This window comes from Thermus sediminis (genome assembly GCF_003426945.1).
Classification (GTDB): domain Bacteria; phylum Deinococcota; class Deinococci; order Deinococcales; family Thermaceae; genus Thermus; species Thermus sediminis.
Genome location: NZ_QURO01000003.1, coordinates 1 through 56615, shown reverse-complemented (window position 1 = coordinate 56615; position 56615 = coordinate 1). Strand labels below are relative to the sequence as shown.

Sequence of the window (56615 nt, the reverse complement as noted above, 5' to 3'; positions counted from 1 at the left end):
CCTCACCTCCCCGGACGGGGAGAACTGGACGCGGACGGCCTCGGGGATGGCCCTATCGCTTTGGGGCGTCACCTACGGGTCCGGTCGCTTTGTGGCGGTGGGGGGGGTGTTGCGAAGTGGCGTCATCCTTACCTCCCCGGACGGGGAGAACTGGACGCGGCGGGATTCGGGGACGAACGAGACCCTCTATGGTGTCACCCACGGGTCTGATCTCTTTGTGGCGGCGGGGGTGTCGCAGCAAGGTGGCGTCATCCTCACCTCCCCGGACGGGGAGAACTGGACGCGGCGGGACTCGGGGACGAGGGCGAACCTTAGGGGCGTTACCTACGGGAATGGCCTCTTTGTGGCGGTGGGGCCTGGGGGCACCATCCTCACCTCCCCGGACGGGGTGAACTGGACGCAGCGGGACTCGGGGAGGAATGAGGACCTCAATGGCGTCACCTACGGGAATGGCCGCTTTGTGGCGGTAGGGGCTTTGGGCACCATCCTCACTTCCCCCTGAGGGGAGGGGTTCTGGGGCCTAGAGTTGCTGTGAAGGCGGCCCATTGGTCTCTGGCCTCCCAAGAGCGCTCCCACCCTCACGGACCACTCCCCGCTAGACACCCGGGGTGCGGGAGGTCTTCACGGGCTAGGCGGCCTTGACCACTTCAGACTAGGGGAGCTTCCCTGCATACCTTTCCACCTCCTGAAGGCGGTCTCCTCCCCGCCTCCCCTTACGGGGTTTATGTGGGAATCCTCGGAGATCCCCGGCAACTCTATGCACCCGGACTCCTCAGGGAGGCCCTTTTGTGCGCGGAGGTAGGCTTTCGCGCGGGAAGCCTGGGGCCCGCGCCTAAAAGCCCCCTTTTGCGCATGACGCTCTTGCCCATTCATCATGGCGAGGGAGAGCCAGATGGTGCAGCGCGCAGAGGGCATGTCCCGCATGTGTCCCACATGTGTCCCGCTCCCCCACCCTACCCCCTCGCTCTACCTTCCGTGGCCTATTTGGGGTCCCCTTCCCCTTAAGCGGAGGCCGGAGGAGCCCGGGTGGTGGCCCCCCCAAGCTCCCGCAGTTCGGGGGAAGGGGGCTCACCTTGGCCCCCAGGGTTCGGGGGGCCCTTGGTCCCGGCGAAGACCTTCCGGGAGATCCTGGGCGGGGTATCCCCTCGAGGGGGAACCAAGTTCACGCTGTCCCTCCTCGAGGACCTCGGAGCCCCTCGAGCCTCTCCTGCTCCTTCTCTACTCCCAGAGCTCTTCCTCCATCCCCAGGGCCCTCACGAGTTCCGCCAGGGCCTCGAGTTCCCTTCTTACCCACTCCACCCCCTGTCCCAAGGCCCTTTCCGGGGAAAGCAGGGGGTCCGTGGGGAAGGCTTCCCTGAGGAGGGCGAGATGGGCTTCCTCCCCCTCCACCCGAAGCCAGAAGGGCCCGAGCTCCCGGAGGCGCCCTAGGGCCCGGCCAAGGGGGTCTTGGGGGCCGATGGGGCCGGTGTAGCCCCAAGCGCGGAAGTGCCGCCGGAGTTCCCCCCCAAGCTCCACCCTCCTTCCAAGCTCCGCCGTGGCCACCCGCCAAGCGGCCAGGAGGTAGAGGAAGAAGAAGGGAAAGGTCAGGAGAAGAAGGGGGAATGCCCTCGGGCCATCACGGGGAGGCCCGAGAGGTGCCGGTCAAGGAGGACCAGGGCGATGGCGAGAAGCCCCAAGAAGCCCAGGACAAAGGGCCACCTCTCCCTTGGGTAGGTGGGGAAGCCCCGGGGCTTGGGTAGGTGGGGAAGCCCCGGGGGGCCACGTGGAGGTCGGGGAGGGATCGGGGGAGGGCCAGCACATAAAGGACCCCGGAAAAGCCGTAGCCCACCCTCCCAAACCGCCTTGCCCCCCAGACTCCCACCTCGAGGCGCCGGAAAGGGACGCCCAGGACTTCCCCTCGGAGCTCCCCTCCCCATTCGGGTTCGCCCTTGAGAAGGGGTGGGCCAAGCCCTTCCCTCTCGGCCTCGGGGAGGGACTCCAGTCCTAGCCGCCTTGCCACCTCCTCCCTCACGGTCTCGCCCGCGAGGCTCCTGTAGGCCCCTATGCTGAAGAGGGCAAAGAGGAGGGGGAGGACCCCTGAGAGGGGGTGCACCTTTAGAATGCCGGCGAGGGCAATGAGGGAAAGCCCCCCAACCAGGAGGAGGGTGCTCAGGCGTCTGGACCTCAGGGCTTGGAGCCCGGACGGGCGCATGCCTATAGGCTAAGTTCTCCTTCGGTCCTGGCGGAGGCCACCCGGAAGATCCTGTACCCAGAGCAGGAGGGTCCTCTCCAAGCGCCCTTATCTCGAGGGGAGTGGGGTCCTGGTGGGGCCCATTTCAGGGGCGACCGGGCTCACGCCGGCCCTCCTCCAGGGCCTCGAGGGCCCCCGGGTCCACCTGGGCCTTTCCCGCCCGCTCCAGCACCTTCAGGCCCGGGGCGGCCTTCAACCTCTCCCCTTCCGAGGCGAAGCACCTGAGGGCCTCGAGGGGGAGGCGCTTGCTGGCGTCCAGGATCTCAATCCCCAGGAGCCTGCCCTCGCCGTCCCGGTCCAGGGCGATCCCCTCGGCCACCTCCTCCACGGTGGCCGCTCCCTCTCCGAAGGCGATGTAAAGGGCGTCCGCTTCCCGGTCGTAGGTGATCCTCATGCCCTCTTTGGCATTGTACCCGCGCCCTTCCAGGCCTTGCAGGAGCGGCTCGGGGGCCTCTGAAGAGGGGGTGGGGCTCGAGGGCCCCACCATGGGGTGGGTGGGGGGTGCCGGGGCCCCTGTCTTACCCAGGTTCCCGATCTTCCTGGGCAAGACGGGGGCGGGCGGTCCTCGCGGGGAGGCTGAAGGCCCTCGAGGGCCTGGCCCCTTGGGGGGCGTGCATCTTACCCAGGTTCCCCGGAAGCATCTTCTAGGGAGGTCGGTGACCCTCCTTACCTGTCTTACCCAGGTTCCCAGCCTTCCTGGGTAAGACAGGAGCGAAGCCTCCACCCCACCTCCCCCTAGACTAGGAGGGCCCCCTCGGGGCCCCAAGGAGGAGCGCATGGCAAAGGGCTTCTTGCAGAAACTGGAGGACCCCCTTCCCTTCCGTAGCCTACAGGGCTCACTAAAAGCCCTTGAGGAAGGCGCTTTTGCAGATTCTGCAACTCTCTCCCAGATTCTGCAAAAGTGCGATGGAGAAAGCCTTTGTGAGTTTCAGATTCTGCAAGAGTGCGATGAGAAAGGAACTTACGAGAACGCCTTGAGAGGGGCACTTTCTCAGATTCTGCAAAAGCGCGATGACGAAGCCTCTTGGAGGGTCAATCCATGGAGCGCATGAAGCTTTGGGAGCTGGCAGACCTAAGCCTAAGGGAGCGGGAGTACCGGGCCCTCCTCTACCTCTCCAAGGGGGAGGCCAGCCTGGGGGAGGTGATGGAGGCCTTGGGCTTCAGCATGGCGGGGGCCTACCGGGCCCTCTCCCCCCTGGTGCAGCGGGGCCTGGTGGAGAAGGCGAACGGGCTGTACCGCTTGGCTATCGCCCTGGAGTTCCCCTAGGCCCCTCCCGCGCCGGCCCCTCTTCCCAGAACCCTCAGGGGAGGCGGAGAAGCCCAAGCGGAAGCGGGCGGAGAAGCCCAAGGCCCAAAGCCCCGTGGCCTCCCTCGCCGAGGCCCACCCCCACCTAAAGGGCCTCCTCTACTTCGCCGGCAAAAGCCTCCCCAAGCTGGCCCAGCCCCTGGCCGCCAAGGCCCCCGGGGTCCTGGTCCAGGCCGCCCTAGCGGCCAAGAAGCACGGCCGGGACCAGGAGGGGGCGGTCCTGGCCTCCTGGCTTCCCGAGGTGCGCTCCTGGGTGGAGGCCTAGGGAGGGGAGGCCGTGGAGGAGGCCCTGGCCGAAGCGGTCAAAAAGGCGGACAAGCCCTTCCCCTACGCCTGCAAGCTCCTCCTCCGTAGGCCCGAGGAGCCCCTCGAGTTCTGGAAGAAGATTGCTTTCAGGATAACAGGGCCGCCACCTACAATGGTGGCGTGGACGGCAGGACCCACGAGCGCCTCACCCTCTTCCACCTGGCCTGGACGGCCCCGATCCTCTCGGTCTTCTTTCCTGAGGGGGCGCCCCAGGTCTCCCTCCTCTACCTGGCGGGAGGGGTGGTGGGCACCCTGTACCTCTCTCCGGACCTAGACCTCCCCGATTCCCGGCCCTCGAGGCGGTGGGGCCCCCTGTCCCTCCTCTGGGAGCCCTACCGGGCCCTCCACCTCCACCGAGGGGCGTCCCACTCCTGGGTTTACGGTCCCCTCTCCCGCCTTCTCTACCTCTTCCTCCCCCCCTTCTTCCTCCTCATAACCCTGGGGATAGACCCCAAGCTCCTCCTCGCTCCGGTCCTCAAGTGGGAGGTGGCCCTCCCCCTCCTCTTGGGATACCTCTTCTCCTAGTGGGCCCATCTGGTCCAAGACAAGGAGGAGTTCCGCCTGGTCTAAGCCGCCTCTTCCAGGGCTTTATCTGGGGGAAGGGATCCCAAAGCGGACGTCCTTAACCTCGCCACGGTTCATTTGGGGGAGGGGCCCCAAAGAGGACCATAGCGAGGGGCATGGGCCTTTTGCGGAGGATCCTGCAGTAGGACAGGAGGGGCTCCAGCGCGAGGGGTGGGGATTTCGGTTTCCCCCCGTCTTACCCAGAAACCTCCTCACCCAGGAGGGCCCTGGCGGCCGCCAGGGCCACCTCCAGGTCCCTATCCCTCGGGGGGCCCAGGAAGAGGCTCTGGAGGGGGTAGCCCAAGGGGGCCAGGGCCGGGAAGGCGGTGGTCGCCTCGTAGGCTAGGAGGAAGGAGAGGGGAAGGGCGAGCCAAAGGGGAAGGAGGAACCCCAGGGGAAGGAAGAAGAGGAAGGAGAGCCCCAGGAGGTTAAAGCTACACCGGGAGTGGAGGCGGGGCATCCCCCTCGCCCCCTCGAGGGTCAGGGGTAGCCCCCGCTCCACCAGGTGGACCACCTGGTGCTCGGCGGCGTGCTTCCGCAGGACGTCCCCGCCCATGAGGCTGAGGAGGAGGCGGAGGGCGAGGAGGAGGGCCAGAAAAGGGAGGAGGAGGGCCAGCGTCTTACCCAGAAAGGGATGGACCACGGCCTCCCCGGCCTTCCGGCTCAGGAGGACCAGGCCCAGGACCAAGGCCAGGTTGAGGAGGATGAGGAGGAGGGCGAGAACCCCCTCGAGGAGGTTCATGGGCCTCTCCCCCTCACCCCCCTTGGCCGCCCTCTCCATGGCCCGCAGGTAGGCCCGAAGGTGGAGCCCCAGGGCGTAAGCCAGGGAGGTGAAGGCCCGGAGGAACCGGGGCGTCCGGGGAAAGGGGGCCGGAAAGACCTCCACCTCCACACCCCCTGGCCCCTCCAGGGCCAGGGCGCACCGCCTGCCATCCGCAAGGTAAACGCCTCCAGGAAGGGACTCGCCGCCAAGGAAACGCACGGGCCTATCATAGGCGCATGCGCCTCTTACCCAGAAGCGAAGCGGAGCTCCGCCTTCAGGCCCTCGAGGCGGAGCTTGCCCGGGTGGAGGAGGAGATCCGCCGGCTCTACCCCGGGGTCAGGGTCAAGTGGGTGCGGTGCGGGAAAGCGAACTGCTGGTGCGCCAGGACCAAGGGGACGGAGCGCAAGCCCCACGGGCCCTACTTCTACCGCTACCGGTGGCTTCCCTCAGACCTCCCTGAGGGGGGCCGGCAGGAGGAGAGGTACCTGGGCAAGGGGCTCCCCGACGAGGCCAAGGCTGGGGGCTGGAGGGAGCTGAGGCGCCTCGGCAAGAGGCTCGCCCTCCTGCGCCAGGAGAGGGAGCGACTCCTGAAGCTTTTCAATAGCATGGAGGAAGGTGAGCGGGATGCTGGTCCAACCCAGGTCTAAGGTGGTGCCCATCTCCATCAGGTTCTTCAAGGACGCCCTGGTGGTGGAAGTGCGGCACAAGGAGCCCGTCTACCTATCCGACGCATTCCGGGTGGGGGGGCGGACGTGCCGGGAGGTGCGCACGGGGGAGAAGATCCTCTACGAGCTCATCGCCGAGGGGGAGTACGAGGAGCGCCTGCTTAGCGCAGACGCCAGGAGCAAGCGCACCCCAAACGGAGGGGCCACCCTGTACCGGTGGCGTTTTCCGGTGAGGAGCCATGGACCCGGTCATAACCAGCCTGATGTGGTTCGGGATAGCCTTCTTAGCGAGGGTGGGGTCGGGAGCCTGATTAAGGGGCCCCTCCAGGGAGCCTTGGCAGGGCTGGGGCTGGTCCTCGTGGCCTACGCCCTCATCAACCCGAACGGGGCCCAGCTCATGGCCAAGGAGGCCGCGCGCTGGGCAGCAGGGGAAGCCCTGGCCAGCCTGAGATACCCCAGGGACTGGGGCGACCTCCTTTTCACGCCGGGGTGGGAGAGCGTGCTGCGGGGCGTGGTAGGGGACTTGGTGGGCTCCATCCAAAACGACCCTAGGCCCTCGAGGCCAGACAAGCCCCTAGGCTGAAGGGGGCAAGCACCCCGGTGGAAGAAGGCCATCTTTCACCTCCTTCCCCCTCCCTACTCCAGGGCCACCACCACCTCGTCCTCCCGCCGGAGGACCTCTACCCTTCTCACCTTGCCCCCCGCCCTCAGGTAGGCCTCCGCCAGGGCGTCGGCCACCAGCTCCTCCACCGCCCGTTGCAGGTCCCTTGCCCCGAAGCGGACGTCCACCCGCCGAAGGATGAGGGGCACCACCCCTTCGTCCACCCGAACCTCCCGCACCCCGGCCCGCCGAGCCCACCCCTCCACGTAGTCCCGCACCACCTTGGCGGCGAGCCTCTCCAGGGCCTGGCCCGAGAAGGGCTTGAAGGCGGCGATCACGTCCAGGCGGTTCACCCACTCCGGCCTCAGCCCCTTCTGCACCAGGCGCTCCCGGAGGTTTTCCCCAAGGCTCCCCCCGTAGAAGGCCTCCTCCGCCATGAGGTTGGAGGTAAAGAGGAGGATAGCCTCCGGGGCGTAGGCCACCAAGCTCTTGGAGAGCTCCTGGAACCGCCCCTCGTCCAGGAGCTGGATGAGGGGGTCGTAGACCCTGGGGTGGGCCTTCTCCATCTCGTCAAAAAGGAAGACCCCTCGAGGGTGCGCCACCAGGTCCCGGTAGAGCTTGCCGGGCTCCTCGGAGCCTATGTAGCCCGGGGGGCTCCCCACCAGGGCGGCCATGGTGTGGTCCTGGCCGTACTGGTTCATGTCGTAGCGCACCAGAGGACGCCCCATGGCCTCGGCCAGGGCCTTGGCAAACTCCGTCTTCCCCGTGCCCGTGGGCCCCAGAAGAAGGGCGCTGAAGGGCTTGCCGGGCCGCCCCAAGCCCGCGGCCCTCCGCTTGAGGCCGCGGAAGACCGCCTCCAGGGCCTCGTCCTGGCCCAGCACTTGGCCCTTGACCCGGGCTTCCACCCGCTCCAGGGGCGGGTCCTTGGGCTCCTCCACCGCCCGGCTCACCTCCACCCGCCCTTCTCCCCTGCCCCTGCCTAGGGCCCGCCTCCCCCGGAAGAGCCTGGCCTCGAGGGCCTCCACCGCATCCGGCCAGTACCCCAGGGCGGGGAAGAGGAGGGCGAGGAGGTAGAGGTATCCCGGCCCCACGTAACCCGTCTTGGCGTATGCGAGGATGGCGAGGCCCAGGGCCGTCACGAGGACGACGAGGCTCAGCCCCCTGGCCACCCCCGCCGCGCCCGCAGGCCAGGAAGGATAGGTGTAGGGGTAGAGGAGGGCCCCCCCGAAGTAGAGGAGCACGAGCACCTTCAAGGGGTCCAAGCCCTCCTTGGCGAGGAGGTAGGCCACCCCAAGGGAGAGGAGGAGGTTGACCGCTGTGATGGTTGCCAACATACTTCTAGCCTAATGGGCAGGGCCCGCCAGGGCCCCGCCCTCCTCTCCCCTAGAAGGGGGACTCCGCTTTCCTTGCGCCCACCAGAACCTGCTTGGCGATGATGGAGGAGGTGTAGCGCGTCTCCTCGCCCTTCTCCCACTTCTCCTGGTCGCTAAAGCTGACGTTGTTTCCCATAGCAATCCCCCTGGGTTGACTTTCCTATATCGCCCGGGCGTTCCCATAGGCAACTCCTGCCGATCGGGATCTCGTCTTAGGTGCCAATCAACCTGAGCGCCCTTTTCCTAAAGGGCGGAGGGGCGGAACAACACCTGGTGGAACAACCTTCCCTGCCCTCGTCCCCAGGGCGAGGCCGACGGAGGAGCGGAGGCCTGCGACCAGCGCCGGGGGTAGGCTCGCAAGATAGCCCCTACCTTGGCTATGGGTCCGGGCGCTCCACCTCGTAGGTGAGGCTCACATAGGGGCGGTGGAGACGATGGCGGAAAGGATGCGGGCCCTTTTGGTCTAAAGAAGGCTCTTCAGCTTGTCCGTTGTCTCTTTGCTCCTCACCCTCCGATGGAGCTGGACGTGGCGGGGGAAGACCCGGATGGAGCCCGTGAGGCGAGCTCCGTTGTCGGAGATGAGCTTCTTCCGCTATAGCCTCCTCTAGGGATCCACCTGCGCTTGTTCAGAAGAGGAAGTCTGCCATAAAGCCGCTCATAGGCTGCCAACAAGCAGTATACCCCCCTCTGGGACACCCCGAGGAGCCTTGCCAGTGCACTCGTGTCAATGCCCGTCAAACCAGAAAGATACCACATTGACGCGCACCTGTCATATAAAAACGACTTTTCCCGTCCAAGACCCACTTTGAATGTAGCATTGACGCATCTTGACGCGCAAATTCTAGATTGACAAGTAGCGTCACAGGAGGAATACCCTCTAGGACAAGAAGAAACCTTTTTACTATGACGCGTCAGTGTGTAAATAGAAACCCGGAATGTTCATCTTTTCCCCCTTTGCCGTCTTCGCGTCAATGCCAGCCCCATTCTCCCCCTCCTTCTCCCCCCTTACCTCCCTGGGGTATTTGCCGCTTTGCCCCGCAAGATAGCCCCCTTGGGGCTAACCAAGACCCCCCTTCATGCACCAGGACCCCGCACTCACCCGCGAGGCTCGCCTCCACATGAGAACCTCCTAAGGCTGACCGGGAAGCTTCCCTCGAGGGCTCCCACCCCAGGTGGACCGCCCGTTCCGCCTCCCTAACCTGGGTAAGATGTTCCACCGGCTGTTCCACCCCTCGTTCCACCCCTTCGCCGGGTGTTCCACCGCTTTGGGCCCACACCCCAAATGAACCGCTGTTCCGTTCCCCCTTCCGGGTGTTCCGCCGGGCGTCCCACTCCTGTTCCGCTCCTCGTTTCGGTGTTCCGCTTCCCCTTCTGAGTGTTCCGCCCCCTGTTCCACCTGTTCCATCCCCGGTTCCGCCCCTTGCTCCACCCCTTGTTCCGGGTGTTCCGGGTCCCGTCCCACCCGTTCCGCTCTCCTGTTCCGCTCCTTCTGCCGAGGCTTCCACTCTTGTTCCGCTCCCCGTTCCGCCTGTTCCGCTGTCCCACCCGGCGTTCCACCTCCCGTTCCGTCCCCCGTTCCGCTCCCGTTCTCTTCCCCCATCCAAGTGTTCCGCCCCTTGTTCGGGGTCCCGTTTCGCCCTGCCTTCCGCCGAGGTGCTTGCTCCCCTCCCCCATTCTGCCCGCCACAGCCTCCCCCACCCTCCCACCCCGGAGCCCAGGAGTCTGCCGCAAGGTAGCCCCTCTGGGGCTGACCGAGGCCCTGGGGGCCGACCGCTTACTATTCCGCCCTTATGCCCTCCGTTCCGCTTCCCGTTTCGGGCGCTCCCCCCGGTGCTCCGCTCCGTCGTGGGAAGGGGTGAACGAGGTCATCCAAACGGCCCCCCCACCCCGGCCCGGCCACGGGGAGGGTTTGGGCGAGGTTTCCGAGGCGAGCACAAGCGGGGGCCTAGACCAGAAGGGCGGGGCAAGCCCCTGGTTTTCCTAGATACAAGCCCCTACCAAGGTCCCTGCTTTGTATCTAGGGCACCGCCCTTCTTCAACATCACCACACTTCTTCACTTTTGCCCTCTCCCCACCCCTTGCCTCCGATCCCCAACGGATGGGACAAGGCTGGGCAGGGGCATGGGGAAGGGGAAAACTCCATGGGGAGGGGGGAGGGGAAAGTCTTAGCTACGGGGCGGTGGACGGCGGAGGGGGGTGGGGGGTAAAATGAAAGCCGATGGGTGAAGTTGGGAAGCCCGCAGGCCTGGGCCTGGACCCCTGGGACGACCCCGAGGGGCGGAGGGCCCTGGTGAGGGAGGCCCTGGAGCGGGGGGACCGGGGGGTCTTGTTGGCGGGCCTGGAGGCCTTCGTGAAGAGGCGGGGGCGGAAGGGGGATTATGCGGACCGGGCCCTGGTGGAGGCCTTCCTCTTCTACCTCCAGCGGGAGGGGAGGCGGTGGCCCAGGCTGGAGCCGGGGGACCTGAAGGCCTTCCTCCGGGAGCTCCTCACCAAGGGCAACCCCCTTGCCCCCTCCCCCAGGCCCTACCAGGAGCGGAGCCTCATCCGGGTGGTGGCCGCCCTCCGCCTCTTCGCCCGCTTCCTGGACTGGGCCGGGGTGGGCTGGCCCCAGGCCCTGGAGTGGCCCGACCGCCCCGGGGAGCCCACCCGCACCGACCTCGCCCTCCCTGAGGAGGACTACGAGCGGCTCCTAGAGGCCATCCCCACCTTCCCCGTGGCCCACCACCGCCCCTTCCTCCAGGCCTTCATCCCCTTTATAGGGGAGACGGGGCTGGACTACCGGGAGGCCATGGACCTCTGGCGGCGGGACTACCGGGGGGAGAGCCTCCTCGTCCGGGGCCGGCGGGCCCGGGAGGTCCCCCTCTCCCCCGAGGCCCGGGAGGCCTTGGAGGAATGGCTCCCCTTGCGGGACTACCTGGCCAGCCTCCACCCCATCCCCTACCCCCACCTCTTCCTCCGCACCTCCGAGGGGCCGGAGCGGGGCAAGCCCTGGAGCCTGGGGGCCCTGGTCCCCCTGGTGCGCTCCCTCTTCAAGCACGCGGGGCTGGACCACGTGGAGAACAAGGCCCTCGCCCTCCGCTACCGGGCGGTGCGGAGGCTCCTCCAAAGGGGCTACCCCAAGGAGAAGGTGGCCTACTTCGTGGGCATCAAGCGGGTGGCCCAGGGGTGGGAGTAGGGGGAGGGGTCCTGAGGGATGGCCCGGGGTCGTGGGCCCACCGCCGGGGGGACTTGGTCTAGCTGCGCTGGGGTCCGGCCTTGCCGTGGCTCTGGACGAACAGAAGGAGAAGGGCCTTGAGGGATTTCCAGAGGAGGAGGCTTGGCAGTTGGGCCAGAATGGCCGAGAGCAGGGACCGGACCATCCGCGTGCCACCCGCCATCGGACGAGAACCAGGAGGCCTCCTTCAAGTGGTCCTCCGAGCATAACTGTTCTCAAGGTGCATAAGTGCAAGTTTTGAGCTGGTAGACTTCCCCTGTGCGCTTCTTCGTGCCCAGGGATAAGCTGGTCGCCTATCTCCTCAACCCCCAACATCCCGAGGGGGGTAGCAAGGCCCGCTTCTTTATGGCCTTGGGTTTTTCCCCGCAGGCTCCGGAGGCGTTGGAGGCTGCCTTGCTCCAGCACGCCGAGGAGGCTCAGGAGGTGAGCCGACAGCCCGGCTACCTGGGCCAGGGGCTCGTCCTGGTCCTTAGGGGTTCCCTCCGTGGGCCCAGGCAGGAGGTCTTACTCCAGAGCGTCTGGTACCTTAAGGGAGAGGTGGCCCGTTTGGTGACGGCGTACCCGTGGAGGGGGCGATGATCCGAGAGCACGACCTGGTGGTCCTCAAGCGGGACAAAAGGGAATGGGGCCTCGAGGCGGGGGATGTGGGGACCGTGGTCCTGGTCTACCCCAAGGGCGGCTACATGGTGGAGTTCGTGGACCATGAGGGGAACACCCTGGCCCTCCTGGACCTCGCCGAGGAGGAGGTGGAGCCCTTGAGGGGCCCCGCCCTCCTACGGGCCAAGACCGCCTGAGGGCCCTCCCTTTAGCCCTAGGAAACTCCTGGTCCCCGGCTGGAGCGCCGGGTTCGCCCTTTTGCGCCTGCGCGCTCGAGCCCCAGCGAACGCCCCAGCGCGCTCGGCGGATTCCTGCGGCGGCGCTCCCCGGCCTGGGCCGAATCCGCGCTCGCGGAGCCTGTGGCTCTGGAAGTCTGTAATACCTTTGTGTGCTACCTCATAGCTCCACCCCCCTTGTGAGGAACTCCTTGGGGTGTACCGGGAGCGGATGAAGATGGAGGAAGCCTTTCAGGACCTGAAGCGCCGGTTGGGGATGGTCCACCTGATGCGCAAGACGCAGGAGAGCGCCGATAAGACGCTGCGGCTTTTGGCGTTGGCCTATGCGTTGGGGAGGGTGATTGGGGAGGTCATGCGGGGGAGGTGGCAACGGGAAAAAGGGGGGGTCGGGTGGCGTAAGGGGCGGGACTATTCTGGCCTTTTCCTCCGCTTTGGGGCCCCTACCCCAAATGAACCTCTTGAAGGCGCCTGGCCGCTTTCCCCTGGCCCAATGGCGGGCGGCCTTGGGCGAAGCCTTGCAAACCTGGCGGTGCCGCTTGCTGCCGCCTCAGCTTGTCGGAACATGAGGGGGAAGCTCAGCAGCCACCAGCATTGACAAGCCTGTTAGGATCATTATAGCATGGTGAGGCCGGGTACGACCTGATCACTGCCCGAGCAAAGTCCCAGCGCCGTACCCGCCGGGCACCCCCCCACCCCGGAGCGCTGGCATGAAGCAGAGAACGGAGGGCGCACGATAGCACACAAGCCTCGGAAGAGGACGTGTTCCAGAAGGACGAATACGTCACCGACCGAGTTCGTAACAGCCACTGGTCCATGGAGACCGCTGCATGAGGAATGAGGCCGACACAAGAGCAACCCTTATTGATCCTAAGCTAAAAGATGCGGGCTGGAACGATGCGCAGGTCAGGCGGGAGTACTACTATCAGCGAGACCATCAGTACACGCAGGGCCGGGTAATCCTGGTTGGCGACCGCGTTCGGAGGGGCGACTCCCGCAAGGTGGATTACCTGCTTCGACTCTCCGATGCCTTTCCGATCGCCGTCGTGGAGGCCAAGGCTGAGTCGGAGCCCGCGGAGGCGGGACTCGAGCAGACCAAGCGTTACGCCAGGGATCTGGGCCTCGCCTTCGCCTATGCCACCAACGGACATCGAATCATCGAATTCGATTTCTTCACCAATTCAAGCCGGGAGATCGAGCGGTTCCCAAGCCCTAAGGAATTGTGGGACCGATGGCTGCAGAACGCGGGGCTAATGGATACACCCCGCGTCGCTGAGACCCCCGCCGTATACGGCACAGCGGAGAGGGAAAATCCACTGCTACATCCCTACTGTCCCGAGAGCAAATGTGGAAAGAAGCTCTTTTATTTCCAAGAGGTCGCCATCCGCGAAGTCGTCAAACGTCTCATGTTGGGGCGCAAGCGAGTCCTCCTCACCATGGCTACGGGCACAGGCAAGACCTTTGTGGCCTTCCAAGTCGTGTGGAAGCTCGTCAAGTCCGGCTGGCTGCAGCGTCGTCACCCAGAGCGCCCGGGTCGCATCCTCTTCCTAGCGGACCGTGTAGTGCTCCGCGACCAGGCCTACAACACCTTCGCCCCTTTCGCCGACGGCACTAGCGAGCCCCGCTTCAAGATCGAGGGCCACCCGCCGAACCTGACCCGGGATCTCTACTTTGGCATCTACCAAACCCTCTGGAGCCCTGACGAGAAAGGGCAACGCCTCTTTGAGAAGTTTCCGCAGAACTTCTTCGACCTCGTCATCGTCGACGAGTGCCACCGGTCGGGTTTTGGTACCTGGCGCGAGATCCTCGATCACTTCGGATCCGCGATCCACCTCGGCATGACCGCTACGCCCAGACAGGATGAGAATGTGGATACCTATGCCTACTTCTGTGCTGAAGAACCTGAGGTTCCCATTGACGCAGGTAATCCAAAGCGGGGCACTTGGAGGCCACCAGCGTACCAATACAGCTTGGGGCAGGGGATCGAGGACGGCTTCCTGGCCACCTATAAAGTGCATCGGGTGCGAACGACTGTGGATGTAAGTGGCTTGCATCTTCAGGAAGCCATAGAACAGGGAGCGGAAGTCTTTATCCCTGAAGAGGTGGAACCGCGCGAGGTCTACACAACACCCCAGTTCGAAAGAGAGATCACCCTTCCTGACCGGACCCGCGCCATGGTCAAGCACCTTGCTGGACTTCTGCGGCGATTTGGGAAGATGGAAAAGACCATGGTCTTCTGCGTAGACATGGAGCATGCGCGGTTGGTGGCCCGCCTCCTCCAGGATGAGTTCGGTCCGGAGACAGGCCTTTCCAACTACGCTGTGCCCATTGTCTCAGAGGAAGGTGAGGAAGGTCGCAGGGCCTTGGAGGCATTTGCGGATTCTAGCAAGCCAGCGCCGGTCGTCGCCACCACCGCCGAGCTGCTCTCCACCGGCGTAGATGTGCCCGCATGCCGGAACATCGTATTCATGAAGACCCTCTCTTCGCCGATCCTCTTCAAGCAGATCATTGGACGGGGCAGCCGGATAGACCCGGCTACGGATAAGTACTGGTTCCGTATCATTGACTACACGGGCGCCACCCGCCTCTTTGATGAATGGGATCGTCCTCCTCTGGCGCCACCAGAGCCGCCTCAGGGCCCACAGACTGCCGTCTTAGAAGGAGTAGTGTTTCATGCCGACACAAACGAGCCCATCGTCGGTGCACGAGTAAGCGTTCGAACCGGACCCAACAGCCAGCGAGGCCCAATCCTGACTGACGAGAAAGGCCATTTCCGTTTTGACCAACTTCCCGCTGGCAAACTCCAGCTCATAGTGAGCGCCACGGGCTTTGTGAGCCGCACTATCGGCGTGGAAACGGTGGCAGACCAGACGATTCTGGAAGCCATAGGCCTCAAGCCTGCGAGGGAAAAGGGCGGAAAGATTCGGGTGGAAGGGCTCGAGGTGAGCATTGCCGATGAGGCGATATTTCTGATCGAGTCTACGGGTGAGCAGCTCACGCTCGAGCAATACTACGACTACACCAAACGCTGCATCCTACAGGCTGCCGACAGCCGTACAGCCCTGCGGGAGATCTGGGTAGATAGCAGTCGCCGCCGGGCTTTCCTACAGGAGCTGCGCGATTCTGGCATCCATCCCGAGGTGCTTGCAGAAGTGCTTGGACAACCGGAGGCGGACGCTTTTGACCTGCTCAGCCACCTCGCTTTCGGCAGTCCCGTTCATACCCGCAGTGAGCGGGCTGCCGCGTTCCGAAACCGTGACCAAGCCTTCATTGCCGCTTACAAGGAAGATGCTCGCAAGGTCATCCTGGAGCTTCTCGACAAATACCGAATCGGCGGCATTGAGCAGCTGGAGCCGGAGATCTTCAGTGTCTCACCTTTCCGAGAGTGGGGCGGTGCCGCAAAAATTAGCGGGTGGTTCGGCGGTGAAGAGTCACTCGGTCAGTCTCTGAGGGAAATGCGAAGACGACTCTACGCTGAGTGAGGTAATACCATGAACGGACCGCAAACCCGAGAATCCCTTGCCAACGAAATCTGGCGAGCCTGCGATATCCTCCGCCGCGACAACAACTGCGGTGGCATCATGGAGTACATCGAGCACTTGGCTTGGCTCCTATTCCTCCGCTTCCTGGATGCCCAAGAGGACGAATGGGAAATGCAGGCGAAACTCGCCAGACGCGAGTATACCCCCATCCTGGATCGTGAGTTCCGGTGGAAAGCTTGGGCTACTCAGGATTGGCCCGCTGACCGCTTGCTGAAGTTCGTCCATGACCGCCTCATCCCCTACTTGCGAAGCCTTAGCGGTGACCCGCTGCGCGAGACTATCCGCAGCGTCTTTGCGGACCGAAATGTCATCGTGTGTGCCTCCGGCTACAACCTAAAGGAAGTGCTGCAGATTCTGAATGGAATCGACTTCCATAGCCAGGATGATATTTTCACCGTTTCTCAGGTGTACGAAGAGCTTCTTCGCCGGCTGGGTAGTGAGAATCGCATGGCGGGCGAGTTCTACACGCCACGGCCGGTGGTGCGCTTCGTAGTGGAGCTGGTCAACCCCAAGATCGGTGAAACCGTCTACGATCCCGCCTGCGGCTCCTGTGGCTTCCTCGTCGAAGCGTACCTACACATGAAGCGCAAAGAACGCACCATCGAAGACCACCGGACGCTTCAGGAGCGCACCTTCTTCGGACAAGAGAAAAAGCCTATCCCGTCCCTTTTAGGCCTAATGAACATGGTTCTCCACGGTATCACCGCCCCGCAGATCCGTCGCCGAAACACCCTGGAGGAAAACATTCGCCAGGTCTCAGAGGGCTTCGACGTGGTACTCACCAATCCCCCCTTCGGCGGCAAAGAAGGTCACCACATCCAGGCCAACTTTCCGGTGCCGTCCTCAGCCACCGAGCTCCTCTTCCTCCAGCACATCATGAAAAAGCTCAAGCTCAAGGAAGGCGCCCGCTGCGGAATGGTCGTGCCCGAAGGAACCCTCTTCCGCGGGGGAGCATTTGCCGAAGTCAAGCGGGACCTCTTAGAGCAATTCAATCTCCATACCATCGTTAGCCTTCCCCCTGGTACCTTCGCACCCTACTCCGATGTCAAGACCGCACTTCTCTTCTTTGAGCGGCCCGGCCCCACAAAGGAGATCTGGTATTACGAACTGCCTCTGCCCGAGGGTTTGAAAAAGTTCAGCAAGGGAAGCCCCATTCAAGACGAACACTTTGAGGAGGCGCGCCGGCTTTGGAAAGCATGGGACGCTTACCGCAAACGTCAGGGTCGTCAGGGTCCGTGCGAGGCCTGCCTCTCCGAGCGCTCCTGGATCGTTCCCGTGGAGGAGATCAAGCAGCGGGGCTACGACCTCACCGCCCGCAATCCGAACCGCAGGGAAGCCAACACCTTCCCGCTGCCGATGGAGATTGTTGCTCAGCTGATGGAGAAGGAGCGGGGGATACTGAGCATCGTAGAGGAACTATACGAGTTACTGGGGAACAACACCACAGGGAGGGATAGCGATGCGCTTTAATCCCGAAAGACACCATCGCCGGTCCATTCGGCTTAAGGGTTACGATTATAGCCAGCCCGGCGCCTACTTTGTGATCATTTGCACGCAGGACCGAGCATGCCAATTTGGTGATGTGGTGGATGGGGAAATGCGATTAAATGATGCTGGGCGCCTGGTGGTAGCCGAATGGGAAAGAATACCGGAACGGTTTCCTCACATAGCATTGGACGCATTCATTGGTTATGCCCAACTACATCCACGGCATCCTTGTCATAACCCAACACGTAGGGGCAGGCCTCGTGCCTGCCCCTGCTGGGGCAACCACAAGGGTTGCCCCTACGGTGGGACATGTGGTCGGCGCGTTCAAATCCCGCGTCACGGTGGAATACATTCGAAGGGTCAAAACATCCGGATGGCCACCCTACCGAGGGCGATTGTGGCAACGCAATTATTACGAACACATTATCCGGGATGAAGAATCTTTGAGCCGCATCCGCGAATACATCTCCACGAACCCCCTGCGCTGGCACCTGGATAGAGAAAACCCGTTCCGGGTAGGAGAGGATGACCTGTGGAACAATCTCTTCATCAAGGAGGTTGCCGATGACGGAGGGACCATACAAGCTTCCCGAAGGCTGGCGCTGGGTGAGATTGGGGGAGGTGGCGAAGATATTCAGCGGTTCGCCAGCGCCGCAAGGGAGGGAATATTTTGAACAAGGCAAATTTCCCTTCGTTCGTGTCCAAGACTTAGGACGGCACGGGATAACGACAGATCTTAAGGAAACTGCGGATAGAGTTAACGAAAGAGCGGTAGAAGAATTGCCACTTGTTAAAGCCCCAAAGGGGGCCATTCTCTTTCCAAAAAGCGGTGCCGCCATCTTAACCAATTCTCGTGCAGTTTTGGGAGTAGATGCCTACATCGTTTCTCATTTGGCTGCCGTATCCCCCGATCCCGGTGTCGATTCACTTTGGATCTTTTACTGGCTACGCACAATTGATATGTCCGAATATGTTGACAATCCTGCATATCCATCCCTTCGCCTAAGCAAAATCAAGCAAATCGCTCTCCCCCTCCCACCCCTTGAAGAGCAGCGCCGCATCGTGGCGCGGATTGAGGAGCTGATGGGCCGGGTGCGGGAGGCACGCCGCCTGCGACAAGAAGCCCAAAGGGATGCCGAGCGCCTCTGGCAGTCCGTCCTCGCCCACACTTTCCCCCGCCCCGGCTCAGCACTTCCCGAAGGCTGGCGCTGGGTGAGATTGGGGGAGGTGGCGAAGATATTCAGCGGTTCGCCAGCGCCGCAAGGGAGGGAATATTTTGAACAAGGCAAATTTCCCTTCGTTCGTGTCCAAGACTTAGGACGGCACGGGATAACGACAGATCTTAAGGAAACTGCGGATAGAGTTAACGAAAGAGCGGTAGAAGAATTGCCACTTGTTAAAGCCCCAAAGGGGGCCATTCTCTTTCCAAAAAGCGGTGCCGCCATCTTAACCAATTCTCGTGCAGTTTTGGGAGTAGATGCCTACATCGTTTCTCATTTGGCTGCCGTATCCCCCGATCCCGGTGTCGATTCACTTTGGATCTTTTACTGGCTACGCACAATTGATATGTCCGAATATGTTGACAATCCTGCATATCCATCCCTTCGCCTAAGCAAAATCAAGCAAATCGCTCTCCCCCTCCCACCCCTTGAAGAGCAGCGCCGCATCGTGGCGCGGATTGAGGCAGTGTGGGGAAAACTCCACGCCCTAAAAGAAGCCCAGGCTGAGACTGATCAGGAGCTTGGCTGTCTGGAGCAGGCGATTTTGGACAAGGCCTTTCGAGGGGAATTGTAATACCTTCACCCAAGTTGCCACCTACCCAGGGAACTGAAAAAATAGTGGCCGCTATGCTGTCACAAACCATAGCGGCCTTTTGCATTATAGACGATGCCCTTGAGGCCCTGGGTTACAAGGACGACCCCCAAGCCAAAACCCCCGCGTCCGCCATCCTCACCCTGGCCGTTCTTGCTGCCATGGAACTGGGCGGTAAGCACAACAAGGCCCTGGCCCTTGCCAAAGACCTCCGCCTCTTCTCCCACGTCCCCTCCCCAAGCCGCTTCAACCGCAGGCTCCACGCCCTCTATCCCCTCCTCTTGCCCCTCCTTCACCTCCTGGCCCAGGTCTGGAAGAACCTCCACCAGGCCCAGGCCTATGCCTTGGATACCTTCCCCCTCCCCGCCTGCGAGAACATCCGCGCCCCCCGCTCCCGGCTCTTCCCAGAAAGGGTCTACCGCGGCTTCGTCCCCAGCAAGCGGGTCTACTTCCACGGTCTTAAGCTCCACCTCTTGGTGGACGACAGGAAGTTCATCCACGAGGTGAACCTGACTCCTGGCAGCCTTCACGACCTGACTTCCTCCCTGCTCCTTCCCCTGGACCTCTCCGAGGGGGCGGAGCTCTACTTGGACCGGGGGTACGAGAGTCACCTATACGAGGACTTGCTTCGTGAGGCGCAGGGGGTCGTTCCCATGGTCATCCGCAGGGGGAAGGGCCGGCGGTATGTGCCTTGGCTGCAGTACCTGGCCATCGTGGGGCGGAGGGTGGTGGAAACGGTGGGGGGTATGCTCCACGCCATGTTTCCCCGGCGCATCCACGCGGTAACCCGGGAGGGCTTTGTCATCAAGGTCCGCTTTGGGGCCCCTACCCCAAATGAACCTCTCCTTTGTTCTGGCTCACAATCTGAAGCTCCTTACTCAGGAAATGGCTTAGGTGGCAACTTGGGTTACCTTCGTGTGCTACTTGACCCCGACCCCTGGGATGTGAAAAAAGAGGGGGTGCCAAGGTCGTGTCAAGAGTTTTGTGTAAGGGTCTGTGTACGGGGGGCATACCGCTCCTGAAGCATCTTCTCCAGCGTCTCCCTCGCCTCAAGGTAGCTCCGCTGACCCGAGAACCCCTTGAGCCGCAAGATGTTCGCTTCGCGAAGCAGCCGCTCCGCCCACCTCCCCTCTTGCCTTTCCGACTCCAAGTAAAGAAGCTTGTACACCGCCGCCTCGTTGGGAAACTTGTGGGCAAGATAGGCCTTCGGCCTGACCCCGCACCTTCGTTCCCCGCCGCACCTCCCGGATAAACCGCTCCATCAGATTGGTGCTCCGCAAGTACGGCCATCCCCAGGCCGCCCTCACCTCTTCAAGGGCCCGCAGGGCCTCTCCCCGACCCTCCGCCCCGTACGCCCGCCTCAGGTCCTCGGCCAACAGGGCCCGGTCCCGCGCCCGCACCTGGGACAGGCTCCATCGCAACCCGTGCACCACGCACCGCTGCCACTCCGCCTGTGGGTAGACCCTCTGGATGGCCTCGGGAAGCCCGGGTAGCCCGTCGGTGACGAAGAGCAGGACTCGCCGCGAGCCCCGCTGCCAGAGCTCCCCCAAGACCCCCTCCCACCCTAAGGCGCTCTCCGCCGGCAACAGCCAGAACCCCAGGACCCGCCTCTCCCCACCAGGGGCGATCCCCAAAGCCACGTACACGGTTTCCCGTACGATCCCCTCTCCGTCCCTAAGGACCTTGAGGGAAAGCCCGTCCAGGTAGACGAAGGCCATCTCCTCGGGCAAAAGCCGCCTGCGGAAAGCTTCCACCGCTCCCAAGACCTCGTCGGTCAAGGCGCTCAAGGTCCCGTGGGAGTAGCGGTGGCCCAAGAGCAGGCGCATCCCCTCGGCTGCTTTACGCTGGCCCACCCTGGCGGCGTACAGGGCCACGGCCACTGGAACGTAGCCTTCGGCTGACCTCCCACATCCACGGGGCGGCGGGCGTAGGGCTTCAGAAAAGCCGGGTAATACGGACCTTCCCGGTCCCTAGGGACCTTCAGGTCCACCTGGCCGAAGGCGGTCTCCAGCTTGCGGGGGTCGTAGCCGTTCCTGCGCCCCCCGTGGGCCTGGAGGAACGCCGTCCGGTCCAACTCCAGGACTGTTTGTAGGACTTCGGCTACCGTTTCCCGCACCGCTTCCCTCAGCAAGCTCCGCAAGGTATCCCGGTCCATGGGGCACCTCCTCCTTCCAAGGTGTGCCCCCCTATTAAACACGGACCCTTACACAGAATTCCTTACACGACCGGGATCCCGGGGCCTTCCCCGCAAACCTATGCACCGGGCTCCCAGTTTTCCGCCTTCTGGACGGCTTTTCTTGCGCGAAGGGAACCTTCGCGAAGACCGAACCCCGGTGGTCACCAGAGTCCCTAGGCCCTCCCCAGGAGGTGACGCTAGGGGAGGCCTCCCCGTGTTATGCTCGTGTTGTATGCGCCTAACCGTCCACCTCCCAGACGACCTGGCCCGCCTCCTCAAGCAGGCCGCCCTGAACGAGGGGAAGTCCATGAGCGCCCTCACCGCCGAGGCCCTGGCCCTCTACCTCCAGGAGAGGCGCAGGCGGGCCCTGGGCCTGAAGGTGCTGGAGCGGGCGGGAAAGGCCCGGGTGGACCCGGGGGCCCTCGAGGCCCTGGAGGAGGGCCGGCGTGAGCTTGACCGCCCTTGACACGGGCTTCTTCGTGCGCCTTCTCCAAGGGGAAGGGAGGGCCGTGGACCGGTGGCGGGCCCTGGTGGAGGGGGAAGGGGAGGGGGTGGTGTCGGGCCTCTCCCTGGTGGAGCTCCTCCGCCTCTCCCTGAGGGGCGCCATTGGGCGGGTGGTTCATTTGGGGGAAGGGGGCCCCAAAGAGGACGCCGGGCTTCTCCTTGACGCCATCCCTGCCGTGTGCCGGGTGGTATGGCCAGACTGGGCCATCGGGGAGAGGGCGGCCCGCCTCTCCCACGGCCTGGCCCTGCCCCTGGTGGACGCCCTCGTGCTGGCCACCGCCCTGGAGGCGGGGTCGGAGGAGCTTTGGACCACGGACGTCCACCTGACGGCCTACGAGGGGCGGATGCGGGTGGTCCGGCTCTAGCCCTACACCACCTCCCACCTCCGCTTGGGGTCCAGGAACAGGGTGTTCCCTCGCCACACCACCGCCTCCCGGTCCGCCAGGAGGTCCAGCCGAGGGCCCCGATGCAGGCCTTCTCTGGAGATCACGGCGGGCCAAGGGGACCAACGAGGGTCTTGGCGAGAGGGAGGCGGCGCTCTCCTTGGAAGAGGGGTAAGGAAGGCCATAGCGGTGATACCACCCCATGCTGGCTTGCGCCAGCATGGGGGCCCCGGCAGAAGGTTCCCAGCAGGCTTTTCTGAGCTGGCAGAGCGAAGGATACAGCAAGAAAGGGTACGACACTTCCTCGTATAGGGGCATCTTGGTGATATAGGACACCTTACGTTCCAGGCCCAATACCTTACCCACCTAGGGGCCAAGGGTCGGATCGTCCTGCCCGCGGAGGTCCGCAAGGTCCTCGGCCTGAAAGAGGGGGACCGGCTCCTCCTCCGGGTGCGGGAAGACGGTGCCATTGAGCTCCTTAGCGCCCGCGAAGTGGCCCGCCGGGCCAAGGGCATGTTCGCCCACGTGGCCCCGGGCCAGAGCCTGGCGGACGAGCTCCTTACCGAACGCCGTGAGGAGGCTGGACAGGAGGGGGAATGAAGGCGGTCGGCCCTCCTTAACGAGCCGGGAGCCGAACGGGTGGCCGAAGCTTTGCGAGGAAGGAGCCTACCTAAGCACGGTTAACCTGGCCGAGGTCCTCTCCAAGCTGGCTGACTGGAGGGAAGATCCTGCCGAAGCCCAGGCCCGAATGGGGCGGGCGGGGCTCTTGAATGCCGCGGTGGAGGTTCTTCCCTTTACCGAAGAGGACGCTCTGGAGGTGGCCAGACTCAGGGCCTTAACCCGGGCCCACGGCCTTGCCCTTGGTGACCGGGCCTGCCTGGCCCTTGCCCGGCGCTTAGGGCTTCCTGCCCTCGCTGCAGATCGGACCTGGGCCGAGCTTGGCTTGGACATCCCGGTGGTGGTCATCCGCCCCTGAGGGCGGGAGAAGGCGGGCCGGGCCGCCTCGTGGCCTAGGTCAGCTCCCCTTGCTGGGTCCACGACCTCCGGTTTTCGGCTAGGAATGGGGTGCACCCAGAGATAACCTTGCTTTTTGTGCATGACCATGCCAAAATCACAAGGGTGATACCCCGGCGCATCCAACCCGTCCTGGAAGCCCGCTTGGATCAGGTCCCCGTGGTGGTGCTCACCGGTCCCCGGCAGGCGGGAAAGACCACCCTGGCCCTGGAGGTGGCCCAGAGGAGGGAGGCCCTCTACCTAGACCTGGAGTCGGAACGGGACCGGGCCAAGCTGGCCGCGGCCGAGCTCTACCTGGAGGCCTACCTAGACCGCCTCGTGGTCCTGGACGAGGTCCACCGCATGCCCGAGCTTTTCCCCCTGCTCCGAAGCCTGGTGGACCGGGCGCGAAGGGGAGGGCGTAGGGCCGGCCTCTACCTTCTCCTCGGTTCCCTTGCCCCGGAGGTGAGCCGCCAGGCGGGGGAGAGTCTGGCGGGGCGGGCGACCTACCTGGAGCTCGCACCCTTGGACCTCCTGGAGGTGGGCAAGGAGGCGGAGAAACGGCTTTGGCTCCGGGGAGGCTTCCCCGAGAGCTTTCTCGCCCCGGGAGACGGGGCGAGCTACCGCTGGCGCCTGGACTTCCTCCGGTCCTACGTGGAGCGGGAGATCCCCCTTCTGGGGGGGCGTCTTCCCGGTGAGGTCCTCCGCCGGTTCCTCACCATGCTGGCCCACCTTCAAGGGGAGCTCCTAAACACCTCCGGGCTGGCGAGGAACCTTGGGTTGGACGGCAGGACCGTGAACCGTTACCTGGACTTCCTGGTGGACCTCTACCTCCTGAGGCGTCTTCCCCCCCTGGAGGCCAACGTGGGCAAACGCCTGGTGAAGAGCCCCAAGCTCTACCTGAGGGACAGCGGCCTGGTCCACGCCCTCCTGGGGATTCAGGACCTCGAGGGCCTCCTTTCCCACCCCGTGGTGGGGAGGAGCTACGAGGGGTTCGTGCTGGAAAACCTCCTCCGGGTCCTCCCCGAGGGGGCCCAGGCCTTCTTCTACCGTACCCGGGCGGGGGCGGAGGTGGACCTGGTCCTCCTCTTCCCCAGCGGAGGGGTCTGGGCCGTGGAGGTCAAGCGAAGCCTGGACCCCAGGCCCTCCCGGGGCTTCCACGAGGCCCTGAAGGACCTCAGGCCCCAGATGGCCTTCGTGGTTTACCCGGGAGCGGAGGCCTTCCCCCTCGGAGAAGGGGTTCTGGCCGCACCCCTTTGTGAGGTGATGGGGCGACTCTGGGCGGGCTGAGCCCCGAAGACCCCCAGGGCGGAGCCCAGGAGGCCTGTGGCGAGGCCCAGGTTGAAGGCGGCCTGCGCTTCCACGAGGCCTATCCTAGCGGAGAAAGGAGCCCGCAGGCTCCTTTCTTTTACCCCCCTCTTTTCCTCCAGGGGCCGGGGGAAGCCCCTGGGGGTTTGTGTCCCTATTCTACCTCAAGGGAGGACGGAGACCCCCTAAGCTAGGGGCATGTGGCAAGCGATCCTGGAGGAGATGGACGAACCCCTCGAGGTGGTCATGGAGGTCTTGGGGATCCCCCTTCGGGACAAGGACCTGGGGGAGCGGGCGGCGAGGGCCCTCGAGGCCCGGCTGGCCGAGCCAAACCTCCCCCTAGAGGACCTAATAGGGGACCTCCCGGGGGAGGTCAGGGGGAGGGTGGAGGCCCTGGCGGAGCTCCTCCTCTACCTGGGAGCAGAAGGGGCCTTCAGGAGGTGGATGGATGCCTACTACCGCGCCAAGCGCTGGGCCATGGGGGTTGAAGAAGAGCCTTAAGGAGCGGGAAACCCCGGCCTGGGCGGGGTTCAAGGGAAGGGAGGAAGGAGTGCTATAAAAGGAGCCTTCGTTTCCTACCTGGGAAAGGAGAGGTCTTCGCCCCCTTCGGAGGGCTGACTGAGAGGGTTCATAAGAAATCCCCCTGATCCATTCCCTCAGCTCTCCCAGCTACCAGTGGGACAGGGTATAGCTCCGAATCAGGTCCGGCTGGGTCTGCAGATAGGCACAGCGGGCCTCTACCCTCTCCCAAGAAGCCCAGGCGCCTCATCCAGCTCCAGGCCCGCCTCGGGTCCACGAGACGGCCCAGCCTCTGGGAGCCACCCCGCGGCGTTGCGGAGGGTCCATATCCCGTTACGGGGATGGGGTTCCAGAAGAGCCTCGCGGGAAGTTATCCGAAGGAGGTGATGGGCCACCTACTCCGCGGTCTCCATCTGAACCCGAAGGAAGGGGCCTTACAAAGTCCGAGCGTGAGCAGTCAGGTGCGTGCGGGCGTAGACCCGCCCTCTCCTGGGGGGCGGGTTCCCCTTAAGACCGCCACCACCCGGAGCCAGATCCGCCCCCCCGCATCCCGGCCCGTGAGCAAGTAGACCCGCTCCGCCTCCAGGTGGCGGGCAAGGACCGCCTTCAGGTCCTCCGCCAAACCCCCCAGGGTCTCTGTAGGCCAGGAGTCCCCCAAGCCCTCCAGGTAAACCTCCACCTCCCCCAGCACCCCTCAGCCTCCCCGGAGGTTCTCCAGCCGCCAGATGCCCTTGGCCCTCCCCCCTTCCAGATCCACCACCACCGCGCCCACCTCCAAAGGCCCCTGGGCCCAGGCGAGCCTCCCCCCTCTAGGCGGCAATCTCCGCCTCAGGGCAGCCACCAGAAAACCGGGCTCGTACCCCTGCATCCCCCCAGAGGGCCCCACCATGCCCACGTCGGACACGTAGGCCGTGCCCCGGGGAAGGATGCGGAGGTCCTGGGTGGGCACGTGGGTGTGGGTGCCTAGGACCGCGGCCACCCGGCCATCCAGGGCGAAGGCCAGGCCCAGCTTCTCAAAAACGCTCTCCGAGTGGAAGTCCACCAGGATGGGTATCCCCGCCTCCAGGCAGGGAACGAGGCCCTCCAGGGCCCAGAGGGGATCGTCCGCCGGGGGCCAGGCGCTCCGCCCCGCCAGGTTCACCACCACCAGGGCCTGGCCCTCCCTCTCCAGGACCAGGTAGCCCCGCCCGGGGGCGTGAGGCCCCAGGTTTAGGGGGCGCAGGACCCGGGGGTGGTCCAGGAGCTCCTCCGCCCAAGGGGGGTCAAAGGAGTGGTTCCCCCCGGTGATGGCGTCCACCCCGCAGGCGAGGAGGCGGTCCACGGTCTCCGGGTGCATCCCCGCCTTGCCCAAGGCGGGGTCGGTGAGGTCGGCGTTCTCCCCGTTGACCACCACAAAGTCCGCCCCCAGCTCCCGCCGGAGCCGGGGCAGGTTTCCCTCCAGGTAACGGATGGCCGCCTCCCCCACCAGGTCGCCAAAGAAGACGATCCTCATGCGCGCACCCCTCCCTCCATGAAGGTTTCCAGGACCGTACGGCGAAAAAGGAGGAAGAGGAGAAAGGCAGGAAGCGTGGCCAAGACGGAGGCCGCCATCAGGGGCCCCCAGGCGCTTCCCCCTTCCCCGCCGGCGAAGCGCTGCACCGCCACGGTGAGCACGTACATCTCGGGGCGGTTGGCCACCAGCCCCGGCCAGACGAACTGGTTCCAGGCGCCGATGAGGGCGATGAGGAAGAGGGCCACCAGGGTGGGTAGGCTGGCGGGAGCCAGGACCCGGAAGAGGAGGGCGAGGCCGTCGGCCCCATCCACCAGGGCGGCCTCGAGGACCTCCCGGGGAAAGTGGCGGAAGTGCTGCCTCAGGAGGAAGACCCCATACCCCGCGGTGAGCATGGGCAGGATGAGGCCGGGAAAGGTGTTCAGGAGGCCCAGCTGGGCCACCAGGAGGTAGCTGGGCAGGTAGGTGACCACGAAGGGGACCATGAGGCTCACCAGGAAGAGGGCGAAGAGGGCCTCCTGGAGGGGGAAGCGGTAGCGCACGAAGGCGTAGGCGGCGAGGAGGCTCAAGAGGAGGTGGCCCAGGCTCACCCCCAGGGCGAAGACCAGGGTGTTCCAGACATAGAGGCCGAAGGGGAGCTTCCCTAGGACGTACCGATAGTGCTCCAGGGTAAACCCGGCGAAGGGCCAGGGGGAGGCGAAGATACGCTCGGGGGGCGCCAGGCTTAGGCCCACCTGGTACAGGAAGGGGGCCAGGTTGAGGAGGGCCGCCACCCCCAGGAAGGCCCAAAGCCAGGCGCTACGCCGCTTCATACCCATCCCTCCGGGAGAGGAGCCTGTACTGCCACACCACGAACACCGCAAACATCCCCACCAGGAGGACGGCTTGGGCGGCGGCTACCCCCGCCCGGAAGAAGCGGAAGCCCTCCTGGTAGGCGCCGTACATCAGGTTGGACGTGGTCCCGAAAGGCCCTCCCTGGGTCATGACCTCAACGGGGATGAAGGCGTAGTCCAGGGCGCTGGTCACGGCGGAAAGGAAGAGGAAGGTTAGGGTAGGGGCAAGGAGGGGGAGGAGGACGTACCGGCCCAGGGGCCACCCCTCGGCCCCGTCCACCCGGGCCGCCTCCACCACCCCGCGGGGCAGGGCCCGGATCCCCGCCAGGGCCACCAGGTAGTGGAAGCCCAGGTACTTCCAGTTGGCCACCAGGGCTACGGCGGGAAGGGCCCATGCGGGGTCGCCCAGGAAGTTGGGAACCCCCCCACCCAGGCCCCGGAGGAGTTGGGCCAGGGGTCCCACGGCAGGGAGGTAAAGGTAGAGCCACACCAGGCTGGCCACGGAGGCTGCGGCCACGGTGGGCAGGAAGAAAAGGGTCTGGAAGAGGTCCTGCCACCTCGGGGGAAGGGCCAGGGTAGCCAGGGCCAGGAGGAGGGGCAGGGCAAAATTCCCCACCAGGGCCAAGGCCACATAGAGAAGGGTCTGTCCGAGGAGGCGGTGGAAGCCGGGATCGGCCAGGAGGCCCGAGTAGTTGGCCAGGCCCACGAACCGCCTCTCCGGGCTCACCAGGTTCCACTCGTGGAGGCTGAGCCAGGCGTTGTAGAGGAGGGGCCAGTAGACGAAGAGGAGCAGAAAGGAGAGTGCGGGCACCAGGTAGGGGTAGGGGCCCGCCTCCAGGCCGGACCGCCTACCCCTTACCCAAAACCCTCCCCTCACGGGCTGCACCGCTCGCCCCCGATGAGCCGGTTGATCTCCTGGCTGGCCTCCCTCAAGGCGGCCTCGGGGCTGGCCTGGCCGGCCAGGGCCTTCTGCACGGCCCGGAAGAGGGCCTGGCTGGCGGCGAGGCCGTTCTTCCCAGGGAAGCCGGTCCAGGGAGCGGTGAAGGGGAGCTGGTCCAGGGCCACCTTCTGGATGGGGTTCTGCTGGATGAAGTCCTTAAGGTAACGGGGATCCTGGGCCAGCTCGGGAAGGAGGGGAACGTAGCCCGTACCCTTGGTCCAGAGGGTGAAGCCCTCGGGGGAGGTCAGGTACTGGATGAACTTCCAAGCCGCCTCCTGCCGCCTAGGATCTTTGCTAAAGACCATCAGAACGTTCCCGCCCCCGGGAAGGCCAGGCTTCTTGCCCCCAAAGGTGGGAAAGCGGGCTCCCCTCAGCTCGAAACGCCCCCTGGTCTGGGCCTCGAGGCCGGCCCTCCGGGCGATGGTGGTCATGAAGGCGGCGGTCTCCCCGGCGAGGAAGGTCTGCTCCCCCTGCTGCAGGAGGGCGCCCAGGGCCAGGCCCCGCCGCACCATGTCCGCCCACATGGCCAGGGCCTCCACCGCCTCGGGGCTGTCCAGGGGCGCCCGGTAGTACCCGCCCTCACAGGCTAGGAGGCGCCCACCGTTGGAACGGATCAGGGCCTCAATGGCCCAGTTGTCGTCCAGAAGGATGAGGTAGAAGCCGTACTTGCCGGTCCTGGCCTTGATGGTCTCCGCCGCCCGGCGCCACCCCTCCCAGGTGGCCGGGGGGCGGTCCGGGTCCAGGCCCGCCCGGCGGAAGAGATCGGCGTTGTAATAGGTGAGGATGTTGGAGAGGGAGTAGGGGACACCCACCATCCGCCCACCCACCATGCCCAGCTCCCGGATGTTGGGGGGGTAGCGCCGGAGCCAGCGGCCTCCCGAGTAGCGGCGGTCCAGCTCCTCGGCGGGGACGAAGGGAAAGTTCTCCACCACGTACTGGGTATAGAGGTACCCTATCTGGGCCACGTCGGGCGGGTTTCCGGCCGCCAGGGCCGCCTGGAGGTTTTGGAGGAGCCCCGTGTAGGCGTTGGCGTGGAAGCGCTCCTCCACCTTGATGCCGGGGTTCTGGCTCTCAAACCGGCGGATGAGCTCCCGGAGGGCGGGAAGGCCAAAGGTCTCGGTGTTGATGTGCCAGTACTGGAGGGTGATGGGCTGGGCTAGGCTTAGGGCCAGGAAGGGAACTAGGAAGGAGAGCGTGCGCATGGGCACCTCCTGGCTCCCCAGTTTGAAGCCCCCGTGTCAGAGGGGTGTCAGCGGAGGAGGGTGAGAAGCCCCGGTATTTTGACACTCCCCTGACACCCCCGCCTTAAACTTAGAAGGCGATGAGAGGCATGCGATCCCTCGCTGGGTTGGTGTTGGCCCTCGGCCTTGGCCTGGCCCAAGGGAGCCTTACCCTCTACACCTCCGAGATCCTGGGGGATGTGAACGCTCTGGTGGAAGCCTTCCGCAGGGAGAACCCCGGGGTGGAGGTTAAGGTCTTCCGCTCCGGCACGGGGGAGGTGGTGGCCAAACTCCGGGCGGAGTTGGAGGCAGGCAACCCCCAGCCCGACCTCATCTGGTTCGCCAACCCTGACTACTTTCGGGAACTCTCAGGCAAGGGCCTCCTCCGCCGCATACCCCCTACGGTTCCCGGCTACCCCGTGCAGTACGCCTACGAGGGGGGACGTTATTACGAGGTCCGCCTTCTCTACAACGTCATCGCCGTGAACACCCAAAGGCTTAAGGAGGAGAGGCCCAGGCTGTGGCGGGACCTGGCCCGCCCGGCCTACCGGGGCCTCCTGGCCATGCCCGACCCCAACTTCTCCGGGGCCGCCCTCATCACCCTGGGCACCCTGTCCGGGCGCCTGGGCTTCGGCTACTTTGAGGCCCTGAAGGCCAACGGCCTGGCCGTGGAGCAGTCCAACCCCGTGCTCCAGCAGAAGCTGGCCCGGGGCGAATACGCCTTGGCCATCACCACCGATTTCGGGGTGCGGCAGGAGGCGGCCAAGGGGGCCCCCCTGGCCACCCTTTACCCCCAGGACGGGGCCATCCTGGTCCCCACACCCATTGGGGTCACCTCCTGGAGCCGGAACCCTGCCCTGGCGGAGCGCTTCCTCCGGTTCCTCCTCTCCCCCACTGCCCAGGCCATCCTGGCCGAACGGGGGTACTACCCGGTGATGCCCGGGGCCCCTAGGCCCAAGGGGGCCCCCGAGCAGGTGGCAGCCCTCCCGGGCACACCGGCGGATGAGGGAACCCTGCGCCGCTTCAACGAGCTCTTCGGCCTCCGCCGATGAGACCGCCTAGGCCCCTGGGGCTTTTGGTCCTGCTGGCGCTGGCTGGGGTCCTGGCCCTACCCCTTTGGGCCCTAGGGGTCCGGGCTATCCCCCACCTGGCGGAAGCGGGAGAGGCGTGGGATGTGGCCCTAAATAGCCTCTTCCTCTCGGCCCTGGGGGCCCTCCTGGCCTTGGGGCTGGGCCTCGCCCTGGGCTGGATGGCCCTCCTCGGGGGCGTGGGCAGGCTCCTCGAAGGCCTCCTCCTCCTGGGCTACTTCATTCCCCCCTTCGTCACGGGCATGGGTGTGCTCTTCTCCCTGGAGCTCCTTGGCCTCAGGCTCCCCGGGGCCCCGGCCATTCTCCTGGCCTGGACCCTCCACTACACCCCCTTGGCCTACGCCCTCCTCCGACCCGCCCTGGGCCACCTCCTCCCCCTGCTCCGGGCGGCCCAGGTCCACGGGGTTCTGGGGGGAGGGCGGGTCCGGGTCCTCCTCCCCCCTTTGCTCCCCGCCCTTCTAGCGGTGGGTGGGGCTTTGTACCTAGCCCTCCTGGGCAACTTCGGGGTTCCGGCGGTCCTGGGACTCCCCGACCGGGTCTACGTCCTCCCCACCCTAGCCTACGCCCGCCTCACCAGCCCGGTAAGCCCGGACCCCCTGGGGGAGGCCTCGGCCTTGGGCCTCCTCCTGGGCCTCCTGGCCCTCCCCGCCCTCCTCCTTCACCGCCCACCCCAGGCGGAGGCCACGGGGGAAGGCTTTCCCACCCCCCGTCCCCTCTTCCGCCTCCTCTTTGGGACCTACGCCCTACTGGCCCTCCTCCTTTCCGGGGTGGGGCTCCTGAAGGAAGCCCTCTTCAACCCCTACACGGGAGCCCTAAAGCCCGCCTTTCCGGAGGCCCTGACCATGCCCCTGGTCCGGCAAGGCCTCCTCCACTCCTTCCTCTTGGCCATGGCCGCTTCCCTGGCAACCCTGCTCCTGGCCCTCCTCCTCAGGCCCTTTCCGGGGGCCTTCCGCGCCCTCAGGGGCCTCTTTGACCTCTACTACCTCCTCCCGGGAACCCTCCTGGGCCTGGGGCTCATCCTCCTCCTGGCCCCCACTCCCCTCTACGCCACGGTCTGGATCCTTCTTTTGGCCTACCTCCTTAACTTCGCCAGCCTGGCCTTCCGGGCCCTGGAGGCGGGGACCCGGGTGGAGGCCCAGGTGGCCGCGGCCCGGGTGCACGGCCTTAGGCCCTTCAGGGCCTGGTTCCGGGTGGGCTTCCCCCTCCTCCGGCCCCAGGCCCTGGGGGGCTTCCTGGTGATCTTCCCCTTGGCCCTCTCCGAGATCACCCTCTCCGCCCTCCTCTACGCCCCCGGGGCGGAGACCGTGGGTGTGGCCGTCCTGGGGGCGCTAAACGGCGGGCTCTACCGCGAGGCTGCCGCCATCGGCCTCCTCTTGGCCCTGGTGGGCACCCTGCCCCTTTGGGCGAGGAGGAGCCCATGGTGAGCCTCCAGGGCCTGGTGAAGGCGTTCGCCCCCGGCCAAGGGGTCTTCGGGGTGGACCTGGAGGTGGCGGAGGGGGAGGTGCTGGCCCTCCTAGGCCCCTCAGGGAGCGGGAAGAGCACCCTCCTCAACCTGGTGGCGGGCCTCCTCCTTCCCGACCGGGGCCGGATTCTGCTGGGGGGCCGGGAGGTGACCCGGATGCCGCCAGAGCGCAGGGCGGTAGCCTACGTGTTCCAGGACCTGGGCCTCTGGCCCCACCTCACGGCCCTGGAACACCTCCTCCTGGTCATGCCGAAGCCGGATCCCCAGGAGGCCCTGGCCCTCCTGGAGCGGGTAGGGCTCGGGGGCCTCGAGGGGCGCAGGCCCCAGGAACTCTCCGGAGGCCAGCGGCAGCGGGTGGCCCTGGCCCGGGCCCTGGCCCGTAGGCCCCAGGTGATCCTCCTGGACGAACCCTACAGCGCCTTGGACCCGGTCCTCCGGGAGAGGCTCAGGCTCGAGGTCCGCGCCCTCCTCAAGGAGGCGGGCGTCACCGCCATCCACGTGACCCACGACCCCGAGGAGGCCATGCTCCTGGGGGACCGGGTGGGGGTGATGTCCGAGGGGAGGCTCCTGGAGGTGGATACCCCCCAGAGGCTCTACCGGGAGCCAAGGACCCTGGCCGCCTTCCTGGCCTTTGGCCGGGCCAACCTCCTCCCGGAGGACGGCCACCTCCTGGCCTTCCGCTACGAGGAGGTGGCCCCGGGAGGCCCCCTGGAGGCCCTGGTCCTGGAGCGGCGGGAGGTCCGGGGAGAGGTCCTCTGCCGGGTGCGCCTGCCCCAGGGGGAGGCCTGGGTCCGCCTCGAGGCCAGCCCTGGGGAGAGGGTCCACCTAGGGCTGGCCCAGGCACGGCGCTTCCCCAATGGGGAGCTCCCTTAGGCCCCGTGGGGACCCCTGGCCGAATCCTCCAGCTTGGGGCGCCGCCTCGATGGGCAGGGTGGGCGTGCGAATTTGGATAGAGCCGTGGTAGGCCATCCCGCTCGCCTTATGCGGGTACGTCCTCCCCGACAGGGTCTATCCTCCCTTTCCCCTAAGGGTGGGCCCGCCAGTTGAGGCCACACTTTGGAGCCCGAGGCTCGGGCTCATCACGTTCCTTTAATAAAGTAATTCCAGGAAGGATTTAAACCTCCGTTGGGGCGTGCGTTGGGGCTCCATCCCAGGTTTTCAGGAAAGGACCAAGCCGCCCCGAGGGGCTTCGGGGCGGCGTAGAGCCATCGCCTAATTCCGGCAGAAGGGGGCTAGGGCTTGGTCCACGCGGGCCTGGGCCTCGCGGACCGCCGTCCGAACGTCCCTCCGGCCCAGAACCACGGCCTGCTCCGCCTCCGCGATGATGTCCTTGACCTGCTGCAGGTTGTAGACCGGAAGCTCGGCCTTGGCGTAGGCAAGCTGCTCCCGGGCGGTGAGGGCCTGAGGCCACTGCTTCAGGTATTCCTGCATGAGGGGCAGGCTCCAGCTGGACTGGCGGGCGGCCACGTAGCCCGAGTCCAAGCTCCAGCGGGCCTGGAGTTCAGGGCTGACCATGAACTTGATGAAGCGCAAGGTGGCCTCCCGTTTGGCCGGGTCGGCGCCTTTGAACAGGTAGAAGTTGGCCCCGCCGGTGGGCGTCCCATACCGCACCTTCTTGGGCAAAAAGGCGGTCCCGAAGGGAAAACGGGCGTTGGTTCGGATGAAGCCCAAGGAGCCCGTGGAGTGGTAGATCATGGCCACCCTGCCCGCAGCGAAGTCCCCAGGGGTGGTCCCCCAGGCGATCGCCCCCTCCGGGCTCACCCCATGCTGTGCAGCCAAATCCCGCTTGAACTGCATGCTCTGGCGAACCGCCTCGGTGTTCACCAGCACCTTACACCCCTCGCCCTGTGGGTCGTAGAGCAGGCCGCCCGCCTGGATGACGAGGCCCTCCAACAACCAAGTGGAGCGATTCTCGGTGGGAATGGCTACCCCATAGCGCACCACCCGGCCCCGGGCATCCCGCTTGGTGAGCTTTTTGGCATACTCCACCAACTCATCCCAGGAGGCAGGGGGCTTCTCAGGGTCTAGGCCCGCCTCCCTGAAGGCCTCCTTGTTGTAGTACAGGATGGGGGTGGAGCGTTGGAAGGGGAGGCTGTAAACCTTGCCCCCATGGGTGGAGTTCATCATGAAGGCGGGGAAGAAGTCTGCCACCGCCTGCTGAAGCTCCCGATCCTTGGCGATGTAAGGGTCAAAGGGTTCGATGGCATCCAGGGAAAGGAGCGTGAAAAGCTGCTGGGAGAGGAGAATGGCGGTGTCTGGAGGGGTACCCCCCCTGATGGCAGCCAACACCTTGGCCTGGTTTTCCTCGTAGTTTCCACCGAATACCGTCTTGACCTCGATGTCGGGGTTTCTCCTGGTGAACTCAGCCACGTAGGACTCTATGAACCGCGCGAGCGGCCCAGCCACCCCCACCGGGTAGTAGAAGGTGATGGTGGTCTTCTGGGCCAAGGCCGGACCTAAGACTAGGATCGCCGCCGACAACCACTTCTGCCATCCTTTCCGCATAACCACCTCCCTATCCTTTCAGCCCACTTCGGGCAAAGGACTCCACGAAAGCCCTCTGGAAAAGGGCGAAGGCCAGCAACATGGGAGCCCCTACGAGGATGGCCCCCGCTGCGATCAGCCCCCACTCCATGCCGCTTTCGGCGGAGCGGGTGAAGCTGGCGAATCCCAGGGAGAGCACCCGCTTCTCCGGGCTTTGCACCACCACAAGGGGCCAGAGAAACTCGTTCCAGTGGTAGACCAGGCTCACCAGGCTGAAGGCCGCCAGGTGGGGCCGGACCAGGGGCAATAGCACCCGCGCCATAACCTGCCAGGGGGTGGCCCCATCCATCACGGCCGCTTCGATGAGTTCCCGGGGAATCTGCCGGAACCCCTGTCGCAGGAGGAAAGCTCCGGTGGCCGAGGCTACGTAGGGCAGGGCGAGTCCCGTCAAGGTATCGGTGAGCCCTAGGGCTTTGAGGGTAAGGAAGTTGGGCAGAATGAGGGCGGAAGCGGGGAGGAAAAGCTGCAGGAGGATTGCGTGGAAAGTCCAGTTCTGGGCCGCCCCTGAAAGCTGGGCCAGGGCGAAACCCGCGGTGGTCACGGTGAAAAGCTGCACCAGGAGAAGGCCGAAGACAAAAAGGGTGGTATTGAGGTACAGCCGAGGGAAGTCTGCGGAGCTCCAAGCAAGCCTCAGGTTCTCCAGGGTAAAGGGCCCCACCTCCCCTCGGTTGAGATTCGCGGTGGGGGTGAAGGCGGCCAAGAAGGTGAAGCCAGCCAAGGCTAGAAAGGGGAGGGCCACGAAAAGGGCGGGGGCCTCTCGCAGGAACCGCCCCAACGCCCGCAGGCCAGGCCGTCCCACCCTCGCCAGGTGACGGGACACTCTAAACGTCATAGTGCACGCCCCTTTCCAGGCGAGGCAGGGCCACGAGGGCCAGGAGGGTGAGCAACGTGAGAAGGGCGAGGCTGAGGGCCGCGGCTGAAGGGAAGTCAAAGTACTCAAACCCCAGGGTGTAGACCCTATAGAGCAGGTGGTCCGTGGCCCCCACAGGCCCACCTTTGGTGAGGACAAAGATGTGGTCCACATTGCGCAGGGCTCCTAGGGCGGCCATAACCCCCACGAAGAAGGTGATTGGGGATAAAAGCGGCCAGGTCACGTGGAAAAAGGTGGTGGCCGGCCCCGCGCCGTCTACACGGGCAGCGTCCAAAACCTCTTTGGGGAGGTTCTGCAGGCCCGCCAGGTAGAAGAGCATGTAGATCCCCATGTCCTTGAGCACCCCCACCGCGACCACCGCCAGGAAGGCCCCCAGGGGATCGCCCAAGGGGTTCGGGAGCCCGAGGGTGTGCAGCAAGCCTTGCAAGGGACCCAAAGGGTTTAGGAGATACAAAAAGACGGCCGCGAAGGCCACCGTGGGGAGGACCACGGGGTGGAAGACCAGGGCCCGAAGGAACTGGCGAAAGCGGCTGTTCCCCTCTAGAGCCAGGGCGGACAAAAGCCCCAGCAACACGGAGAGGGGCACGGTGAGGAGGGTGTAGAGGAGAGTTACTCGCAGACTGTTCAGGTTTTCCCCGCTAAGGAGCTTGGGCAGAGCAGGGAAACCCTCTAGGGCTATCCGTAGGGCGGGGAGGTAGGCGAAGGCCAAGAGGAAGATGCCTGTGGGGAGGAGCCACGTCCATAGCGGCATACGGCTTACTTGTACAAGGCCCGTGTCAGGGCCTTGTCAAGCGAAGCCTGCAGGACTTTACCCAAAACTTCCCTCCTCCTCTTCCAAGGCCTCCTTGGTGACCTCGTAGTTGAGCAGGCGGACCAAGCCCCGCAAGAGCAGGTAGGGACCATCCCGCTCACTGGCTATCCCCAGCTTTCCCCCAAGCCGCAAAAGGAGGCCCTCCAAGACACCCCCAGACCGCCGCACCTCCCAAAGAAACACCGCCAGCCCCAGCAAAACAGCCACCACCTTGCGAATCCGGCTAAGCCCCCGCACCTGAAAGCTCTCAAGCCCCAACCCCGCCCTCAGAAGGCGGAAAAACTCCTCCACCCCCCACCGCCTCCGGTACATCTCCACCACCCGCAGCGCCTCCCTCTCCCCCCTCACCTCCAAGCTGGTCAAAAGCCACCACTCCCCCCGCCTCCCCAAAGCCGGTATCCAGCTCACCACCAGATGAAGCCTCCGCCCCTCCACCTCCCTCCATCCCAGCCCAAGCTCCACACCCCAGCACCTGCCCAAACACCTTCCGGTCGTCAAAACCCCGGTCCGCCACGTACACCAGCCGCCGCCCCCCCCCCAAGAACCCCCCGCGCCCCCGCAATGGCCCGCTCCACCTCCCGGGGCAGGCTGGCAAACCCCCGCTCCCCGTAGGCCACCAGGTGGGCGTACCCCACCAGCCGCCCCTGGACATCCATCCCCAGCGCGGTCAGGAGCTCATACCCGGTCTCCCGCTTCCTCCCCACCCGGGCTATCCCCTCCAGGGCCAGGACGCTCTCCCGGCACACCCTCTCCAGGAGGGCCTCGGCCCCCACCCGGGGGTTGGCCAGGAAGCGGTAGAGGGCTTCGGCCTGGTGGAAGGGGCGCTGGAGGTGGGAGGGCAGGGTAGCCACCATCTCGCTTACCCGGGCAGAGCCCGCAGCCAAGAGGCCTCGGCTCATCTCCTCCAAACGCCTGAAGAGCCGCTTATCGGGGGAAAAGGTCGGCGAACCGGGCCGTGAACTCGTGGAGCCTGCTCTCTGCAACCTTGAGCGCCTTCATGGCTCAACTTCGGCTCCGAAATCTACCACGCAGGCAGGATGTGGGTAAGGTCCTGAAGCCTGGAAACGGGACCCGCCCAGCCAGAGCCCCCGATATGGACCTTCTAGACAGATGTGGCGGAGTATGGTCCCGGAACCCCTCCTGCCCAAGGGCCGCCCACCTCAGGCCCGCTTCCTCTTCAAGCCCAACCCCTCCAGGTCAAAAACCTCCTCCAGGGGAACCCAGCCAGGGCCACCACCTCTTCCCTACGCCTCCCCAAGTCTTCCGACAGGAGCTCCAGCACCCCCAGGGTCTCCTCGTAGGGGTTCAGGTCCTCCCGCCCTAGGTTCTCCACCAGGGCCAGGAGGCGGGCCTCTCCCTCCGAGACCTCCAGGACCCGGACCGGGACCTCGGTGAGGCCCGCCATCTGGGCCGCCCGGTACCGCCTCTCCCCGGCCACGATGGCGTACCGCCCGTCCCCCAGGGGGCGCACCAGGAGGGGCTGGAGGACCCCCTTCTCCCGGATGCTCTCGGCGAGGGCCTCGAGGCCCTCAAACCGCCTGCGGGGCTGGGCCTCTGGGACGAGGGCTGAAAGGGGTAGGTGGGATGTGGCGGGGCTTTTTGGCCTCCTCGAGGGCTTTTAGGTGGAGCCAGCTCCTCCCCCTATCCAGCCCAGTCCCACGGGATCCCTCCCCCTCCAGGGCCCCTAGGCCTCCTGCAAGGGGGTTGGCGGTTGCCCCTCCGGCATGTCCCCACCCGCCGCATCCCCCCGGTGTGGGAAGGCCTAGGGGAGACCGCCCCTGCCCAAGGCCTGGTCCTACCCCAAGCCCTCTTCACCCGAGAAGGCCCGGAACCTAGTGGAGCCCCCCTTCGGGAGGGGCCTCTAGCAACGCCCTCCTCACCGCCTCCACCCCCGCCTCTAGGTCCCCGTACCCCACCACCACCACCCTGTACCCAAGCTCCAGCAGGGCCTTCCGCTGGCGCTCGTCGATCCCCGACTGGCGACCCCCCTCGTGGTGAGGCCCGTCCACGTAGACCACGAGGTTGGGGCGGTAGAGGAAGTCCACCACGGTGTGGGCCTCCCCGATCCGATACTGGGCCTCGTCGGGTAGGCGGACGCCCTTGGGCTCCAGGAGGCGGAGGAACTCCCGCTCTAACCGGGACTGGCACCTGGCCAGGAGGGCCTCCATCCGCCCACCCCCCTCTTTGCGCCTGACCCTAGCCCCTCGGAGCTGCCTCAGGTAGGGGAGGGCCAGGTGCCGGTGGAGAAGGGGGGCCAGGCGCTGGTCCCTGTAGGAGAGGAGGCACTCGTGGCAGGCCCGGTGACAGTCGGGCCTCAGGTCCTCCCCCTCTTGGGAGAAGTGGAGCACCCCAAGGGCGGTGCTGGCCACCTGGGCCAAGGCCTCTTCCTCTTCCACCAAGCGCCGAAGGATGCCGAGACCCCCCTCGGCGCTCTCGTAGTAGAGGAGGGTGGAGCCCAGCTCCACGAGGCCCAGCTCCTGCTCCTCCACCTGGAAGTGGACCTCCATCCCCCGCTTGAGGGCCAGGGCCAAGGAGAGGATGGTCTCCCTGGGCTCCCCTTGCAAAAGCTCCCCCAGGTGTAGGAGGAGGGCGTTCTGGGCCACCTGGACCCGGAGGGCTACCCTCCCCATCCCCACCGCACTCCTCGGCTCCTGAGCGCGCCTTCTGGCCTCCTCCCCGTCCAGGAGGTCCCCGGTGTCCAGGTCCACGAAGAAGCCCTCCTCCTTGGACCGCCGAAGGCCGCAGTTGATGTGGTGGATCCGGGCTGAGGGGGCGTAGACCAAGGTAAAGCCACCCTCCTCCAGGTGGGCCACCGCCCGCCGCCTCTCCAGAAGCTCGTAGGCCACCTCCAGGTAGTAGCCTCCCCGGAACCTCTCCTCCTCGTTGGCGGTGATGCGCTCCTGCCGCCGGGTCCTCACCCCCACCAGGTCCAGGACCTGGACGGGCTCGCCCTTCTCGGCCAGGGGAGCGCGGCACCCTGGGCAGACCTCCTTCTCCCGGGAGGACAGGTGCCGGCACGCCTTGCAGATCCAGACCTGGGAGAGGCGGCCCTTGAGCCCCCCAGGAGGGGCGTAGAGGGCCACGGGCCTCCACTTCCCCCCCTCGTGGTAGATCACACCCCCAGGGGCGAACTCCGCAATGGCCACCTCCCTGGGGCGGTGGAGGAACTCCCCCTCTCCCCTAGGGATGAACGCCCGCACGGGAAGGGCCATGAGGTTGTACCCGGGGAGGAACTCCTCCGAGGCCAGGTAGCGGTAAGGGTAGAAGTCCCCCTCCTCCTTGGCCACGTCCCGTTGCAGGAGGAGGTTCAGTTGGCGCTCCGCTTCCCGGCGCATGGCCTCTCCCCTCTCCCTTTCCTCCTTGTGCCTGGACTCCACCAGCCTGTGCCCCCGTTCCCGCATCTCCATGGCCGCCCGGTAGAGGAAGCGCCAGGTGTCGAAGGCCCGGTCAAAGGCCAGGGGAGCCTCATCCACCACCCTCTCCAGCCAGGCCTCCCCAAACCAGCCCGTGCCTGAAAGCCGGTCCCAGTCGTAGGCGAAGATCCGCTTCAGGTGGACCATGAGGCGCGCCCTGGCCTGGGGGGAAAGGGCGATCTGGCGCCCCACCTCCGGGTCGAGGGGGAGGGAGGGGTCCTGGACGTTCACCGTGTCCCCTATGCTCTCCCGGAGGGAGAGGCCTGTGGCAGAGAGCCACTCCGCGTGGATGTGGGCCCGGAGGAGGGACTCGTTGGCCAGCTCGAGGGCGGGAGGGCGCACGCTTCCCCCCACCATCTCCTGGGGCCTGGCGAAGAAGTAGCGGTCGTGGTGGGAGAAGGCCCCGGCGAAGGCCACCACCAGCCCGGGTTGCCCCTGCCTCCCCGCCCGCCCCACCCGCTGGGCGTAGTTGGCGGGGGTGGGGGGCAGGTTCCTGAGGTGCACCACGTCCAGGTCGGCGATGTCCACCCCAAGCTCCAGGGTGGGCGAGGCCACCAGGTAAGGTAGCCTAGGCTCCTCTTCCCCGCGGAAGCGCCGCTCCCTGGCCTCCCGCTCCTCGGGGCGGACCTGGGCCGTGTGCTCCCTCCCCTCCAGGCGGGCCAGGACCTCGGCGCTCTCCCGGTAGAGGCGGGCGAAGTAGGGGTTGGCCTGCTTCTCCCCCCGTCCCCGGAAGCGCAGGGGGTCGTGCCGGGGAGTGCCGTCCCCCAGGCGCCACTCCAGGGCGGACTCGGGGATGCGGTAGAGGCCTGGCTCCACCTCCCGGAGGAGGTCGTGGGCCAGGAGGAGTTCGGTGAAGCCCCGGAGAAACTCGGGGGTGAGGCTCACCCCGAAGCGTTTCTCGAACTCCCGCCCCGCCCGGCTCCTGGGGGAGAAGGAGACCTGCCCTCCCCCCTCGGGGGAAAAGGCGGCCGCCAGAACTGGGATCTCCGTGTACGGGTCGATGGCCCAGAACTCGTCCAGGTGCTCCGCGGTCCGCCTCACCAGGCGCTCAAAGCCCTCCTTTTGGAGGAGGGGGGTCTCCACCGCCAGGCGCCTGCGCAGGTGGTCCAGGAAGAAGCGGACCGCCTCGAGGGCATGCTCCAGGGAGAGGTGGGGGAAGAAGCCCGCCCTCACTCTCTCCAGGAACGCCCGGTCCTCGGCGTAGGGGTAGGCCACCTCCAGGAGGCCCACCTCCTCCAGGTTGGGCTGGGTGACGCGCCACCCCCGCTTGAGGTCGACGTAGAGGCGGTAGCGGAGGAGGTCCTTCATGGCCTCCCGCACCTGGTGCGCGGCCTGGCTCCCCTCGTCCAGCCTCTTGTTGCGGGCGAAGCCCCGCAAGGGGATGGGGAGGGCCTTCAGGACCTCCTGGGCCAGGTCCTCGTAGCCCAGGGCCCCCCTCGCCTCCAGGGCCCGGGCCAGGGCGGCCCGGACCATCACGCTCCGCACGAAGTCGTTGAAGTGCCCCGCCTGGAGGGAGGCGTCCTGGCGGTTGTCGGTGAAGGAGAGGAGCTTGTCCCGCCCCTCCCCCAGGACCTCCCTCGCCTTGCGGAGGAGGGAGAGGGCGAGGACCGTGGTGGCCGAGGTGCGCCCCTCGCTCCCCAGGTAGGTGAGCTTGGTGAACTCCCGCTCCTGGCCGCTCCAGTCCGCCCCGCACCGGAGGCAGAGGCTGAAGGGGGCGGGCTGGTAGTAGAAGAGGGTGGCCTCGGTAGCCCCCTCCTCCCGGACTCTCCCCTCGAGGTCCACCCGGATGGGGCGGGGGGCCCGTTCCCTCCAGGGAGACTTGAGCCTTCCCCTCTGGTCAAACCACCCCTCGGGGAGGTCCCTTTGGGGATCGAAGTCCTCAACAAAGGCTAGGTAGCCCACCTCTCCCTCCTCCACCTCCCCGCCCACCAGGGCCTCGTTTGGGAGGAAGCGGCCGTCCGCCTCCACCACGGCGTAGTAGTCCTGGCCGCAGTTCCGGCAGAGGTAGAGGGGGTAGAGGAGCTTGCCGCTTTCGCTGAAAGGCTCATGGCCGAACTCCCGCACCTCCGGCGCCTCCAGGCTCGCCCGCACCACGGAGGTCTGGGAGATGAACTGGTGGAGCTTGAAGGCGAAGACGGGCCGGCCGTGGTCCTTCAGGCTCGCCCCCACCTGGAGAGCCTCCTCCAGGAGCCCCTTGGCCTCCTCCGGGGGTAGGCCCGCCCGCTTGGCGAGCTCCTCCGCCACCTGGGAGAGGGGCCTGGGGCGTCGCCTCCGGTACCCCCCCTCTTCCCCTTCCAGGCCCAGGGCGTGCTCCACGAAGCGGGCCAGAGGGTGGGAGCGGAAGCCCTCGAGGTCCCGGGGAAGGGGGGTCCTGGCCCCGGCCCGAAGCTCCTCCTCCGAGGGGGGCCCTCCCCGGGTGGCGGGGCGGAGGACCTCCTCCACTACGTCCTCCGGGGGGATGTCCGCGCCGAAGAAGGTGGAGGCAAAGCGGGCCACCGCCTCCCGCCGCTCCTTAGGGGTGGCCCCCTCCCGGGCGATGAGGGTGGCGCTGGTGCCCACGTGGAGGACGGGCCTCTCCCCTATCCGGGCCCTGAGGCGCCGGGCCAGGAGGGCCACGTCCGCCCCCTGCCGGCCCCGGTAGGTGTGGAGCTCGTCGAAGACCAGGAAGAAGGGGGCTTGGGAGGGGGGCGGGGAGACGAGGGCCCGGTCCTCCGGGCGGGTCAGGAGGTACTCCCCCATGACGTAGTTGGTGAGAAGGAGGTGGGGGGGATTCTCCCGGAGGGCCCGCCTCTTGTCCTCGCCGGTCTGGCCCGTGTAGCGGGCGAAGCGGAGGGGGAAGGGGCCGTAGCGCTCCTCGTACCGCCGCTGGAGCTCCTCGAGGGCGTGGAGCTGGGAGTTGACCAGGGCGTTCATGGGGTAGACCACGAGGGCCAGGGGACCCTTCAGGCCAGGATGGCGGACCGCCAGGTCCACGATGGGGATGAAGTAGGCGAAGCTCTTCCCCGAGCCTGTCCCCGAGGTGAGGACGTAGCTCCTCCCCTCCCTGGTCCTCCGGATGGCCTCCACCTGGTGGCGGTAGAGGCGGAAGGGAGACCCATCGGCCCGGCGGAAGATCCGGGCGGTGGTGGGATGGAGGAGGCCCGCCTGGGCCAGCTCGTCCACCGTCTCTCCGGGCTCGTAGGCGGGGGAAAGCTGGACCAGGGGCTCGGGCCAGAGGTGACCCGCCTCCCCCAGGATCCGCTCCTCCACGTAGGCCTTCAGGCGATCGTCAGCCACGTGAACGAAGGAGCGGATGAAGTCCTGGTACTCCGAAACGGCCCTCTTATGGAGGTCAAAGACGCTCATACGGACTAACTCCTATCCCCGATCCCCGCTTCACTCAATCTCCTCACCAGACCGGAAATACTGGCCAGAAAGAGCGTTGTTAGAACCCAGCCGAGGAAGATCTGCAACCAGAAAAAGAGGAGCAACTCCAAAGGGGACTCGGTGGAAAGGGCCCAGTGCCTCTCCTGGTGTAAGTCTATCAGAGGCGGCAGGGCCACATCTAGGCTGTACAAAAGGGGATAGAGCGTCCCAGTTTCCCCGGCCGTAGCAGAGGGGACGAGGTAACCCCTCTCAGAGGCGTAGGTGTAGACGGTCCAACCCATGAGCACCAAGGCGATGAACCAGAGCAGGGCGTAATGGGACCGGTATCCGTAACCCATCGTGACCTTAGCCACCCAGAGCCCAAGGCGCGAGGCTGGGCTGAGCCCTCCTCGTCTGAGGCGCTCGTTTTGCTTGGCTATGAGCACTTTTACCGCCGAACCCTCCTCGCCTTTTCTCCAGTAGGTCTGGGCCAGTTGCGCGTAGGTCTGAGGGCTGAAGACCCTCTGCCGCCCAAGCCATCTGATGCGCTCGTCAACGGTCCAGCCCTTGTCCCCGAGGTTTTCATAGACCGCCCCGGAGATGTCAAAGCTGGGCCAGGCCTCTGGGCTGTCGGCCAAGGTCCCTATGCGGGCGTTTCTCAGGTCGAGCCAGGTATCGTCCCCCTCTGCCCATCTCGCCCCTTCAAGCTTCAGGGTTCCCACAATCTCCGCGCCATAAAGCCTCACGAGACCTTGAACGGAGAAACCTTCGGTGAACCCCACGCTATTCCCTACCCTCATCCCGATCGCCTCTATTGCCTCCCCGTTTGGATTTTCAAACGTTCCACTGAAGGCCACGGAAATCGCCACCCGGGTCGAAACCATTCGCACCTTCCCCTTAGAGTGGAAGGACGTGTCAAACACCACCTGGCTTGCCACGGTAGACCCGCTCAGGTCGAGGGCCGCACTCTCTCTGCGGGGCTCCGGGGCAGAGAAAAGCCCCGAAAGGTTCAGACTGCCCTCAATATGGCCGCCGTCCAGCCTCACGCCTCCTTCGGCAGAGAAGCCATCCCTTACGAGGACATCACGAACCCTGATCCCGGAAGCCGCCAGAGCGGGGTCCCTGGAACTTCGCACCTTCACGCCACGCAGCACCATCTGCCCCGCAAACTCGCTCCCAGCCAGTTGTATCGCTCCATGGCAGATGACTCTCTCCAAGTAGACCGGACCTCCCCCCCTAACGTAGTCGGCCTGCAAGGCTATCCCTGAAGCATCGCAACCCTTTATCTCCACTTCCTTTAGGATAAGTTGTCCTCCGATTTTAGCGGAAAGCAAGGACAGAGGTGCACAGGCCTTTAAATCGTTGAGCTCTAAGTTCCCCCCTACTTGGATGCGAGGGGCGTGCATGGCGTACTCGGTTCCGCTGTGCTTTCTGGGTGAGGGGTTCAAGCTCACCTCTTTACAGCGGAAGTCGCCCTCTATTGTGGCAAAATCCGCAGAAATCACGCCATCTATTCTGCTTTTGAGGAGAGTGAAGTGTCCCTCCACCCTTGCGCCATCCATAAGGAGGTCTTCCAGCCAAACCGATATGAAAGTCAAAAAGCTTGTTTTGGATCCCCTGAAAGAGACTCCAAAACGGAGATCGCACCAATTGAACTCTGCTGGCTTCAGCACCGTGGCGCCCTCCAGGTGCAGGTGTCCTCGCACCTCAATCCCATTCACGCTTATCTTTGGAGACCGGATGTATTGTTGCGCCTCCTCATCGGACAGCAACCAGGCCAGAAGGTCGGCTTGGAAGGGGATATAAGGGCGGGGATAAGGATCTGCAAGGCCTAGGATCCCCCTCGCTTCCAGGTTCATGAGCGACGCCAGCTCATAGGTGGATAAACCAAACCTTTCCAGAGCCAACCGCACCAGTTGCCCGTTCACCCTCGGCATCACCCCCTTTAAGGTCCCCTACTGCAGAGATCCCTCCACGCCTCGAGCACCAGCCTCCTCGTGCGGTACTTCCCGTAGCGCTTCAGGTCCTTGTCCTTGAGCACCCGGAAGGTTTCGCCGGGGAAGGTGCTCTTTTCCACCCGCTTCTGGTAGGCCTCCTCGTCCAGGGGGTCGTCCACCTCCTCATAGTCGGAAAGGATGTCCTTTAGCTCCCCCTCGGTGAGGTCCTTGGGGTCCAGGATGTAGCGGAGTTGCTTGCGGCCTAGGCCATAGAGCCGGGCATAGTAGGCGTCCAGCTCGGCCCGGAGGAGGGCCCTTCGCTCCTCGTCCCAGACGAAGGGCGGGAAGGGGTAGGGGCCTTGGGCCCAGTCCGGGGGCGTGTCCGGGTGGAGCCTGGCCCCCTTCGCCCAGGCCTCTATCGCCCCCCTCAGGTCCGGTTCCGCCCCCTCCCACACGTCCTGGGCCAGGGGGGCCAGGTCCCAGGCGGTGTAGGTGAGCTCCAAGACCCGGGGGACGATGTAAGGGAGATCCCCGGGCCCGTAGGCCGAGGGAGGAAGAAAGGGAAGTTGTTCCAGCACGGGAGCGGTCAGGTCCGTGGAAACCACCTTTTGGCGGGCGGCGTAGTCCAGGACCAACGCATTCAGATTGGCGAGGAAAAGAAGCGCCTGGTGCCCGGGAAAGGGAAGGACCAGGAGGTGCGCCTTGCCCCCGACCGCTGTCCTCGGTAGGGCCGCCGAGATCACCGTGCGCTCATCGGTGGCCCTGGCCACGCTCCTGAAAGCCAGGTACCAGGGGCGGTCCTCTAGGCCAAGGGCCCTCATCCGGGAGCGGAAGACCTCTTGGCGCACCAAATAGCGGGGAACGAGGAGGCGGCTTGGGTCCTTGCGGTCCTCCTCCCCGTGGCGGTGCTCAAAGAGGTGGAAGGTCTTGGCCTCTAGGAAGGTGACATAGCGCTCACCCCCCCACTCCCACACATGCCCCCTACGGGAGCGTTCCGCCCCATCCATGGGGTCTAAGGGATGGATGTGCCTTCCTCGTTCAGAAGTGAAGGGCAGAACAATTCTGATACCCCAACCCTTCCCCAGCTTCCCCCAGGCCCCAGCATAGAGCTTGCGGTTTAGAGCCCTATCTTGAGGCGTTCTGAAGAGGGGCAACGCCCCTGTTTGGGGATTGAAGAAGCGAATCTCTTCCCCCTTGAGGCGAAGGCGGCGGCGGGGGTCCTGGAGGTCGTCCGGCTTCCTCAGGAAGGTGGCCACGAGGAGCTCCTCCCCCTCACCCTCTTTTCCCCCTCCCCCTCTCCCTCTTTTCCTCCCTTCCCATCTCCCCTCCCGCCTCCCTTCCCCAACACGATCAGGGCGAAGCGAAAGCGGCTGTCCACCTGGGGGAAGTACCCGAGGCGGTTTTCAAAGTCCGCCACGAGTCGGATCGCTCCCCTTTGGAGCAGGTGAGCGAACAAGCGCTGGCTTGAGGCATCGGCCACAACGCCCGTGGGGACCAAAAGGCCCACCCTACCTCGGGGACGGCGAAGCCCCCACGCCAACTCCAAGAAGAGCTGGTACGTGTTGGGGCGCCTCCCCGCCGTGCGCTCGAACCTGCCGGAAGCCCGGACAAAGGCAGCCGATGCCTCGTCCAAAAGCCGCCCCCAGGGCGGGTTCCCCAGGACCACGTCAAACCCACCCCTCTCCATAACCTCTGGGAACTCTAGCCACCAGTGGAAAAATCGGTGCCTTCGGGAAAGCTCCCGCGCCAGGGCCTCCACCTCGGGGCCCACCTCCCCACCCCGCAGGACCGTCCACGCGTGTTCCGTGGTGATGAAGGGCCCCTCTCCCTTGAGGGGCTGGAAGAAGGCCGCCGTCCAGAGGTCCGAGGCCAGGTGGAGGCGCCTCAAGGTCTCCCCTTCCCGCAAGCGCTCGTAGAGCCGGGCCTTGGCCCCCACCTGCTCGGCGCTGTCCTCGGGAAGGCGGGCGAACTCCTCCAGGACCTTGGCCCAGTCCTCCTCCTCCTTCCTGAGGGAAAAGTCGGCTTGGTAAAGGTCCTGCATCCCTTTCAGGGCCATCTCGTTGGCCTTCCTGGCCCCCTTGGCCCTCTCCCTCTCGTCCCCGGCCTTGGGCTCGTAGGCCGCCTTGGGAATCCCCCCGGCCAGGACCCCCGGGTGGAAGACCCCCACCAGGCTGTTCCCCACCTTCACCCGGTGGTCCAGGAAGGCGAGGGGCTTGCCGGGGACGTGGGCCTCCATCCAGAGGGCCACCCGGCAGAGCTCCACCGCCAGGGGGTTCAGGTCCACGGCGTAGAGGCAGTTCCGCACCACGTCCCGCACCGCCTGGCGGTAGGCCTCGGAGGAGGGCTCCTCCTCCCCGGTGCGGATCTGGGCGAGCCGCCTGCCGAGCCTCCTGGCGGCCCCTAGGAGGAAGTGGCCGCTCCCCGAGGCGGGGTCCAGGACCTTGAGGGAGAGGAGGGCCTCCTCCTGGGCCTCCGGGTCCTCCCCGGCCTCCTTGAGCCTCGCCTCCACCACCGGGTCCAGGGCCTCCCCCAGGACCAGGGCCACCAGCCCGTCAGGGGTGTAGTAGCTCCCCGTCTTCTTGCGCTCCATGCCCCTGGAGAACTCCAGGGCCCACCCCTCTCCCTTCCAGACCACCTGGGGGGCGTTGTCCAGGAGGCTTTCGTAGACGGAGCCCAGCTCCTCCACGTCCAGGGCGGCGTAGTTCACCCGCTTGAGGGCCTTCTCCTCCGGGTCGTCCACGAAGGCCAGGCGGCGGAGGGCGGAGAGGAGGTAGCGGTTTTCCACGGCGAAGGGGTGCTTCTCCAGGCGAAGGGGGGTCCCGAAGAGGCCCCCGTTCAGGACCTCGAGGCCCAAGGCCCGGGCGGCGGGCCCTCCTCCCACCGTCAACTTGGGGTTCCTCAGGAGTTCGAAGAGGGTCTTGAGGCCGAGCCAGAGGTCGGGGTCCTCGGTGTAGGCCTCCCGCCTCTCCGAGAGGCGGAGGAGGCGGTGGAGGGAGAAGCCCTTTTGGTAGAGCCCGTTCCCCCCCAGGACCCCCCGGGCCTCGGCCACCAGGAGGAAGAGGAGGCGGTAGGTGAGGCGGAGGAGGTCCTCGTAGAGGGCCTTGGGGTCCCCCTTGAGCTCCTCCCCCGAGGGCCCCCGGAGGAAGCCCGTGCCCAGCTCCTGGAGGCACGCCTCCACCGCATCCCGAAGGCGCTCCCTGGCCCTCTCCCCCTGCTCCACGGCCATCTGGTGGTAGCGCTCCACGGGGGCCTCGTGGGCCGTGGCCGCCTCCTTGGGCAGGCGGGAGCGGTGGAGGAGGCGAAAGACCAGGGCGAAGTCCCCGAAGCGGTCCTCCTCCATGAGGGCCTCCAGATCCACCTCCAGGTAGGCCTGGCGCCGGACAAAGGGGGTCTTGCGGAGGAGGCGGAGGACCCTTCCGTTGGTCACCAGGCCCCAGAGGGCCTCGGAGGCGTTCAGGTAGTCCTGGAGGAGGCCGTGGGGGGAGCGGCCCCCCGCCCCGCCCGCCCCAGGTCCTGGCCCCAGGGCACCACGTGCACGGGGGGAGCCTCGAGGCCCTCGTCCGCCCGGTAGAGGATGGGGTAGGACCTGCCCCCCGCCTGGGCGGGGCCCCGGTAGTTCAGGCGGTAGCCCAGCAGGGTGAGGAAGGGGCGCACCCAGCGCTCCCGGGTGACCTCCCCCTCCCTCTCGGTGCCCAGGACCCCCTCCAGGCGCTCCCTGAAGAGGCGCCAGAGGGCCTTGGCCTCCCGGTAGGCCAGGGCCATCTCCTCCTGGAGGGAACCCCGGGGGAGGCCGAAGTCCTTGGGGGACTGGAAGGGCGCTTCTCCCCTCTCCAGGAGGGCCAGGAACCCGGGGCCGAAGAGGCCGCCCTCGAGGCGGAGGGCCCCATGCCGCCCGGGGCTCTGGATGGCCTCCTCGTAGGCTTCGCGGAGTTCACGGGGAAGCATTCCCTTAGCCATGCACGCCTCCTACACTTGCGGAACCAGGACCAACACCCCTAGCAGGTCCGGGGGTGGGACGGGTTCCACCGCCAGGTCCCCCACCCGCTCCCTGGCCGCCCGCCTCAGGGCCCGGTGGGCCTCCCGGATCGCCTCGGCCCGCCTCCACAGGTAGCCCTCCACCTCTCCCCTCGCCTCCTCGTACCGCTTCAGGGCCAGGGCGAGGAGCTCCTGGGCCTCCTCGGCAAAGACGTTGCCCGCCGCTTCCAGCTCCACAAGTGCCCGAACTTCCTCCCGGGGGAGAAGGCCCTCTGGCCCCAAGCCCAGGAGGTCCACCTCCTCCCCGAGGACCTCGCCCCCCCGCTCCTTGAGGAGGAAGCGGGACCTGAGGAGGAAGAGGTAGTGGGCCCGTCCGATGCCCGCCACCCGCCTCGCTGCGTAGCGCCCCCGCTTCCCCTGGAGGGCCTCCTCCAGAAAGTGGCGGGCCAGGGCCACCACCAGGGGATGGGTGCGCCCGGCGAAGGCGGCCCCCTCGGGGGGCGGGTCCGTGAAGGCCAGGAGGAGGGAGCGCTCCCTGCCCCGGGCATCGGGGAAGAGGGCCCGGAGGGACTCGGGAAGGGAGGAGGAGGGGCGCACCTCGTAGGCCCCGCCCCGCTCCCTCACCTCGAGGCCCAAAAGCTTCGCCCCCAGGAGGACGAACTCCCCCACCTCCCCGGGGCTTCCCAGGACGGCGTCGGTCTCCTCCAGGGCCCCCAGGGCCTCCTCCGGGCGGAGGGCCCGCTGGGCGAAGCGGGTGCGGCTCTCCCGCTCCCGCTCCACATCCCGCCCCCAGCGCTCCTCCAGGAGGTCCGCCTCGGCGAAGAGGAGGGGCTGGGCCCCCTCGTAGAAGAGGCTCCGCACCATCCGGTCCACCACGTACCGCTCCTCCTCGGGCACGGGGACGTGGACCCCAAGGGCCTTGCGGATCTCCTCCGCCTTCTTCAAGAGGACCTCCACCACCTTCTCGTCCACGGGGTTGTCCAGGCCCCGGTAGCGGACAGCCACCACCCTCCGCGCCCGCTGGCCGTAGCGGTCCACCCGCCCCTCCCGCTGCTCCAGGCGGTTGGGGTTCCAGGGGAGGTCGTAGTGGACCACGGCGGTGAAGCCCCGCTGCAGGTTCACCCCCTCGGAGACGCAGTCCGTGGCCACCAGGACCCGGGGGGACTCCTCCATGAGGGCCTCCACCGCCTCCCTTCTGGCCTCCCCGTCCATCCGCCCGGTGACCACGGCCACGTGGGCCTCGGGGAAGCGGCCCCGCACCGCCTCCCCCACGTACTCCGCTGTGTCCACGAAGTGGCACCAGACCACGGGGTGGTGCCCCTCCCGCAGGAGGCCCTCCAGAATCCGGAGGAGGCCCTGGAGCTTCCCGTCCCTCTCGGGGGTGATGGCCTCCACCAGGCGCCTGAGCCCGGAGAGGCGCCTCCTGCCCGCCCCCTCCATCCCCCCCGTGGCCTCCGCGAGGTGGAGCAGGGGCTGGGGCACCTCGTCCATGGGCTCCCCCTCCGCCGGTTCCGCCACCAGGGGGGCGAGCTCCAGGAGGGCCTCCTCTTCCTCCAGGGGGGCGCCCCGGCGCTCCAGGGAGGCCCTGGCGCCCCTGGGACTGGACATCACCGCCCGCAGGAGGGTGAGGGCCGCCCACCAGCGCATCCTCCGCCGGCCCTCGGCCAGGCCCTCGCTCCGCCGCACCACCTCCCGGGCGTAGGCGTAGGCGGCCTCGTAGAGGGCCCGGTACTCGGGGGAGAGGCGGTAGCCCTCGTAGCGCACCTCCCGCTCCGGGAAGAGGGCGGCCCCCTCCCAGGTGGCGGCGATGTCCTTGCGGGTGCGCTGGACGAAGTGCCTCGCCAGGCGGATCCGCTTGGCCTCGTCCAAGCGGGCCAGGTCCCAGGCGGCGAACTCGGGGGAGAGGAGGCCGAGGAGGCGGCCGAAGGCCTCGGGCAGGCCGCTGTGGGGCGTGGCGGTGAGGAGGAGGAGGTGGCGGCTAGGGTCCTGGGCCAGGGCCCAGACCAGCTCGTACCGCTTCTGCAGGGCCTGGCTTGGCCCGCCCACGGCCCCGTGGGCCTCGTCCACGATGACCAGGTCGGGGGCCCCCTCCAGGAAGAGGGGGCGGTGGCGGTCGTGCTTCAGGAAGTCGATGCTGGCCACCATGGCCTGGAGGCCCCCGTAGAGGTTCCCCCCCGAGGCAAGCCCCCGCTCCAGGCGGGCGAGGCTCCCCGCCGAGACCACCACGGGCTCCAGGGCGAACTTCTCCCGGAGCTCCTCCGCCCACTGGTCCAGGAGGTGCGGGGGGGCCAGGACGGCCAGCCTCCTGGCCAGCTTCCGGTCCAGGAGCTCCCGGGCCACGAGGCCCGCCTCCACGGTCTTCCCCACGCCCACGTCGTCGGCGATGAGGAGGCGGACGGGGTCCAGGCGGAGGGCCATGAGGAGGGGGACGAGCTGGTAGGGCCGGGGCCGCACCCCCACCCGGGCGAGGCCCCGGAGGGGGGCCGTCCCATCCCGGAGGAGGAGCCTCGCCCCCTGGAGGAAGAGGCGGAGCTCCTGGGGGGAGGCCAGGGGCGAAGGGGCGGAGAGGGGAAGGCGGCGGGGGAGAGCCCCTCGTGGGGTAGGACCTCCCCCAGGGCCTCCAGGAGGTCCAGGTGCACGGGGAGGAGGTCCCCGTCCCCACCCCCCAGGGGCCGGAGGAAGAGGAGGGGGCCCTCCCGGTCGGCGAGGATCCAGGACCGGTCCCGATAGGTGAGGAGGGAGCCCAGCCTGAACTCCACGGCCCACCCCTACTCCAGGAGCCTGCGGAGGGCCTCGAGGTGGCGCTCCACCTCCTCCCGCTTCCCCGGGGGGAGGGCCTCGAGGTCCAGCCGGAGGAGCCTCTGGGCCACCTCCTTGTGCCAGGGGGGAGGGGCCTTCTCCCGCCTCAGGGCCTCCCGCACCCGGGCCTTGAGCTCCCTCAGGGAAAGCCCCACCTTGGCCTCCTGCAGGAGCCCCCGCCTCAGGACCCCATCCTTCACCCTTTTGAGCTCCAGGGCGGCGGTGTAGGGGATGGCCCCCGCCTCTAGGGCCTCCCTCAGGTCCCCAGGGAGCCCTAGGAGGGGGAGGCGGTTTTGCACGAAGGACTCCCATCCCATACGCCCCAGGGCCCGGAAGACCTCCTCCACCCTCTGGGCCTCGGGGCTACCCATAACGTTATGGGTAACCCTCCCCCTCCTCTCGTTCCACATCCGATGGAGGAGGGCCACCACCTCTTCCCTACGCCTCCCCAAGTCTTCCGACAGGAGCTCCAGCACCCCCAGGGTCTCCTCGTAGGGGTTCAGGTCCTCCCGCCCTAGGTTCTCCACCAGGGCCAGGAGGCGGGCCTCTCCCTCCGAGACCTCCAGGACCCGGACCGGGACCTCGGTGAGGCCCGCCATCTGGGCCGCCCGGTACCGCCTCTCCCCGGCCACGATGGCGTACCGCCCGTCCCCCAGGGGGCGCACCAGGAGGGGCTGGAGGACCCCCTTCTCCCGGATGCTCTCGGCGAGGGCCTCGAGGCCCTCAAACCGCCTGCGGGGCTGGGCCTCTGGGACGAGGGCTGAAAGGGGCAGGTGGGATGTGGCGGGGCTTTTGGCCTCCTCTACCAGGCCCTTCAGGTAGGCGCGGATGGCGCTCACGCCACCACCTCCTCAAAGCGGAACACCCTCTTGAGCAGGAAGTCCGCCAGTTGGGCCACCTCCTCGGCGGCCTCCCGATCCCCGGTGAGCTGGATGGGTACCTGCCCTTCGGTAGCCCTTCGGTGAGGGCCAGGGCGGTAGGCTACGCGCGGGGCCACGGGCGCGATGTCCTCCAACTCCCCGAGGGCCTGGAGGATGCGGTTGTCCCCCTGGGTCCTGGCATCGTACTTGGTGGGGATGAAGGCCGCGATGATGTGGCTTCTGCCCGCCACCCCTTCGGGATCCACCTTCCGGAGGGCTTCCCGGTACTCCTTGGCCACCTGGACCACCGCTCCTAGGGCCTGGATGCCCTTAGCGCCGGTTTCCACGGGAACCAGTAGGCCATCCCCCGCCAAGGCGGCCATCACCGCCAGGGAACCCAGGGAGGGAAGGGAGTCCACCAGCACCAGGTCGTACTCCCCCTCTACCCTTTCCAGGGCCGTGCGCAGGGCCAGGGCTCCCAGAGGCTTCCGGTCTAGTTCCAGCTCCCCCACGGCCAGGTTCACCGAGGCGGGGATCAGGAAGAGGTTCCGGCCCACCTGCCTGGGGCGGGGAAGGAGGTCCTGGCGGATGACCTTGAGGAGGGTCTCCTCCTCCGCCACGGAGCTGGGGTCCACCCCCAACCAGGCGGTGAGGTTGGCCTGGGGGTCGGCGTCCACCAGGAGCACCCGGTACCCCCTCGAGGCCAGCTCAAACCCCAGGTCGCGGGCCAGGGAGGTCTTTCCCGCCCCCCCAGCGTGGGTGAAGAAGGTGTGGGTCTGGGTGCCCTGCTCGGGCCCGTCCACCACCTCGGGGATGTACCAGTAGTGGCCCAGGCGAACGGCCTCCACCCGGCCCTCCCTAATCCACTTCCGCGCTAGACTCTCCGACATGCCCTCCTTGCGGGCCCACTCCAGGAGGGGGATCAGCCTTTCCCTGCGCATGGTAGAAGCCTACCGGATAGGTGCGCCCAAGCGCAAGACGTCGTATGGAACCACGCTTTGCCCGCACCCCTCCCTGGGCCTGCGACGGGACCCCGCGGAGGGCTCGAGGGGGAAAACGGAATATGCGCCGAGCCCAGTCCTGACCTCAGTTAACCCGAGCCGCTGGGTCCCTCCCCCGGTGTCCTCTCTGTTGATGGGGAGAAGATTTTCACTTAGGAGAATTGTGGATAACCGTAGCTACGGATGACCGGATGCTCAGCTTTTAAGGAATGAATCCGCGTTCCTGATGACCATTTTTAATCATCAAAAAACCACATTCTTTTGACGACTTATTTGATCATCAACAGGGCGGAGGCCATTTGCGATGAGGAAGGCTTTTCCGGGGCGCGAACTCCCCAAGTCTTCCGATAAAAGGGCCCCTTTCTCCCCAAGTCTTCCGATACCAGCTCCCCAAGTCTTCCGATAGGGGAGGGTGCCAACTCCCCAAGTCTTCCGATAGCAATTCCCCAAGTCTTCCGATACCAGGACCGGCCAACTCCCCAAGTCTTCCGATACCAACTCCCCAAGTCTTCCGATAGTTCACCTATAGGGGATGAATGGGCTTCTGGAGGGAAAAATTCCCCTTTCGCCCTCCCGGGCACCCCAAGTCTTCCGATACCCAGGTCCCCTCAGTCGGGAAGACCTTTGCGGAATTTATCCAGCCAATCATCCAGCTTGTTGGCCGCAAGGGCCTCCTTGAGCTCCTCCACCAGCCGCCTCGGCTCCACCGCTCCCGTCTCCATGAGCCGGGCCAGGTCCTCCAGCTCTCCCACGCTCACCCGGGAGCGGAGGACGAGGTTGGCCACCTGCAACGCCCGCCGTATCTGGGCCTCGAGGGGCATGGCGGCCCACTCCTGGGCGGCCTCCTCCTCCAGCCGCCGCGCCTCCTCCTCCTCCTGCGCCGCTTGCTTCCGGGGTGGGCGCTTGGTGCGGAGGGGCCTCTCGTACTTGCCCGTGTCATCCCGGATCACATCCACGAGGAAGCCCAGGCGGTTCTTGGGCCGGTAGCCCTCCTCCAGGATCGCCCGGTAGCGGTCCAGACGCTCCCGGATGTGGGCCAGGGGGTACCGCCGGGCCAGGGAGTAGGCGGAGGTAAAGGAGAGGCCCTCCGCCACCAGGAGGTTCACCGCCTCGGCGTCGGGGATCCCCCCGGCCTCCTCGCCGAAGACGTAGACGATGGCCTGGTGCTGGCCGCGACCCACGTACTCCACGGATCGCAGGTACCGCCTTTCCAGGAGTTCCCGGTGGGCGGGCTCCAGGGTGCGGCGCACCTTGTCGGGGCGCTTGTGGACGATCTTGCAGGCCGCCGCCCACTCCATGAGCCTCACCTCGAGGCGGTCCAGGGGCTCCTGGTGTTCAGGCGACAGGCGCTGGGCGTCCAGGAGCCGGTAAAGGGCCCGGCTCAGGGGCCGCTTGAGGCTCGCCATGAACTCGATGTCTATGGGCTTGGTGTACCGGTTCTGGAGGGACCGCACGATCTCCTTGGCCAGGGTGATCCGGATCACGCTGGAGCGGTCCAGCCTCCCCTCCCGGCTACTGGTGAACTCCAGCTTGTCGACGTAGCGGAAGGTCACGCTTTGCCAGCGCCCGTCCGCCCGCCAGGCCTCGGAGAGAACGTAGGTGGCCGTGGTGAGACGGAGAAGGCTCTCCTTGAGGGCCCGGTAGTAGTAGCCCGAGGTGTCAAAGCCCATGAGCTTCAGGATCTGGTAGGCGGTGGTGGTGAAGGTGCCGTCGGGGGGGCTTCCGGCGTTTAGGTAAAGGGCGATGAGGGCCAGGGAGACCTCGTTGTCCAGGCCGTGGGGGACGCCCCCCACGCTGGGGCTGGCGTAGCAAGCCAGCTTCACCGGTTTGCCCAGGACCTCGAACTCCTCCTCCCAGGAGGCATAGCCCTCGGGAATCCTCTCCTGGATGGAGATCAGCCCCAGCCGCGCCGCATTGGCCTCGTCGAACTGGCGGGGCTCCTTGAGGTCCAGGAGGGGAGGGGTGTCCTTGCTTCGCCTTCGGGCCATCCGGAAGGCATTCTAACCCAAAGGGAGAGGCCTGGTCCGATTGGGGAGCTTGAAGCCTTGGGCCTCCAGGGTCTTCAGCGGGTCGGCGAGGTACGGGCTACGCCCGTGACCTACCCAGATGTGGGTAGCCACCAGGTTAGCTCCGAAGGGGCTATCTTGCGGGTTTCTGCGCCAAGATGGTAAAGGGGGTGCTCCCGGTGGGAGTTCATAGCATCTCCCTTTTTCACATCCAGGTGCTCCAGATCAAGTAGCACACGAAGGGATGTGATGGGTTACGGAACGGTCCCACTCCAGTGAAACCTCCCTTGTACGCCTTCTTCCACCTCACCTCGCCCAAGACCCAGGCCGTCCCCCGGGGCGTTCCCAAGCCCCCTTCCCCTCCCCCTGGTCTCTGGACCGCTAAGCCTTCCCTCACCTGGACCCTCGGCTTCCCGAAGGCCCTTTGGAAGAGACCTTCTCGGGATCTGGAGGACCTTTTGGCGCAAGAGGACTACTTCTGAACGCCCCCGGCATGGCCCAGCTAAAGGGGCGGGTGCTTGCGCCCCCGGCAGGGGCCAAGCGGCGGAGCGGGGACCATGGTTTGGGCGAGGCCCGGGGGCGGCGTAGGACCCAATGAGGATCCCCTTACTTTCCCCTATCAAGGGGGGTCGATTTCCATATCTGGGGGGTTTACTTAAGGCCGAAGAAGGCCTCCAGAGCATTCCAAGCTTGCCTAACGTGGTGGCGCATTGCGTTCTCCGCCCCTTCGGGGTCTTTAGTTCGGATGTGCTCTAGAATGAATCCGTGCTCCACTAAGGACGCGGGGAGGCGCCCCGGAAGCGCGGCTGTGGTGCTTATTAGAAGGCGAACCAGGCCGTTGAGATTCTCCGCCGCTTGGCGCAGGCGTTCGTTTCCGGATGCTTCCCAGAGCGTGCGGTGAAACGCCAGGTCTAGGTCGCCATAGGCCTCGAGATCCCCCCGCCCAGCGGCTTCTTCCTGGGTCCTCAGAAGAGCCTCTAGGCGCTCGCCCAGGGTCCTCTCCCCCCGAAGGGCGGCCAGGCGTGCGGCCAAGCCCTCCAAGGCTTCTCGCAGCTCATAGATCTCCCGCACATCCCGGGGGCTTGGGGCGGGCACCTGGTAGCCCTTATGGGGCATCGCCTGAACGAGTCCCTCGCGGGCCAGGGCCGCCAAGGCCTCCTTGATGGGGGTGGGGGAGAGGCCCAGGGCCTCCGCCAATTCCCGGACCACAAGGCGGGTCCCCGGGGGGTACTGGCGGGCCAGGATCGCCCTGCGCAAGGCGCGATAGGCCTGGGTGGACAGGGTATCGCGCTGGATGGTGGCTTTGGGTTCCATTTGGTTCCCACTTTAAGGGGTGGGGCTTGACAGGTCAAGATTTGAGATTTAAAATCCCAAAGCAAGGAGGCCCAATGCGCAAGGCGGCAGCCCACAAACGGGAGGACCATGTGGCCGTGGCCGTGGCGGA

51 protein-coding genes and 4 pseudogenes (1 of these 55 running past the window's edge) are annotated in these 56615 nt (G+C 66.2%); 24 read left to right on the top strand and 31 right to left on the bottom strand.

The genetic code is table 11. From position 1 onward, the window contains the following. Window positions 1–502 carry the 3' portion of a hypothetical protein gene (locus tag ATI37_RS11635; protein WP_198665474.1) on the top strand. Its footprint begins 1118 nt before the window's first position, so 502 of the gene's 1620 nt are visible here — the last part of the coding sequence; its start codon lies beyond the left edge, outside the window; the stop codon is at window positions 500–502. A gap of 716 nt (window positions 503–1218) precedes the next feature. Here the strand turns inward: ATI37_RS11635 and ATI37_RS11860 are convergent. The 3 genes from ATI37_RS11860 to ATI37_RS00565 all read right to left on the bottom strand — a co-directional run bounded on the left by ATI37_RS11860 (window position 1219) and on the right by ATI37_RS00565 (window position 2624). Continuing rightward, window positions 1219–1515 carry a hypothetical protein gene (locus ATI37_RS11860; RefSeq protein ID WP_232822399.1) on the bottom strand — a complete coding sequence of 99 codons (297 nt, stop codon included), beginning with the start codon at window positions 1513–1515 and terminating at the stop codon, window positions 1219–1221. A 100-nt stretch (window positions 1516–1615) separates the two neighbouring features. Beyond that, window positions 1616–2191, bottom strand: a complete 576-nt coding sequence (locus tag ATI37_RS11855) for a hypothetical protein (RefSeq protein ID WP_232822398.1) — start codon at window positions 2189–2191, stop codon at window positions 1616–1618. Window positions 2192–2315: 124 nt separating this feature from the next. After that, window positions 2316–2624, bottom strand: a complete 309-nt coding sequence (locus tag ATI37_RS00565) for a DUF2283 domain-containing protein (protein ID WP_117236669.1) — start codon at window positions 2622–2624, stop codon at window positions 2316–2318. A gap of 382 nt (window positions 2625–3006) precedes the next feature. Between ATI37_RS00565 and ATI37_RS11545 the strand changes: the two genes are divergently transcribed. The 4 genes from ATI37_RS11545 (at window position 3007) to ATI37_RS00550 (ending at window position 4367) form a co-directional block, all read left to right on the top strand. Then, window positions 3007–3282: a hypothetical protein gene (locus ATI37_RS11545; protein WP_157969067.1), complete on the top strand. Its 276-nt coding sequence runs from the start codon at window positions 3007–3009 to the stop codon at window positions 3280–3282. After that, window positions 3270–3497 carry a helix-turn-helix domain-containing protein gene (locus ATI37_RS00560; RefSeq protein ID WP_117236646.1) on the top strand — a complete coding sequence of 76 codons (228 nt, stop codon included), beginning with the start codon at window positions 3270–3272 and terminating at the stop codon, window positions 3495–3497. Before ATI37_RS11545 ends, ATI37_RS00560 begins: the two co-directional genes overlap by 13 nt. A gap of 94 nt (window positions 3498–3591) precedes the next feature. Beyond that, window positions 3592–3801: a hypothetical protein gene (locus ATI37_RS00555; RefSeq protein ID WP_117236645.1), complete on the top strand. Its 210-nt coding sequence runs from the start codon at window positions 3592–3594 to the stop codon at window positions 3799–3801. A gap of 161 nt (window positions 3802–3962) precedes the next feature. Further along, the gene (locus tag ATI37_RS00550; RefSeq protein ID WP_157969066.1) at window positions 3963–4367 is read left to right on the top strand and encodes a DUF2227 family putative metal-binding protein; all 405 of its coding nucleotides are present in this window, start codon (window positions 3963–3965) and stop codon (window positions 4365–4367) included. A 235-nt stretch (window positions 4368–4602) separates the two neighbouring features. Here ATI37_RS00550 and ATI37_RS00545 read toward each other — a convergent pair whose 3' ends face one another. Further along, complete coding sequence (locus tag ATI37_RS00545) at window positions 4603–5388, bottom strand: DUF1385 domain-containing protein (protein ID WP_117236643.1); 786 nt, start codon at window positions 5386–5388, stop codon at window positions 4603–4605. A gap of 17 nt (window positions 5389–5405) precedes the next feature. Here ATI37_RS00545 and ATI37_RS00540 point away from each other — a divergent pair, with 17 nt between their 5' ends. After that, window positions 5406–5816, top strand: coding sequence for a DUF6788 family protein (locus ATI37_RS00540; RefSeq protein WP_117236642.1), 411 nt, complete (start codon window positions 5406–5408; stop codon window positions 5814–5816). Next, the gene (locus tag ATI37_RS00535) at window positions 5785–6417 is read left to right on the top strand and encodes a hypothetical protein (RefSeq protein ID WP_198665473.1); all 633 of its coding nucleotides are present in this window, start codon (window positions 5785–5787) and stop codon (window positions 6415–6417) included. The genes ATI37_RS00540 and ATI37_RS00535 overlap by 32 nt, the downstream gene beginning before the upstream one ends. A gap of 53 nt (window positions 6418–6470) precedes the next feature. Here the strand turns inward: ATI37_RS00535 and ATI37_RS00530 are convergent, their stop codons facing one another. Next, on the bottom strand, window positions 6471–7769 hold the full coding sequence (locus ATI37_RS00530; RefSeq protein WP_117236640.1) for an AAA family ATPase: 1299 nt from the start codon (window positions 7767–7769) through the stop codon (window positions 6471–6473). Window positions 7770–7818: 49 nt separating this feature from the next. Next, complete coding sequence (locus ATI37_RS12350; protein WP_269801859.1) at window positions 7819–7944, bottom strand: hypothetical protein; 126 nt, start codon at window positions 7942–7944, stop codon at window positions 7819–7821. Between the two features lie 2082 nt (window positions 7945–10026). On the opposite strand from ATI37_RS12350, the gene ATI37_RS00520 reads away from it, so the two are divergent. After that, on the top strand, window positions 10027–10983 hold the full coding sequence (locus ATI37_RS00520; RefSeq protein ID WP_117236639.1) for a tyrosine-type recombinase/integrase: 957 nt from the start codon (window positions 10027–10029) through the stop codon (window positions 10981–10983). A gap of 58 nt (window positions 10984–11041) precedes the next feature. Here the strand turns inward: ATI37_RS00520 and ATI37_RS12345 are convergent, their stop codons facing one another. Further along, window positions 11042–11167: a hypothetical protein gene (locus ATI37_RS12345; RefSeq protein WP_269801858.1), complete on the bottom strand. Its 126-nt coding sequence runs from the start codon at window positions 11165–11167 to the stop codon at window positions 11042–11044. Between the two features lie 113 nt (window positions 11168–11280). Here ATI37_RS12345 and ATI37_RS00515 point away from each other — a divergent pair, with 113 nt between their 5' ends. The 7 genes and pseudogenes from ATI37_RS00515 (at window position 11281) to ATI37_RS00480 (ending at window position 19588) form a co-directional block, all read left to right on the top strand. After that, window positions 11281–11601, top strand: a complete 321-nt coding sequence (locus ATI37_RS00515; protein WP_117236638.1) for a DUF6883 domain-containing protein — start codon at window positions 11281–11283, stop codon at window positions 11599–11601. Next, window positions 11598–11816, top strand: coding sequence for a DUF4926 domain-containing protein (locus ATI37_RS00510; protein WP_198665472.1), 219 nt, complete (start codon window positions 11598–11600; stop codon window positions 11814–11816). The genes ATI37_RS00515 and ATI37_RS00510 overlap by 4 nt, the downstream gene beginning before the upstream one ends. A gap of 866 nt (window positions 11817–12682) precedes the next feature. Beyond that, window positions 12683–15334 carry an EcoAI/FtnUII family type I restriction enzme subunit R gene (gene hsdR, locus ATI37_RS00500; protein ID WP_117236636.1) on the top strand — a complete coding sequence of 884 codons (2652 nt, stop codon included), beginning with the start codon at window positions 12683–12685 and terminating at the stop codon, window positions 15332–15334. 9 nt (window positions 15335–15343) lie between these two features. Beyond that, on the top strand, window positions 15344–16864 hold the full coding sequence (locus ATI37_RS00495) for an N-6 DNA methylase (RefSeq protein WP_117236635.1): 1521 nt from the start codon (window positions 15344–15346) through the stop codon (window positions 16862–16864). 461 nt (window positions 16865–17325) lie between these two features. Further along, window positions 17326–17556 (top strand): hypothetical protein, encoded by a 231-nt coding sequence (locus ATI37_RS11630; protein WP_198665471.1) that lies wholly within the window; start codon window positions 17326–17328, stop codon window positions 17554–17556. Beyond that, a complete protein-coding gene (locus ATI37_RS00485; RefSeq protein WP_198665470.1) occupies window positions 17504–18676 on the top strand; it encodes a restriction endonuclease subunit S in 1173 nt (390 codons plus the stop codon). The genes ATI37_RS11630 and ATI37_RS00485 overlap by 53 nt, the downstream gene beginning before the upstream one ends. 53 nt (window positions 18677–18729) lie before the next feature. Continuing rightward, a pseudogene (locus ATI37_RS00480) lies at window positions 18730–19588 on the top strand (transposase). Between the two features lie 79 nt (window positions 19589–19667). Here ATI37_RS00480 and ATI37_RS00475 read toward each other — a convergent pair. Then, window positions 19668–20891: pseudogene (locus ATI37_RS00475) on the bottom strand (IS256 family transposase). 211 nt (window positions 20892–21102) lie between these two features. Here ATI37_RS00475 and ATI37_RS12340 point away from each other — a divergent pair. Together ATI37_RS12340 and ATI37_RS00465 are read left to right on the top strand one after the other, a co-directional pair. Beyond that, window positions 21103–21336: a ribbon-helix-helix protein, CopG family gene (locus tag ATI37_RS12340; RefSeq protein ID WP_117236633.1), complete on the top strand. Its 234-nt coding sequence runs from the start codon at window positions 21103–21105 to the stop codon at window positions 21334–21336. After that, entirely contained in the window at window positions 21317–21739 is a 423-nt protein-coding gene (locus ATI37_RS00465; protein ID WP_232822396.1) for a type II toxin-antitoxin system VapC family toxin, read from the top strand. Before ATI37_RS12340 ends, ATI37_RS00465 begins: the two co-directional genes overlap by 20 nt. Window positions 21740–21741: 2 nt before the next feature. Here the strand turns inward: ATI37_RS00465 and ATI37_RS12335 are convergent, their stop codons facing one another. Continuing rightward, window positions 21742–21864, bottom strand: a complete 123-nt coding sequence (locus ATI37_RS12335) for a hypothetical protein (RefSeq protein ID WP_269801857.1) — start codon at window positions 21862–21864, stop codon at window positions 21742–21744. A gap of 220 nt (window positions 21865–22084) precedes the next feature. On the opposite strand from ATI37_RS12335, the gene ATI37_RS12330 reads away from it, so the two are divergent. From ATI37_RS12330 to ATI37_RS00445, 4 genes are all read left to right on the top strand, one after another. Then, window positions 22085–22357, top strand: coding sequence for an AbrB/MazE/SpoVT family DNA-binding domain-containing protein (locus ATI37_RS12330; RefSeq protein ID WP_117236632.1), 273 nt, complete (start codon window positions 22085–22087; stop codon window positions 22355–22357). Continuing rightward, entirely contained in the window at window positions 22329–22733 is a 405-nt protein-coding gene (locus tag ATI37_RS00455) for a type II toxin-antitoxin system VapC family toxin (RefSeq protein ID WP_232822394.1), read from the top strand. Before ATI37_RS12330 ends, ATI37_RS00455 begins: the two co-directional genes overlap by 29 nt. 143 nt (window positions 22734–22876) lie before the next feature. Further along, window positions 22877–24040, top strand: coding sequence for an ATP-binding protein (locus ATI37_RS00450; RefSeq protein WP_198665469.1), 1164 nt, complete (start codon window positions 22877–22879; stop codon window positions 24038–24040). 216 nt (window positions 24041–24256) lie between these two features. Continuing rightward, window positions 24257–24559 (top strand): hypothetical protein, encoded by a 303-nt coding sequence (locus tag ATI37_RS00445; RefSeq protein ID WP_117236630.1) that lies wholly within the window; start codon window positions 24257–24259, stop codon window positions 24557–24559. Between the two features lie 250 nt (window positions 24560–24809). Here the strand turns inward: ATI37_RS00445 and ATI37_RS12660 are convergent. The 6 genes and pseudogenes from ATI37_RS12660 to ATI37_RS00420 all read right to left on the bottom strand — a co-directional run. Next, window positions 24810–24942: pseudogene (locus ATI37_RS12660) on the bottom strand (transposase); the annotation flags it as partial. 92 nt (window positions 24943–25034) lie between these two features. After that, window positions 25035–25256, bottom strand: coding sequence for a hypothetical protein (locus ATI37_RS00440; RefSeq protein ID WP_157969064.1), 222 nt, complete (start codon window positions 25254–25256; stop codon window positions 25035–25037). Window positions 25257–25271: 15 nt separating this feature from the next. Next, entirely contained in the window at window positions 25272–26069 is a 798-nt protein-coding gene (locus ATI37_RS00435) for a TIGR00282 family metallophosphoesterase (protein ID WP_117236628.1), read from the bottom strand. Next, a complete protein-coding gene (locus ATI37_RS00430) occupies window positions 26066–26878 on the bottom strand; it encodes a carbohydrate ABC transporter permease (RefSeq protein ID WP_117236627.1) in 813 nt (270 codons plus the stop codon). The genes ATI37_RS00435 and ATI37_RS00430 overlap by 4 nt, the downstream gene beginning before the upstream one ends. Beyond that, the gene (locus ATI37_RS00425) at window positions 26865–27785 is read right to left on the bottom strand and encodes a carbohydrate ABC transporter permease (protein ID WP_232822393.1); all 921 of its coding nucleotides are present in this window, start codon (window positions 27783–27785) and stop codon (window positions 26865–26867) included. Before ATI37_RS00425 ends, ATI37_RS00430 begins: the two co-directional genes overlap by 14 nt. Next, window positions 27773–29041, bottom strand: coding sequence for an ABC transporter substrate-binding protein (locus ATI37_RS00420; RefSeq protein WP_117236626.1), 1269 nt, complete (start codon window positions 29039–29041; stop codon window positions 27773–27775). The genes ATI37_RS00425 and ATI37_RS00420 overlap by 13 nt, the downstream gene beginning before the upstream one ends. 119 nt (window positions 29042–29160) lie before the next feature. Between ATI37_RS00420 and ATI37_RS00415 the strand changes: the two genes are divergently transcribed. The 3 genes from ATI37_RS00415 to ATI37_RS00405 are packed head-to-tail and all read left to right on the top strand — an operon-like array spanning window position 29161 to window position 32482. After that, a complete protein-coding gene (locus ATI37_RS00415; RefSeq protein ID WP_117236625.1) occupies window positions 29161–30111 on the top strand; it encodes an ABC transporter substrate-binding protein in 951 nt (316 codons plus the stop codon). A 23-nt stretch (window positions 30112–30134) separates the two neighbouring features. Continuing rightward, entirely contained in the window at window positions 30135–31571 is a 1437-nt protein-coding gene (locus ATI37_RS00410) for an ABC transporter permease family protein (protein ID WP_232822392.1), read from the top strand. After that, window positions 31565–32482 (top strand): ABC transporter ATP-binding protein, encoded by a 918-nt coding sequence (locus ATI37_RS00405; protein ID WP_117236623.1) that lies wholly within the window; start codon window positions 31565–31567, stop codon window positions 32480–32482. The genes ATI37_RS00410 and ATI37_RS00405 overlap by 7 nt, the downstream gene beginning before the upstream one ends. 339 nt (window positions 32483–32821) lie before the next feature. Here ATI37_RS00405 and ATI37_RS00400 read toward each other — a convergent pair whose 3' ends face one another. From ATI37_RS00400 to ATI37_RS00325, 16 genes and pseudogenes are all read right to left on the bottom strand, one after another. Beyond that, window positions 32822–34114, bottom strand: a complete 1293-nt coding sequence (locus ATI37_RS00400) for an ABC transporter substrate-binding protein (protein ID WP_117236622.1) — start codon at window positions 34112–34114, stop codon at window positions 32822–32824. A 10-nt stretch (window positions 34115–34124) separates the two neighbouring features. Next, window positions 34125–34985, bottom strand: coding sequence for a carbohydrate ABC transporter permease (locus ATI37_RS00395; RefSeq protein ID WP_117236621.1), 861 nt, complete (start codon window positions 34983–34985; stop codon window positions 34125–34127). Then, window positions 34975–35775, bottom strand: a complete 801-nt coding sequence (locus ATI37_RS00390) for a carbohydrate ABC transporter permease (RefSeq protein ID WP_117236620.1) — start codon at window positions 35773–35775, stop codon at window positions 34975–34977. Before ATI37_RS00390 ends, ATI37_RS00395 begins: the two co-directional genes overlap by 11 nt. 57 nt (window positions 35776–35832) lie before the next feature. Continuing rightward, the gene (locus ATI37_RS11830; RefSeq protein WP_232822391.1) at window positions 35833–36297 is read right to left on the bottom strand and encodes a transposase; all 465 of its coding nucleotides are present in this window, start codon (window positions 36295–36297) and stop codon (window positions 35833–35835) included. A 32-nt stretch (window positions 36298–36329) separates the two neighbouring features. After that, window positions 36330–36734 (bottom strand): hypothetical protein, encoded by a 405-nt coding sequence (locus tag ATI37_RS11825; protein ID WP_232822390.1) that lies wholly within the window; start codon window positions 36732–36734, stop codon window positions 36330–36332. A 326-nt stretch (window positions 36735–37060) separates the two neighbouring features. Beyond that, window positions 37061–37420 (bottom strand): annotated as a pseudogene (locus ATI37_RS00380) (ParB/RepB/Spo0J family partition protein); the annotation flags it as partial. 247 nt (window positions 37421–37667) lie between these two features. Next, entirely contained in the window at window positions 37668–42593 is a 4926-nt protein-coding gene (locus ATI37_RS12325; protein ID WP_117236619.1) for a DEAD/DEAH box helicase, read from the bottom strand. Window positions 42594–42598: 5 nt separating this feature from the next. After that, a complete protein-coding gene (locus ATI37_RS00370; RefSeq protein WP_117236618.1) occupies window positions 42599–44530 on the bottom strand; it encodes a hypothetical protein in 1932 nt (643 codons plus the stop codon). Window positions 44531–44538: 8 nt separating this feature from the next. After that, complete coding sequence (locus ATI37_RS11625; RefSeq protein WP_198665468.1) at window positions 44539–45504, bottom strand: hypothetical protein; 966 nt, start codon at window positions 45502–45504, stop codon at window positions 44539–44541. A gap of 266 nt (window positions 45505–45770) precedes the next feature. Continuing rightward, complete coding sequence (locus ATI37_RS00360) at window positions 45771–47957, bottom strand: Eco57I restriction-modification methylase domain-containing protein (RefSeq protein WP_117236617.1); 2187 nt, start codon at window positions 47955–47957, stop codon at window positions 45771–45773. Between the two features lie 26 nt (window positions 47958–47983). Beyond that, window positions 47984–48487, bottom strand: coding sequence for a hypothetical protein (locus ATI37_RS00355; protein WP_157969063.1), 504 nt, complete (start codon window positions 48485–48487; stop codon window positions 47984–47986). A 9-nt stretch (window positions 48488–48496) separates the two neighbouring features. After that, window positions 48497–50959, bottom strand: a complete 2463-nt coding sequence (locus ATI37_RS00350) for a helicase-related protein (RefSeq protein ID WP_157969062.1) — start codon at window positions 50957–50959, stop codon at window positions 48497–48499. Between the two features lie 314 nt (window positions 50960–51273). Then, window positions 51274–52143: a ParB/RepB/Spo0J family partition protein gene (locus tag ATI37_RS00345; RefSeq protein WP_117236614.1), complete on the bottom strand. Its 870-nt coding sequence runs from the start codon at window positions 52141–52143 to the stop codon at window positions 51274–51276. Further along, window positions 52140–53105, bottom strand: a complete 966-nt coding sequence (locus ATI37_RS00340; protein WP_117236613.1) for a ParA family protein — start codon at window positions 53103–53105, stop codon at window positions 52140–52142. Before ATI37_RS00340 ends, ATI37_RS00345 begins: the two co-directional genes overlap by 4 nt. 668 nt (window positions 53106–53773) lie before the next feature. Then, window positions 53774–55153 carry a replication initiator protein A gene (locus ATI37_RS00335; RefSeq protein ID WP_117236612.1) on the bottom strand — a complete coding sequence of 460 codons (1380 nt, stop codon included), beginning with the start codon at window positions 55151–55153 and terminating at the stop codon, window positions 53774–53776. Window positions 55154–55822: 669 nt separating this feature from the next. After that, on the bottom strand, window positions 55823–56485 hold the full coding sequence (locus tag ATI37_RS00325; protein WP_117236610.1) for a GntR family transcriptional regulator: 663 nt from the start codon (window positions 56483–56485) through the stop codon (window positions 55823–55825). Window positions 56486–56615 lie beyond the last annotated feature (130 nt).

Bases quoted from the DNA above. Each gene is read 5' to 3' on its own strand.
- ATI37_RS11855 (WP_232822398.1), bottom strand. From the start codon at position 2,191: ATGCGCCCGTCCGGGCTCCAAGCCCTGAGGTCCAGACGCCTGAGCACC.
- ATI37_RS00565 (WP_117236669.1), bottom strand. From the start codon at position 2,624: ATGAGGATCACCTACGACCGGGAAGCGGACGCCCTTTACATCGCCTTC.
- ATI37_RS11545 (WP_157969067.1), top strand. From the start codon at position 3,007: ATGGCAAAGGGCTTCTTGCAGAAACTGGAGGACCCCCTTCCCTTCCGT.
- ATI37_RS00560 (WP_117236646.1), top strand. From the start codon at position 3,270: ATGGAGCGCATGAAGCTTTGGGAGCTGGCAGACCTAAGCCTAAGGGAG.
- ATI37_RS00540 (WP_117236642.1), top strand. From the start codon at position 5,406: ATGCGCCTCTTACCCAGAAGCGAAGCGGAGCTCCGCCTTCAGGCCCTC.
- ATI37_RS00530 (WP_117236640.1), bottom strand. From the start codon at position 7,769: ATGTTGGCAACCATCACAGCGGTCAACCTCCTCCTCTCCCTTGGGGTG.
- ATI37_RS12350 (WP_269801859.1), bottom strand. From the start codon at position 7,944: ATGGGAAACAACGTCAGCTTTAGCGACCAGGAGAAGTGGGAGAAGGGC.
- ATI37_RS00520 (WP_117236639.1), top strand. From the start codon at position 10,027: ATGGGTGAAGTTGGGAAGCCCGCAGGCCTGGGCCTGGACCCCTGGGAC.
- ATI37_RS12345 (WP_269801858.1), bottom strand. From the start codon at position 11,167: ATGGTCCGGTCCCTGCTCTCGGCCATTCTGGCCCAACTGCCAAGCCTC.
- ATI37_RS00510 (WP_198665472.1), top strand. From the start codon at position 11,598: ATGATCCGAGAGCACGACCTGGTGGTCCTCAAGCGGGACAAAAGGGAA.
- hsdR (WP_117236636.1), top strand. From the start codon at position 12,683: ATGAGGAATGAGGCCGACACAAGAGCAACCCTTATTGATCCTAAGCTA.
- ATI37_RS00495 (WP_117236635.1), top strand. From the start codon at position 15,344: ATGAACGGACCGCAAACCCGAGAATCCCTTGCCAACGAAATCTGGCGA.
- ATI37_RS12340 (WP_117236633.1), top strand. From the start codon at position 21,103: ATGCGCCTAACCGTCCACCTCCCAGACGACCTGGCCCGCCTCCTCAAG.
- ATI37_RS00445 (WP_117236630.1), top strand. From the start codon at position 24,257: ATGTGGCAAGCGATCCTGGAGGAGATGGACGAACCCCTCGAGGTGGTC.
- ATI37_RS00435 (WP_117236628.1), bottom strand. From the start codon at position 26,069: ATGAGGATCGTCTTCTTTGGCGACCTGGTGGGGGAGGCGGCCATCCGT.
- ATI37_RS00430 (WP_117236627.1), bottom strand. From the start codon at position 26,878: ATGAAGCGGCGTAGCGCCTGGCTTTGGGCCTTCCTGGGGGTGGCGGCC.
- ATI37_RS00420 (WP_117236626.1), bottom strand. From the start codon at position 29,041: ATGCGCACGCTCTCCTTCCTAGTTCCCTTCCTGGCCCTAAGCCTAGCC.
- ATI37_RS00415 (WP_117236625.1), top strand. From the start codon at position 29,161: ATGAGAGGCATGCGATCCCTCGCTGGGTTGGTGTTGGCCCTCGGCCTT.
- ATI37_RS00405 (WP_117236623.1), top strand. From the start codon at position 31,565: ATGGTGAGCCTCCAGGGCCTGGTGAAGGCGTTCGCCCCCGGCCAAGGG.
- ATI37_RS00400 (WP_117236622.1), bottom strand. From the start codon at position 34,114: ATGCGGAAAGGATGGCAGAAGTGGTTGTCGGCGGCGATCCTAGTCTTA.
- ATI37_RS00395 (WP_117236621.1), bottom strand. From the start codon at position 34,985: ATGACGTTTAGAGTGTCCCGTCACCTGGCGAGGGTGGGACGGCCTGGC.
- ATI37_RS00390 (WP_117236620.1), bottom strand. From the start codon at position 35,775: ATGCCGCTATGGACGTGGCTCCTCCCCACAGGCATCTTCCTCTTGGCC.
- ATI37_RS11825 (WP_232822390.1), bottom strand. From the start codon at position 36,734: ATGAGCCGAGGCCTCTTGGCTGCGGGCTCTGCCCGGGTAAGCGAGATG.
- ATI37_RS12325 (WP_117236619.1), bottom strand. From the start codon at position 42,593: ATGAGCGTCTTTGACCTCCATAAGAGGGCCGTTTCGGAGTACCAGGAC.
- ATI37_RS00370 (WP_117236618.1), bottom strand. From the start codon at position 44,530: ATGCCGAGGGTGAACGGGCAACTGGTGCGGTTGGCTCTGGAAAGGTTT.
- ATI37_RS00355 (WP_157969063.1), bottom strand. From the start codon at position 48,487: ATGGCTAAGGGAATGCTTCCCCGTGAACTCCGCGAAGCCTACGAGGAG.
- ATI37_RS00340 (WP_117236613.1), bottom strand. From the start codon at position 53,105: ATGCGCAGGGAAAGGCTGATCCCCCTCCTGGAGTGGGCCCGCAAGGAG.
- ATI37_RS00335 (WP_117236612.1), bottom strand. From the start codon at position 55,153: ATGGCCCGAAGGCGAAGCAAGGACACCCCTCCCCTCCTGGACCTCAAG.
- ATI37_RS00325 (WP_117236610.1), bottom strand. From the start codon at position 56,485: ATGGAACCCAAAGCCACCATCCAGCGCGATACCCTGTCCACCCAGGCC.